We start from the raw sequence: 57,214 nt of genomic DNA, 5'->3' as shown, positions 1-57,214 counted from the left end.
AGTCGCTCCACATGGTGTCGGCGAGAAATTCGTAATGGGTCGTATCTGGCCAGTTTTCGATATGCAGCGGGTGAACTTCGTGAGCGCCCATCACTTCCTGCAGGCAAACTATGTCAGCGCTGACGCTGCGAACGGCTTCGCGCAGCTCGGGCAAAATAAAACGCCGATTAAACGCCGTAAAGCCTTTATGGGTGTTAATTGTCAGCACGTTCAACGAAAATCCCGACGTTGGCTCAGCCATAATTCTCCAGTAAATGTCACTTTCCTGAATAAAATAGTGTAGTAGACGTCACAAAAAGATGCGGTGTTACGGAATTTTCCGTAAAGTGCGGTACTCTGAGTAGCAGAGAAAAATCCTTCAGGAGAGAAGCCATGAAGTGGCAACAACGTGTACGCGTCGCAACAGGTCTTAGTTGCTGGCAGATTATGTTGCATCTACTGGTCGTGGCAGTGCTGGTGATGGGATGGATGAGCGGCGCGCTGGTGCGCGTCGGATTAGGGCTGTGCGTCCTCTACAGCGTCACGCTGCTGGCGATGCTGTTTCTGCAGCGTCATCACGAGGCGCGCTGGCGCGATGTGGGAGACTTCCTTGAGGAGCTCACCACCACCTGGTACTTCGGCGCCGCCATGATAGCGCTGTGGCTGCTGTCGCGCGTGCTGCACAACAACCTGCTGCTGGCCCTCGCCGGGCTGGTGATACTGGCAGGCCCGGCGGTGGTCTCGCTGCTGGCGAAAGATAAAAAATTACGCAATCTTTCTTCGGAACATCGCATACGCCGCTGAGCCGGTGGTGGCCGCTATGACCAGTAGCGGCCACAAACTTCCCCACACAATCTCCAGACTCGCATCCTTCAGATAAATTTGCTTGGTGATATCGGTAAAGTGGCGGATCGGGTTTATCCAGGTCAGATCCTGCAGCCACTGCGGCATGTTTTCCACCGGTGAAACGTAGCCGGAGAGAAGAATCGCCGGCATCATAAAGACGAACACGCCGATAAACGCCTGCTGCTGCGTGGCGCACAGCGATGAGATCAATAAGCCAAAGCCCACCAGCGATAGACCGTAAATCACCATGGTGAAATAGAACAGCAGCAGCGAGCCGGCAAACGGGATCTGATAGGCCCAGATACCAATCGCCAGCACGATAGTCGCCTGCAGGGTGGCGACGATCAGCGCCGGCACCGCTTTACCAACAAAGATTTGCCAGGTGGCGAGAGGCGAGACCAGCAGCTGATCGAGGGTGCCCTGCTCGCGCTCGCGGGCCACCGACAGCGAGGTGACGATCATCACCCCGATGGTGGTGATCATGGCGATGAGCGACGGCACCACGAACCACTTGTAGTCGAGATTCGGGTTATACCAGTTGCGCACCACCAGTTCGCTATTGTTCGGCTTCGCTTTGTCCTCCAGCAGTTCCTGCTGGTAATTTTTCACGACCTGCTGCAGATAGTTGGCGGCGATTTGCGCGCTGTTGGAGTTGCGCCCGTCAAGCAGGAGCTGCAGCGGGGCGGTTTGATAGTTGTCGAGGTTGCGTGAGAAATCCGCCGGGAAGCGCACCACCAGCAGGGCTTTTTGTTCATCGATGGTCGGCTGGATCGCCTGCGGGCTTTTCAGCAGCAGGACGTGGGTAAAGGCTTTGGCGTGGGCAAAGCGCTGAGTGAGTTCCACCGCGTGGCGACCGCTGTCCTCGTTATAGATGGCGATGGTGGCGTTGGTCACCTCCAGCGTCGCGGCAAAGGGAAACAGCAGCACCTGAATCAGCACCGGCATGATTAAAATCGCCCGCGTCTGCGGTTCGCGCAGCAGCGACTGCAGCTCTTTGCGGATCAATGTCCATAAACGGTGAAACATAATAGCTCCTTTGGCCCATTCAACAACGCCGGGCGGCACTGCGTACGCCCGGCCTACGGGTTCGGCGAACCGTATAATCGATGTTGGTTAAACCGTAGGCCCGGTCAGCGCAGCGCCACCGGGCAAAACCTAATCCAGACGCCGTTTGGTTTTCAGCCACGTCAGGCCGATAAACATCACCGCCGAAGCAATCAAAAACAGCACATTCACCAGCAGCACCACCGGAATATTGCCCGCCAGAAACAGGCTTTGCAGGGTGTTGACGAAATAGCGCGCCGGGATCACATAGGTCACCGCGCGGATCACCGCCGGCATGCTGTCTATCTGGAAAATAAACCCGGACAGCATTATCGACGGTAAAAAGGCGGCGTTCAGCGCCACCTGCGCGGCGTTAAACTGGTTGCGGGTGATCGTCGAGATCAGCAGTCCCATCCCCAGGGTGCTGAGCAAAAACAGACTGGTGATGACAAACAGGATCGGCAGCGAACCGCGATAGGGGACGCCGAGAATAAACACCGACACCAGCATACACAGCAGCATCGCCAGCATGCCGAGGAAGTAGTAGGGGATGAGCTTGCACAGCAGCAGTTCAGCGCGGGTGATCTCCGTCGACAGCAGCGCCTCCATGGTGCCGCGCTCCCATTCGCGGGCCACCACCAGCGAGGTCAATATGGCGCCGACCACGGTCATGATAATGGTGATCGCCCCGGGGATAATAAAGTGCTGGCTGATGGCCGCCGGGTTAAACCAGTAGCGCATCTGCACGTCGATCAGCGGTTCAAAGGTCTCGCCGCGGTCTTCCGCCCGCTGCTGCTGCCAGATCTGCCAGATACCCTCCACGTAGCCCTGGGCGAAGTTAGCGGTATTGGGCTCGCTGCCGTCGGTGATGAGCTGGAGCGGCGCAGTGGCGCCGGGGCGGGCCATCTGGCGGTCAAAGTCCACCGGAATAACCACCATCGCGCGGATGCGACCGGCCTGCATCAGCTCAATTAGCCGCTGGCGATTGTCACTGACGGTGGCGTCGATATAAGGCGAGCCGGTCATGGTATGGACGAAGTCCAGCGCCTCTTCGCTCTGCTGCTCCAGCAGAACCCCCACCCGCAGCTTACTGGAGTCGAGATTAATGCCGTAGCCGAAGATAAACAGCAGCAGCAGAGGGATCACCACCGCAATCAGCCAGCTGCTGGGATCGCGGACGATCTGCCGGGTCTCTTTGACGCACAGGGCGCGGACCCGCCGCCAGGAGAGGAGATTACTGCTCATGGCCATTCTCCTTATCCCAACGGTTAATCAGGGTAATAAACGCCTGCTCCATGGTCGGGTCCGTCTGGTTGTCATCCGCCGCCTGGGCCTTCAGTGCGTCCGGGGTGCCGCTGGCGATAAGCTTGCCGTGATAGACCAGCCCAATGCGGTCGCAATACTCCGCCTCATCCATAAAGTGAGTGGTGACCATCACTGTCACCCCTTTATCCACCATGCTGTTGATATGCAGCCAGAACTCGCGACGGGTGAGGGGATCGACCCCGGAGGTGGGTTCGTCGAGAAAAAGAATGTCGGGTTCATGCATCAAGGAGCAGGCCAGCGCCAGCCGCTGCTTATAGCCGAGCGGCAGCTCGTCGGCGGCGTGGCGGGCGATGCCGTTCAGACCGAAGGCATCGCTCATGCGGGCAATTTTGTCATTTTGCGCCCGGCCACGCAGGCCGTAGACCCCGGAGAAAAAGCGCAGGTTCTGCTCGACGCTGAGGTTGCCGTACAGCGAAAATTTTTGCGCCATATAGCCCAGATGCTGACGCGCCTTGCCGGAGCTGACCTTGAGATCCATCCCCAGCACCAGCGCTTTGCCGGAGGTGGGCACCAGCAGGCCGCACATCATTTTGAAGGTGGTGGATTTCCCTGCGCCGTTGGGGCCGAGCAGGCCGAAGATCTCGCCGCGCTTGACCTGGAAATCGACGTGGTCGGTGGCGGCGAAATCGCCAAATTTTTTAGTCAGCGACTGCGCCTCAATCACCGTTTCGTCTTTGCTGCCGTCAACGCGATGGATAATCGCCCCCAGCGGCGATTCGGCGGTCCCGGCGCCGCCGAGCAGGTCGATAAAGGCGTCTTCAAAGCGCGGCGCGGTGTCGGTCACCTGCAGCGACGGCATATCGTCATGTTGCTGAACCTCATCGATGCGCGCCTCCTTTTTCAGGATCAGACGCACCGATTTGCCCTGAATCACGCCGTCGCTAACCTGCGGCAGCTTCAGCGCCCGCTGCAGCAGGCGGCGGTTGTTCTCCTGCGGGCTGGAGACCAGAAAGCTGCGCCCGGCCATGGTTTGCGTCAGGGCCGTCGGCTCCCCTTGATAGAGCAGTTTGCCTTCGTTCATCAGCAGCACATCGCGACACTGCTCGGCTTCATCGAGATAAGAGGTGCTCCACAGGATCAGCATGCCGTCGCCGGCCAGCTCGTGCACCATCTGCCATAGCTCGCGGCGGGAGATCGGGTCGACGCCGACGCCGGGCTCATCCAGCAGCAGCACCTTCGGGTCACCCACCAGGGTACAGGCGAGCCCCAGCTTTTGCTTCATGCCGCCGGAGAGCTTGCCCGCCAGCCGCCCGGTGAACGGGCCAAGGGCGGTGAATTCCAGCAGGCGGTCGAAAATTTTCTTCCGCGCCTCGCCGGTGACGCTGCGCAGATCGGCGTACAGGGTGAGGTTTTCCATCACCGTCAGATCTTCATACAGGCCGAACTTCTGCGGCATATAGCCGAGCACCGCGTGCAGAGCGCTGTCGTCTTTTAGCGGATCAAAGCCAATCACCCTGGCGCTGCCCTCATCAGGCTTAAGCAACCCGGCGAGCATCCGCATGAGGGTGGTTTTCCCTGCGCCGTCGGGGCCCACCAGCCCCGTGACGTAGCCGGCGCGGATCGTACAGGTCAGCGGGGCCACCGCTGGCCTGTCCATCCCGGGGAAACGGCGGCTCAGGCCGTTTAAGGCGACGACGGCCTCACTCATGTCCGTTCCCGTTGTCAAAGGAGACGGTCACCGGCATCCCCTGGCGCAGCGCGCCGTCGGCGTCGGTTACCACGATGCGCAGACGGTAGACCAGATCGGTGCGCAGGTCCGGCGTCTCGACAGTCTTCGGCGTGAACTCAGCGCTCGGCGAGACAAAGCCGATTTTGCCGTGATAGGGCTTATCCGGCCGGCTGTCGGTATAAAGCAGCACTGCTTGTCCCGGCTGCGCCTGGCCGAGGTTTTTCTCGTCAACGTAGGCGCGGACCCATACTGGATGGGTCAGGGAGAGGGTTAGCACGGTGCCGCCGGCGTTGAGCATGGTGCCGGGCTCGACGGCGCGGGTCATCAGCGTGCCGTCGGAAGGGGCGGTCAGCACGGTATCGTGCAGGTCCAGTTTAGCCTGGGCCAGCGCCGCCTGCGCCTGTTCGAGGCTGGCTTTGGCCTGGGCTATCTCCTGCGGACGATTGCCGGCGCGGTATTGACGCAGTTTATCCTGCGCTGACTTCAGCGTTGCCTGCGCCTGGTCGCGCGAGGAGCGGGCGTTCTCCAGATCGTTGGCGGAAATGGCGCTGCTGGCGCGTAAACCCAGCTGGCGCTGATAAAAGTTTTGCGCGTAGTCGTAAGCGGCCTGCGCCTGATTCACTGCCGCCGCGGCCTGGGCAATCTCTTCCGAGCGGTAGCCGGCCATCATCAGGTCATACTGCGCCTGGGCGGTGGAGACGTTGGCCTGCGCCTGCAGCAGGGCGTTTTCATAGGGGGCACGGTCAAGCTCGCCGAGGGTTTGCCCGGCGCGGATGCTGTCGCCTTCGTCGACGGTCAGCGAGGCCAGTCTGCCGCCGACGCGGAAGCTCATATTGACGGTGCGGATATCGACATTGCCATACAGAGTCAGCGGCTGCTGCCGGCTGCTCTGGTACCACCACCAGCCGCCGCCCAGCGCGGCGAGAAGAATCACGATCAGCAGAATGACGACGACGGGTTTTTTCATCAGCCCAAACTCCTTTGCGATAACCCATGCAGAATGAAATCGATATGACAGGTAATGACCTCAAAAATCTGTTCGGTTTTTTGCGCGTCAAACTGCGTCCAGCCGGTGCGCAGCAGGATGGTTTCACGCCCGAGACGGAAAGCGAGCACCTCGCCCAGCAGGGCGTGGGTATGGAGGATCATTTGCGTATCACCGGCATCGCGACCCGTCCAGGCGGCGATCAGCCGGGTGAGATAGTGGTGCAGGGGGGCGATCACCTGCTGGTGGATCAGATGGTACGCGGCGGTGGGCGCCAGCTGTTCCCGGGAAATAAATTTGCTCAAGTTGACCGTATCATCCTGGGTCAGCAGCAGAATCATGTTATGGCAGGCGCTGAGGATGAGGGCGCGGATCGCCTGGCGATCCGGCGACTCTCCGGCGAGCAGGGCCTCCGCCGCTTCGGCGTGCGGGCGAAAATTGTCACCGATAAAATCGGCGATCCACTGGCCGCAGGCGAGATACAGGTCGTCTTTCGAGCCAAAATAGTAGGTGATAGCGGCGATATTCTGCCCGGCCTGGGCGGCGATATCGCGGGTGGTGGCATGCTGGCCGTACTCGCCAAACTGGGCGATAGCGGCCGCGATAAGCTGGCTTTTTGCCTGTTCGCCTTTGCTGGTCATCGCGCTCTGAAAAAATTAATCAATCGATTGATTAACTTTAGGCGCCGACTGGCGGTTTGTCCACCAGCCTGGACTAAATATGAAAACCGTCTCCCTGTAGCTCCCCGGCGACCCAGGCGAAGAAGCGCTGGACCTTTTCCTTCTGTTCATTGGCGTGGGGAAGGACGAAGTGGTGCGCGCCGACCGGCATACTCCGCTCGTCGGCAAACACCGGCGTCAGCTGCCCCTGACGCACGTGGCCGCCGGCCAGCAGATTGCTTTCCAGGATCACCCCCATCCCCATCCGGGCCGCCTCGATGCTCATGTACGACCGGTCGAAATTAAAGATAAAGTTTTTGTGCCAGCCGCGGACCTTGTGCCACGACAGCCAGTTGCTCCAGTTAATTAAGGTGCTGTCGGAATGGATCAGATCGCAGGCCAGCAGATCTTCCGGGGCGCGAACCGTATGGCGGGCTAAATAAGAGGAGGCGCTGTAGGGCAGGACGCACTCATTTTTAATGGTCCTGACCAGCAGCGTCGGCCACTGCGACAGCCCGTGGCGAATATCGATATCAATATTATCCCGGGAGAACTGAATGCTTTCGTAAGAGCAGGTCAGGCTAATTTTTAGCTCCGGCCACGCCTGACGGAATTTATCCAGCCGCGGCATCAGCCACAGCAGGCCGAAGCTCGGCGCTGAGTGAATACGTAAATAATCCTGATGAATATCGTTGATCACCTGGCTGGTGGCCTGGCCAATCATATTCAGCGCTCCGGAGACCTCTTTGAGATATTTTTCTCCCACTGCGGTTAACATCACGCCTTTGCTGCTGCGGGAGAACAGTTTTTTTCCCAGCAAGTGCTCCAGACTGGCTATCTGGTGGCTGACCGCCGAGGCGGTAATGTTGAGGTTCTCTGCGGCCAGGTTGAGGCTGCCGGTTGCGGCGACTTCAATAAAAGCCTGGATATTGCGTAAAGAGGGCATCGGCAGATTTTTATTGGGCAGCGGTTGACTCATGGCGGCATCCTGCGGGGCGCGAATAAAAGAAAATGGCGAACAGCGTGGCGCAGCCGTGATGAACAGCATAGGGAAAAGCGAAAATAACCTTTTAATTTGTGATGGGCTTAACAATTTATCTCGTTAAAAGCGCGCCTCTCAGTAAAGGCTAAAATTTGCGGGGAGTCACTAACTCAATTTTTCTCAATCATAATTGAGCTTTTTTGAATACCTTTTCATTTTTGGGTTGTTATATTCCCCTCACAGGCCTGATCACAAACTGCGATGCGCTTGGATCGCAATAATAAAACACCTAACCACCTGTTTCGCTGTGCGAAAAGACATGTCTCTCTTGTTGCGCCAGGGCGCGTGAAACGCGGCGATCCCTGGCGGCAACCTACGGCGAAGTGGAAGAGGTATAAGATGAGGAAACCCTATGTCACGTATAGATACGCTGGTCTGTACTGACGCCAGGAAAACAAAATATCGTTTTGTGGTTTTGACGATGATTTTCCTGGTGTATGCCATCAATTACGCCGACAGAACGAATATCGGCGCGGTACTGCCGTTTATCATTGATGAATTTCATATCAATAATTTTGAGGCCGGAGCGATTGCCAGTATGTTTTTCCTCGGCTATGCGGTCAGCCAGATCCCGGCCGGCTTTTTCATCGCCAGACGCGGCACTCGAGGGCTGGTTTCGCTATCTATTTTCGGCTTCTCCGCTTTTACCTGGCTGATGGGCACGGTGAGCTCCGTATTTGGCCTGAAGCTGGTGCGGCTGGGCTTGGGACTAAGCGAAGGTCCCTGCCCGGTGGGGCTGGCGTCGACGATAAACAACTGGTTTCCGCCGAAAGAGAAAGCCACGGCAACCGGCGTTTACATCGCGGCGACCATGTTTGCCCCGATTATCGTGCCGCCGCTGGCGGTGTGGATTGCGGTGACCTGGGGCTGGCGGTGGGTCTTTTTCTCCTTTGCTATTCCCGGGATCGTAGCAGCGATAGCGTGGTACCTGTTGGTGAAGTCAAAGCCCGCGGAAAGCGGATTCGTATCTCAAAGCGAACTGGCAGAGATTAATGCCGGGCGGGACAGCCATCATAATGACGGTGTACGTGAAAATATATTAATCGCCGATCGCTTCACCTGGCTGGATAAAATTATCCGAGTGAAAAAAATGCCGCCTGTGGATACGGCGAAGGGATTATTTACCTCAAAAAATATTCTCGGAGACTGCCTCGCATATTTTATGATGGTCAGCGTGTTATATGGATTATTAACCTGGATCCCGCTGTATTTAGTGAAAGAGCGCGGTTTCGATGTGATGAGTATGGGCTTCGTGGCCAGTATGCCGTGCATCGGCGGCTTTATTGGCGCGATTGGCGGAGGATGGATTTCGGATAAATTATTAGGCCGCCGGCGTAAACCAACCATGATATTCACAGCGGTATCAACCGTAGTCATGATGTTAATTATGCTGAATATACCGGCAAGCAGCCTGGCGGTCTGTATTGGTTTATTCTTTGTCGGTTTCTGTTTGAATATCGGCTGGCCGGCTTTTACCGCCTACGGTATGGCCGTTTCGGACAGCAAAACCTATCCGATCGCCTCTTCCATTATTAATAGCGGCGGCAACCTCGGCGGATTTGTGGCGCCGATGGTGGCTGGTTTCTTACTGGATAAAACGGGGAGCTTTAATTCTGTCTTTACCTATTTTGGTATCTGCGCCGCAATCGGTTTGGTGGTGATTCTTTTCCTCGATGAGCCACAATAACGAAAATAGATCCTGTTAATTAATATGACGTAATGTCATGGAGTGAAACTATGTTATTAAAAGATAAAGTCGCCATTATTACTGGCGCGGCCTCCGCACGCGGTTTGGGTTTTGCGGCCGCGAAATTATTCGCCGAAAACGGCGCGAAAGTGGTCATTATCGACCTCAATGGCGAAGCCAGTAAAACCGCCGCGGCGGCGCTGGGCGAAGGCCATCTCGGCCTGGCGGCGAACGTCGCCGACGAAGTGCAGGTGCAGGCGGCCATCGAACAGATTCTGGCGAAATACGGCCGGGTCGATGTGCTGGTCAATAACGCCGGGATCACCCAGCCGCTGAAGCTAATGGACATCAAGCGCGCCAACTATGACGCGGTGCTCGATGTCAGCCTGCGCGGCACGCTGCTGATGTCACAGGCGGTGATCCCCACGATGCGGTCGCAAAAATCCGGCAGCATCGTCTGCATCTCGTCCGTTTCCGCCCAGCGCGGCGGCGGTATCTTCGGCGGTCCGCACTACAGCGCGGCAAAAGCCGGCGTGCTCGGCCTTGCGCGGGCGATGGCGCGCGAGCTTGGCCCGGACAACGTCCGCGTTAACTGCATCACCCCGGGGCTAATTCAGACCGACATTACCGCCGGCAAGCTGACGGACGACATGACGGCCAATATTCTTGCCGGCATTCCGATGAACCGCCTCGGCGACGCGGTGGACATCGCCCGCGCCGCGCTGTTCCTCGGCAGCGACCTCTCTTCCTACTCCACCGGTATCACCCTGGACGTTAACGGCGGCATGTTAATTCACTAAGCGAGGCACAGAGATGAACATCACCGAATCACAAAAAGTCGCCGCGGCGGCGTGGCGTATCCGCCGCTATGCCCTGCAAATGGGGGAAGTTCAGGGGCAGGGCTATATTGGCCAGGCGCTGGGGTATGCCGATGTGCTGGCTACCGCCTTCAGTTACGCCATGACCTATCGCCCGGAAGATCCTGAGTGGGAGGGGCGCGATCGCTTCCTGCTTTCTCATGGCCATTACGCTATCGCTTATTATGCCGCGTTGCTGGAGGCGGGCATTATTCCGGAAGCGGAACTGGAAACCTACGGCTCCGACGACAGCCGCCTGCCGATGTCCGGCATGGCGACCTACACCCCGGGGATGGAGATGTCCGGCGGCTCGCTGGGGCAGGGGCTGTCTATCGCCGTCGGCATGGCGCTCGGCCTGCGGCAGAAACAGAGCAAGGCCTGGGTCTATAACTCGATGTCCGATGGGGAGCTGGATGAAGGTTCGACCTGGGAAGCGGCGATGTCGGCGGCTCACTATGGCCTGACCAACCTGATTAACCTTGTCGACGTCAACAAACAGCAGGCCGACGGCGATTCACGCAAAATCCTCGGCTTTGAGCCGCTGCAGGATAAATGGGCCGCCTTCGGCTGGTACGTGCAGCGCGTGGACGGTAACGATCTGTCGGCGGTGATGGCCGCCTTTGACAACGCGAAAAGTTATTCCGGCAACCAGCCGCGGGTCATTTTATGCGACACGCTGATGGGCAAAGGGGTGCCGTTCCTCGAAACCCGCGATAAGAACCATTTTATTCGCGTCGATGCCGACGAATGGCAAAAAGCGATTGCGGTGCTGGACGCTAACAAACCGGAAGGAGTGCTGTAATGAGCCAGAGTAAACCCCGTTTAAAAACGTCGGCGATGATCGCTTCGATTGCCGATGAAGGCCAGGCCACCGTCTCTGCGCCCTTCGGCGTCGCGCTGTCGAAACTCGCGGCGCAGCGCCCGGCGATCGTCGGTATGACCGCGGACCTGTCAAAATATACTGACCTGCATATTTTCGCCCAGGCCTTCCCGGATCGCTTTTTCCAGATGGGAATGGCGGAGCAACTGCTGATGGCGGCGGCGGGAGGCATGGCGAAGGAGGGATTTATTCCCTTCGCCACCACCTATGCCGCCTTTGCGACCCGTCGCGCCTATGATTTTATTCATCAGGTGATCGCTGAAGAGCATCTGAACGTCAAGATTTGCGCGGCGCTACCGGGCCTGACGACCGGCTATGGCCCCAGTCATCAGGCCACCGAAGATCTGGCGATCATGCGTGGTATCCCTGGAATGGTCATCGTCGATCCCTGCGATTCGCTGGAGATTGAGCAGGCGGTACCGGCCATTGCCGATCATCATGGCCCGGTTTATATGCGCCTGCTTCGCGGGAAGGTGCCGCTGGTGCTGGATAAATACGACTATCAGTTCGAACTGGGCAAAGCGAAGCTGCTGGAGGACGGCAACGACGTGTTGATTATCTCCTCCGGGCTAATGACCATGCGCGCGCTGGAGGCGGTTGAAAAGCTGCGGGACGATAATATCAGCGTGGCGGTCCTGCACGTGCCGACCATCAAACCGCTGGATGAACAAGCGATTATTGAACAGGCGTCGAAGCCGGGTCGCCTGGTGGTCACCGCCGAAAACCACACCGCGGTCGGCGGGTTAGGAGAGGCGGTGGCCGCCCTGCTGATGCGCAATGGGGTTCGCTGCGAGCTGGATACCGTAGGGCTGCCTGACGCGTTCCTGTTAGCCGGCGCGCTGCCGACCCTCCACGATCGCTACGGCATCTCCACCGCGAAGATCGTTGAAAAAATTAAGTATCGTCTGCGTTAACCGCGCTGCGGCGACCCGCCTGGCCGCTGAGCGCCCTCAGCGGCCTTCTTTCCCCCGCCAGCCAGGCGCGGCATTCTTTTGCAGATTTTATGCGGCCTGTCACAAAATCTGCTAGACTGCGCCCCTTCATGGCATTGTGGTTTTTGCCATCTCTTATCGCAATAATCTCCCTGAAAACTACGCCCTTCACTGGGCCGGGGCGGTTCGGAGTTGTTATGTCTTTTGATTCCCTTGGCCTGAATCCCGATATCCTGCGCGCTGTCGCTGAGCAGGGCTACGTTGAGCCGACCCCTATCCAGCAGCAGGCGATCCCGGCGGTACTGCAGGGCCGCGACCTGATGGCCAGCGCCCAGACCGGCACCGGTAAAACGGCGGGCTTTACTCTGCCGCTGCTGCAGCGCCTGATCCAGAACGAGCCGCACGCGAAGGGTCGTCGCCCGGTGCGCGCGCTGATCCTGACCCCGACCCGCGAGCTGGCGGCGCAGGTGGGCGAGAACGTGCGGGATTACAGCAAATATCTGAATGTTCGCTCGCTGGTGGTGTTCGGCGGCGTGAGCATCAACCCGCAGATGATGAAGCTGCGCGGCGGCGTCGATATCCTCGTCGCCACCCCGGGCCGTCTGCTGGACCTGGAACACCAGAACGCCGTCAGCCTCGATAAAGTGGAAATCCTCGTACTGGATGAAGCGGACCGCATGCTGGATATGGGCTTTATCCATGACATCCGCCGCGTACTGGCTAAACTGCCGCCGCGTCGGCAGAACCTGCTGTTCTCGGCGACCTTCTCCGACGAGATCAAAGGCCTGGCTGAGAAATTGCTGCACAACCCGCTGGAAGTGGAAGTGGCGCGTCGCAACACGGCCTCCGAGCAGATCACCCAGCACGTCCATTTTGTTGACAAAAACCGTAAGCGCGAGCTGCTGTCGCAGCTTATCGGCGAAGGCAACTGGCAGCAGGTGCTGGTCTTTACCCGCACTAAGCATGGCGCCAACCACCTCGCGGAGCAGCTCAACAAAGACGGCATCCGCAGCGCGGCGATCCATGGCAACAAGAGCCAGGGGGCGCGTACCCGCGCGCTGGCCGACTTTAAATCCGGCGGCATTCGCGTGCTGGTGGCGACCGATATCGCCGCCCGCGGTCTGGATATCGAAGAGCTGCCGCACGTGGTGAACTACGAGCTGCCGAACGTGCCGGAAGATTATGTCCACCGTATCGGCCGTACCGGTCGCGCCGCGGCCACCGGCGAAGCCTTGTCGCTGGTGTGCGTGGATGAGCACAAGCTGCTGCGCGATATCGAGCGCCTGCTGAAGAAAGAGATCCCGCGCATCGCGATTGCCGGCTATGAGCCGGATCCGTCTATTAAAGCCGAACCTATCCAGAACGGTCGCCAGCAGCGCGGCGGCGGTCGTGGTCAGGGTCAGGGACGCGGCGGCCAGGGCCAGGGGCGCAGCGGACAGCCGCGCAGCCAGAGCAGCGCCCCGCGTCGTCAGGACGGCGAGGCGCCGAAAGCGCGCACTCAGGACGGCAAACCGCCGCGCCGCCGTCGCCCGCGTAAACCGGCTGGCGAATAACAGGCTGATGCCCGGACCGCGAGAATGCGGTTAAGTACGGCTCAGGCCCGTCTGTCCGCTACGCGGCGGCGGGCCTTTTTCTTTCCATTACACTATTTGTCGAGCACGCTTCCACACTGAGCAGAAAGCAATACCTCCGGGCGGGCAAAAATGGCACAATAGTGGCTGTTTATACAGTATTCAGGTTTTCTCATGGCTTTGACCGCTGCGCTGAAAGCGCAAATCGCCGCCTGGTATAAGGCGCTTCAGGAACAGATCCCGGACTTTATTCCCCGCCCCCCGCAGCGGCAGATGATCGCTGATGTGGCGAAAACCCTCGCCGGGGATGAGGGCCGGCATCTGGCTATCGAAGCGCCGACCGGCGTTGGTAAAACGCTGTCATATCTGATCCCCGGCATTGCCATCGCCCGTGAGAAACAAAAAACGCTGGTGGTCAGCACCGCCAACGTCGCCCTGCAGGATCAAATCTACAGTAAAGACCTGCCGCTGCTGCGCAAGATTATCCCCGACCTGCGCTTCACCGCCGCCTTCGGTCGCGGACGCTACGTCTGCCCGCGCAATCTGACGGCGCTGGCCAGCACCGAGCCGACGCAGCAGGATCTGCTGGCCTTCCTCGACGACGATCTCACCCCGAACAACCAGGCCGAGCAGAAGCTGTGCGCGACGCTGAAGCAGGATCTCGACAGCTACCGCTGGGACGGCCTGCGCGACCATACCGACAAAGCCATCGACGATGGGCTGTGGAGCCGGCTGAGCACCGATAAGGCCAGCTGCCTGAACCGCAACTGCCACTACTATCGGGAGTGTCCGTTCTTTGTGGCGCGGCGGGAAATTCAGGAGGCGGAAGTGGTGGTGGCCAACCATGCGCTGGTGATGGCGGCGATGGAGAGCGAGGCGGTGCTGCCGGAGCCGAAAAACCTGCTGCTGGTCCTCGATGAAGGCCATCATCTGCCGGACGTCGCCCGCGACGCGCTGGAGATGAGCGCCGAGATCACCGCCCCCTGGTTTCGCCTGCAGCTGGATCTGTTCTGCAAGCTGGTGGCTACCTGCATGGAGCAGTTCCGCCCGAAAACCACGCCGCCGCTGGCCAATGCGGAGCGGCTCGCCGGCCATTGCGAAGAGCTGTTCGAGCTGATTGCGTCGTTGAATAATATTCTCAATCTCTATATGCCCGCCGGTCAGGACGCGGAGCATCGCTTCCCGATGGGCGAACTGCCTCAGGAGGTGATGGAGATCTGCCAGCGGCTGGCGAAGCTCACCGAGACGCTGCGCGGGCTGGCGGAGCTGTTCCTTAACGATCTCAGCGAAAAGACCGGCAGCCATGACGTGGTGCGCCTGCATCGGGTGCTGCTGCAGATGAACCGCGCCCTCGGCATGTTTGAAAGCCAAAGCAAGCTGTGGCGTCTGGCGTCGCTGGCGCAGTCCTCTGGCGCGCCGGTGACCAAATGGGCGACGCGGGTGGTGCGCGATGGCCAGATCCACGTCTGGTTCCACTGCGTCGGCATCCGCGTCAGCGATCAGCTTGAACGACTGCTGTGGCGCAGCGTGCCGCATATCGTGGTGACGTCAGCGACGCTGCGCTCTCTAAACAGCTTCTCGCGCCTGCAGGAGATGAGCGGCCTGAAGGAGAAAGCGGGCGACCGCTTCGTGGCGCTGGATTCGCCGTTCAACCACGTAGAACAGGGGAAAATTATTATTCCTCAAATGCGCTATGAACCGCTGATGGATAACGAAGAGCAGCACATCGCCGAGATGGCGGCCTATTTTCGCCAGCAGGTGGAGAGCAAGAAACATCTCGGGATGCTGGTGCTGTTCGCCAGCGGGCGAGCGATGAATCGCTTCCTGGAGCATGTGACCGATCTGCGCCTGATGCTGCTGGTGCAGGGCGACCAGCCGCGCTACCGGCTGGTGGAGCTGCATCGCAAACGGGTGGAAAGCGGCGAGCGCAGCGTGCTGGTGGGCCTGCAGTCCTTTGCCGAAGGTCTCGATTTAAAAGGCGATCTGTTAAGCCAGGTGCATATCCATAAAATCGCCTTTCCGCCCATCGACAGCCCGGTAGTGATCACCGAAGGCGAATGGCTGAAAAGCCTCAATCGTTATCCCTTCGAGGTACAGAGTTTGCCCAGCGCCTCCTTTAATCTTATTCAGCAGGTGGGGCGTCTGATCCGTAGCCATCACTGCTGGGGAGAGGTGGTGATTTACGATAAGCGTCTGTTGACCAAAAACTACGGCGCGCGTCTACTGAACGCGTTACCTGTTTTTCCCATAGAGCAGCCGGGCGTCCCGGAGGTTATAGTAAAACGTAAAGCAAAACAGACAGCAAAACAGACAGGCCGCAAACGTCGTTGACGCCGGCGCGTGACGCAACAGGGGGAGCCATGGAGTACAGCAAAATTATAAAAGAGGTGGGCCGCGGTAAGAATCATGCCCGCGACCTGGATGAAGAGACCGCCCGTGCGCTCTACGCGCGGATGCTGAACGGCGAGGTGCCGGAGCTGGAGCTGGGGGGAATATTAATCGCCCTGCGCATCAAAGGCGAAGGCGAAGCGGAGATGAAAGGCTTTTACGCCGCGATGCAGCAGCATACTCTGCGCCTGACCCCGCCGGCAGGCAAGCCGATGCCGATCGTTATCCCCAGCTACAACGGCGCGCGCAAGCAGGCGAACCTGACGCCTCTGCTGGCGATGCTCCTGCACAAGCTGGGGTTTCCGGTCGTGGTTCACGGCGTCAGTCACGATCCGACCCGGGTGCTGACCGAGACCATTTTTACCCTGCTGGACATTCCGGCTACCCGGCATGCCGGCCAGGCTCAGGCGCAGCTGGAGGGGCATGAACCGGTGTATATCCCGGTGGGGGCCTTCTGCCCGCCGCTGGAGAAACAGCTGGCGATGCGCTGGCGGATGGGCGTGCGCAACAGCGCCCATACGTTGGCCAAACTGGCCACGCCGTTTGGCGAAGGGGAGGCGTTACGTCTCTCCAGCGTATCGCATCCGGAATATGTTCCCAGGGTGGCGAGCTTCTTTCGCGAGACCGGTGGCCGCGCGCTGCTGATGCACGGTACCGAAGGCGAAGTGTACGCCAACCCGCAGCGCTGCCCGCAGATCAGCCTGATCGATGACCAGGGCGTGCGGGCGCTGTGCGATCGTCAGACCGAGGCAGCGGCGGAGGAAGTCATTCTGCCGGCCTCGAAAGATCCCGAAGTGACCGCGCGCTGGATCGAGCGCTGCGTCGCCGGCGTCGAACCGGTACCCCACTCGCTGAAGATCCAGCTTGCCTGCTGTCTGCTGGCCTGCGGGGAGGTCTCAACCCTGGAGCAGGGGCTCAGCCGCGTCAACGACTGCTGGTGATTGGCTCGGCAGAATAAAAAAAAGCCCGTCCGGTGGCTCGGACGGGCAAGGCAAGGGTATTAAAGGTCTTTTCAGGGTTAATTCAGTGGCTTACAGGGTTGAGCTGCGATTATTTATAGATAACCGCGGTACCGCTCAGTTTGTTGTTGGTGTTAGCGGAAGTGATGCTATAGCCGGTTGCGCCAGCGGCTTCGGCTTTAGCAGCCAGTTTCGCTTCCAGACCATCTAACGTGGTTGCGCCTTGCGCAGACACCACGCCGATCTTATTCATGCTTTCAGCCTGAGCGGGGGTAACCGGCTCGGCGGCAAAGGCGCCGAAGGAAAGGGCGGTCAGAGCGATGGCAGCGGCAGCATATTTGATGTTTTTCATAGTTAATCTCTCGCAGGTTGTTCTGTTCAGGGGACGATGTTCCGTCGATGTGATAAGTATCACGCTTTTTTGCGGGAGATAAAATCGAAGGAAATTCACAGTCTTCATCTAATTTTTTGAATGATTAATAATTTACTGATTATTAATAAATTATTTCTCATTCTTTTCGACTGATGGCGGAGCGAGGGAGACCGGCACGCTTAAGGGCACATATTGCGACATTTATCGCCAAAAAGTGTGCGCGAAAAGATAATTCGAAAGGCTGTCATGAACGGTAAAGGAAAGTCAGCGTAGCTGGCTATCCTTGGAACCACGACGATTATATCCTGAAAATGTATTGTTATGTAAATCTTTCTCCTGCTGGCACTTCACGCAGTATCTCACCCCGGGTATCGCCTGTCGACGCGCCTCCGGAATCGGCTCTCCGCATTCATCACAAAATTTGTTGCTTTCGCCGTGCGGAAGCTCGCGGCGGGCGCGAGCCACCGCATCGTCAATGGTGCTGTCGATCTGATCCTGTACGGCGCCGTCGCCTGCCCAACCTGATGCCATAGTCTGCCTCCTGTAAAAAAGGGTTATTGATAAATTATAGCTGAACCGTACAGCCGGTTACCGCTGCTGGCGGCATTGACCCGCCAGGCTATCGCCCCACGACGGTGGGCCTTATCCGCGAGGGCGGCCACCAGGTCGTCAAGGGTGCGGGCGCCGGAGGCGGAGACGGTGCCGACAGGACGCAGCGGCCCGTCATAGGGCAGTACGGGGGGCGGCGGCAGGGAAGAGGCCGCGTCGGCCTGAGCGGCAAGCGCAGCGGCAAACAGCAGCGAGGTGATTTTCATCAGCATATCCTCATAAACAGCATGGGACATAGCTTAAGTGTAGGCCTTTCCAGCCCGCGCGGTAGGGAATTTTTTATGCAAAAACAAGGCGTTTCGCCCGCAACCGGCGCAGGGTAGCGGTCCCCGCGCCAGGGATATTATTTAGCGGGCATCCGGGCGGATCATGTCAAAACGCAGGCTGTCATCAATACTGTAATAGGCGCTCGGCCCCCCGGCACGCAGGATCGGCTGAGCGCGGGCGGTTTGATAGATGCCGTTCTCCAGCAGTGATTCATCGATATGCACGGCGACCACTTCGCCGAGCACCAGCCATGTATCGACAAGGTTGCCGTCGGCGGTGGTGAGCTGAATACATTGCGACAGGCGGCACTCAAAGTTCACCGGGCTCTCCGCCACCCGGGGGGCCTTGACCAGGCGGCTGGCGGCGGCGGTGAGTCCGGCGCGCACGAATTCATCCTCATGGTGCGGGATCGAGGCGGAGGTTTCGTTCATCGCGGCGGCCAGCGGGCGCGTCGCCAGGTTCCAGACGAACTCCTTCGTTTCGACGATATTTCGCACGCTGTCTTTCCAGCCGCTGCTGGCGAAACCAATGATCGGCGGGCGATAGTTAAAGCAGTTAAAAAAGCTGTATGGCGCCAGATTACGCTGGCCCTCGGCGTCCTGCGAGGCGATCCAGCCTATCGGGCGAGGCCCGATTATTGCGTTGAGCGGGTCATGCGGCAGGCCGTGGCCCTGCGAAGGTTGATAAAAGTACATGCTGCACCTGTCACGGATAAAGGAGATATCCAGACTCCCTTATTTACCGAGCGGCCGTCAACGGGTATCTTACGCGGCTGTTCAAAGGAGATTGTCATGAAAGCCCAGAAACCGGGGTTACACCCGCGTAACCGCCACCATCAACGCTACGACCTGCCCGCGCTCTGCCAGGCGCATCCTGACCTGCAGGGATACATTACGCTCAATCCGCTGGGTGAGCAGACTATTGATTTTGCCAATCCGCAGGCGGTAAAGGCGTTGAATAAAGCGCTGCTGGCGCATTTCTACGCGGTCAAACACTGGGACATTCCTGATGGTTTTCTCTGTCCGCCGGTGCCCGGGCGGGCCGATTATATTCATCATCTGGCGGATCTGCTGGCCGGGGACAGCGGCGAAGTGCCGAAGCAAGCCACAATCCTCGATATTGGCACCGGCGCCAACCTCATTTATCCCCTGATCGGCGTTCACGAGTACGGCTGGCGCTTTACCGGCAGCGAAATCAGCCCGGAAGCCTTCGCCAGCGCGCAGGCGATTGTCAATGGCAACCCGGGATTGACCCGGCAGATCCGTCTGCGTCGGCAAAAAGAGAGCCAGGCTATCTTCCACGGCGTGATCCACAAAAACGAGACCTATGACGCCACGCTGTGTAATCCGCCGTTCCATGACTCCGCAGAGAGCGCCCGGGCGGGCGGTGAGCGCAAGCGCCGCAATCTCGGACTCGGCGCCGACAGCGGGCTTAACTTTGGCGGTCAGCAGCAGGAGCTGTGGTGCGAAGGGGGCGAAGTGGCCTTTATCTCGCAGATGATCCGCGAAAGTCAGGCCTTCGCCCGCCAGGTGAAATGGTTTACCTCGCTGGTGTCGCGCGGCGACAATCTGCCGCCGCTCTACCGCCTGCTGACCGAGGTCGGGGCAGTGAAAGTGGTGAAAAAAGAGATGGCCCAGGGGCAAAAGCAGAGCCGCTTTATCGCCTGGAGCTTTATGGACGACGCCAAACGCCGCCGTCCGTTCTAACTACTCCGCGGCCGGGCTGTCGGCGCCCGGCATCGGCAGCTGCTGCCAGGTTTGTACCGGGGCGCGAACCCCGGCGCGGTCGAAGTGCTTTTTCACCTGGGTGTCGAGGGCAAAACGCACCGTCCACTGCTTCAGCGGCAGGGTGGTGAAGCTGACGCGCAGCGTAAAGGCGGTATTGCTCAGCCCCACCAGCCCGGCGAACGACGGTTCGCCAATGATCAGGCCGCGGATCTCCTCCTGGGCCAGCAGATCGTCCACCGCCGCCTTCAGCGCCTGACTGGCTTTTTCCAGATCCTCATGGCGGTCGACGTCATAGTTGGCCACCACCGAGCCAATGCCGCGCACGAAGTTGGCAAAGGTGGTGATCGAGGACCAGGGGATAATGTGATAAGCGCCGGTATCCTGGCGCACCCCCACTGAGCGAATCGACATCCGTTCCACCGTGCCGGTCAAAGGACCGATGGTGACCAGATCGCCGGTATTCATCCCGTTCTCAAACTGGATAAAAATGCCGGTGATAATGTCTTTAACCAGGGTTTGCGCGCCAAACGAGATGGCCAGCCCCAACGCCCCGGCGCCCGCCAGCAGCGGCGCGATATTGACCCCAATCTCCGAGAGCAAAATCATCACCGTGATGGTGCTGATCACCACCGCCAGCGCGTTGCGAAACAGCGTCAGCAGCGTCCTGGCCCGCGCGCTGGGCAGCGGGCGGCCATGGATATCCGAGGCCAGCCGGTTTTCGATCAGGCTGGCCAGCACCGTCCAGCCGATAGCGGAGAAGAAGAGGATAAGGGCGATACGGATCAGCACATCCACCGTTTTTTGCCCGGCATCGTTGTGCAGCCATTCGCGGAAGTCAAACAGCCCCCAGGCGCTCAGGAGCAGCATGATGGCGACGCAGACGGTGAGAATACGCGCTGCCTTCAGCGACGCGGAGATCCAGCCGTTCAACCGCTTTTGCAGCTCAGGATAGTTGCGCTGAGTGGCAGGGGAGAGGGTGATGGTTTTGGCTATCCAGCGCGACAGAATGCCGGACACCAGCGCCGCGCCGCCGATAATCGCCAGGCTGCGCAGGGTGGCGCCCATCATAAATTTCAGGCTGTTGCCTGGGTCGAACAGGGAAAAGAAAAAGAGCACCACAAAGTAGGCGCAGGCCAGCCAGTGCCAGATCAGGGCGAAGGCGCGGATAAACAGGCTAAAGAAGGAGAGCGAGCGGTCAGCCAGATGGATCAGTCCCTGCGTAATCACCGCTTTGTTATGAAAAATCAGATACAGCGCCCACAGCGTAATGCACAGCATGATGACGACGTTAGCCAGCGCGCCGACCTGAACATTCACCTGGTTGGAGATAATCGGCACCGCGACGATCAGGCCGTAGCCGATCAGGCTGCTGAGGGCGCTCAGGCGCAGGCTCCAGTAGGAGGCGGCCTCGTCGCTGAGGTTAAAGGGCCTGAGCGCCGGTATGCGCGGGCAGAAAATGAGCCGCAGGATGGCTTTAAAGAATTCGATCAGCGCGAAGGCGTTGAGGAAAAGGCTCTGCTGGAAGGCGATAGTAGGGTTGTCGCCATTCAGGCGATCGCTCAACAGCTGACCGATAAACAGGGTCAGCGCCAGCAGCAGCAGATCGATGATAAACGCCCCGGCGATGGTCAACGGCAGCTGGAGCCAGTTTCCGCGATCGCGGTTTTTATGCCGTCCCCATTCGCCCATTTTACGATACAGCGGCAGCGCCGCGAGGCGTACCAGCCACCAGAAGGCAAACACCAGCCCGGCCAGCAGTAAAAAATGCCAGGCGGCGCTGGTAAAGGTTTGCGGATTAAAGGGCTTATGCGGCGAGCCGGTAATATTGCGCCACAGCTGGGAGAAGCGCGATGAGAACTCATCGCCATATTCCCGGCTGATCTGCGTGACGTTCTCCAGCACCGTGGTCTCTTCTTTCACCGCCGGCGGCGTCAGCGTCGGGGTGCTGTCGGGCGGCGGCGTGGCGGCCGCTTTACGCAGCTGGTCAATGAGCTCCTGGCGGGCGGAGTCGTTGGCCAGCACGTCGGCCAGCGCGGCATAGGCCGCTCTTTTCTGTTCTACATCGGGTTCGCTGGCGCTGGTTTTATCGGCATTAGCGGTCGGCACGCCGGGCAGGGCGGCGGCGGAAAGCGGGGGAGTAAACAGCGCAGCGAGCAAAAGCAGGATCCACGGCATGGGCACCTCCGTTGCAACGTAAACGGGTAAGTATAGAAGCCGATGGCGGAAGGGGAGGGAAGAGGAATCTGGAAAGCGGCTCTCTCCGCGACGGAGAGAGCCGTTGTGGGTCAGGCGACGTGCTGCAGGAATTCCCGCAGACGCGGGCTTGGCGGGTTGTTCACCAGCTCCTGTGGGTTGCCGTCTTCGGCAATTCGTCCCTTGTCGATAAAGATCAGTCGCGAGGCCACTTTTTCGGCAAAGCCGATTTCGTGGGTCACAATCACCATCGTCATGCCCTCTTCCGCCAGATCCTGCATCACCTTGAGCACTTCATGACGCAGTTCAGGGTCGAGCGCGGAGGTGGGCTCATCAAACAGCATCATCTTCGGCTTCACCGCCAGCGCGCGGGCGATGGCCACACGCTGCTGCTGGCCGCCGGAGAGTTCAGACGGATAGTGATGCGCGCGCTCTGCCAGACCGACTTTCGCCAGCAGATCTTTCGCCAGCTTCTCCGCCGCCTGCTTGCTGGCGCCGCGTACCCGCAGCGGGCCAAACATCACGTTTTCCAGCGCCGTGAGGTGCGGGAACAGGTAAAACTGCTGGAACACCATCCCGGCTTCCTGACGAATCAGACGTTCGTCCACCTTCGGATCGTTGACCTTCAGGCCATCGACAATCAGATCGCCGCTGGTGATCTCTTCCAGTTTATTGATGCAGCGCAGCATCGTCGATTTACCGGAGCCGGACGGGCCGATAATGACCACCACTTCACCCTGATTGATTTTCAGAGAGATATCGTGCAGCACCTGGGTCGGGCCAAAGTGCTTGGAGACGTTTTTAAATTCAATCACAGGATTTTCATCCTTCTTTCAAGACGACGCAGAATAAAGCTCAGGACCAGGGTGATGATCAGGTAGATCACGGCAACGGCGCTCCAGATTTCCAGCGCGCGGAAGTTGCCGGCGATGATCTCCTGTCCCTGACGGGTCAGTTCGGCGACGCCGATGACGATGAACAGCGAGGTGTCCTTGATGCTGATGATCCACTGGTTGCCCAGCGGCGGCAGCATGCGGCGCAGCGCCAGCGGCAGGATCACGTGGCGAATGGTTTCGCGACGCGACAGGCCCAGCGCCAGGCCTGCTTCGCGGAAGCCTTTATGAATGGAGAGCACCGCGCCGCGGGTAATTTCCGCGATATAGGCACCCGAGTTAATCATGATGGTCACTACCGCCGCGGAGAAGGGGTCAATGCGCAGATCGCTAAAGGCCATCGGCAGCGCAAAGTAGATGAACATAACCTGCACCACAATCGGGGTGCCGCGAATGATTTCAATAAACACCAGCGCGATGTGGTTGGCGATCCAGCCGCCGAAGCAGCGGGCGAAACCGGCCACCAGACCGATGATCAGGCCGCCGGCCAGGCCGAGGACGGAAATCCACAGCGTCATTTTGGCGCCTTCCAACAAAATCGGAATGGCGGGCCAGATGGCACTCCAGTCAAACTGCATAATACGTTCCTGTTACCGTGTCGAGAGCAGAGGAAAGCCTCCGCCAAAATACTGTCTCCCGCAACGTCTGTGCCGGAAGACCGTTGTGATGTCGCCGGGCCTGCGCCCGGCGATGTACGTTTTTATTATTTTGGTTCAGTGCCGAACCATTTTTTATAAATTTCGTTGTAGGTGCCGTTCTCGCGCAGCGTTTTCAGCGCACCGTTCACTTTCTCACGCAGCTCGTCGCTGCCTTTCGGGAAGGCGATACCGTAGTTTTGCGCTTCCAGTGATTCACCTACCGCTTTGAATTTGCCGTTGCCCGCGGTTTTGATGAAGTAGAGGATGTTCGGCGTATCGTGCAGGACGGCATCCGCGCGGCCGGTACCCAGCTCCATGTAGGCGTTATCGATGTTCGGGAACTGACGCAGATCTTTGGTTTTGATATTGGCTTTCGCGTAGTCAACGGAGCCGGTGCCGCTCTTCACCGCGACCACTTTGCCGTTCAGATCTTTCACATCTTTGATGTCGTTATTATTAGCGTTGACCATCACCAGCAGGCCGCTCTTGTAGTAGCCGTCAGAGAAGTCGATGGCTTTTTTACGCTCGTCGGTAATGGTGATCCCCGCCAGCGCCAGATCGATATTTTTGGTTTGCAGCGCCGGGATAATGCCGCTGAAGTCCATTGGCTTCAGGGTGTAATCGAGCTTCAGCTCTTTGGCGATGGCCGCCCACAGGTCAACGTCAAAACCCACATACTTATCGCCTTGCTTAAATTCGAACGGGACGAACGCCGTATCGGTGGCGACAACCAGGGTCTTATTGGCGGCCTGGGAAGAAACCGCAAAAGCCAGGGTCAGTGCAGCCAGTGAAACTTTAAATACAGACTTCATAGCATTTCCTTTTATATCCACGGGACGATCCCCTGCGAGAACGACTAGCCTAATGAAAAAATCGTGCCACTTTTACAAGCTGTTGTTTTTCAACAAACGAAGCGGTAGCCGTTGCACAATATCGATCGTTTCAGGCAAAGAGTGCACCATAACGGGGCGTTATTTTGGTGCATCCTGAGGTCGCTGAATAACGAGCCCATTTTTAGCGCAAACCCTGATGGGAAAACAATCTCGCCGTAACGATTGTGTGAGGTGATTATTACAATTGTTTTACTTTTGTGCGCATTTTCATCAATTTGACGCCCTGAAATGGTGCAAGGCCAGCGGGTGAGGGAAAACCGAGGAGGGAAAAACAACAAGGGCTGGGTGGGGAAAGCAAAGGCGCCGTCGACCGCGCTGCGGCCGACGGCAAAGCCTTACTCGATATTCGCTTCAATAAACCACAGGAATTTATCCAGGTCGCGGGAAGCGGCGGTGAAGATATCTGCGGTATCTTCGTCTTTAGCTTCGCCGATCGCTTTGCGCACATCGTTAGCCACTACTGCGTAGCGGTCAGCCAGCGCTTTCAGGTGATCCTGAACATGATGGATATCCAGTGGGTAGCTCTGCAGCGGGGTTTTGCTGTTGATCACCTGAGTGGTGCCCAGGGCGACGCCGCCCAGCTGCACGGCGCGCTCCGCCATGGTATCCAGATGCTCAGTGAGCGCAGTACGGAAACCGTCCAGCATTTCGTGCACGGCGATAAAGTTCGCACCGCGCATATTCCAGTGTGCCTGCTTGGTGATAAGGGACAGGTCAATGAACTGGATCACCTGGCGATTCAACAGCTCAATGGTCGCTTTCTTTTCGCTGTCAGCGACATCGTTGCGGGTATAGACCAGATTAGATGCTTTTGATTTAACCAGTTTAGCGGTACTCATCGTTTCATATCCTCTTGATATTGATGCTCGTCACACTTCAAAACTGAATGATGTGGAGCGTTGTCCCAGGTAACTTCGGGACTAAGTATAGCAAGGGTTTTAAAGTATGAGGCATCGGCAGGCCATATCACTCCGATAGCGCAAAGTGGTTGGCTATTTGAAAAAACAAGTCCAATCAGAAGGTTAGCGAAGTCTGGCAGGCCCGCAGCTGGCGCGGGCCGCCGCCGTAACAGAATGTTAATTGATATCGACTTGCTTGATTTTGCTCTGCCGCTGCATGGTCAGCGTGGCGCCCATTGAGGCGATGATAATGGCGCCCAGCGCCAGGGTCTGGGAGAGGTTCAGGGTTTCGCCAAGGAAGATCATACCGGACAGGGCGGCTAGCGCCGGCTCGAGGCTCATCAGCGTACCGAAGGTGCGCGTCGGCAGGCGCGTCAGGGCCATCATCTCCAGAGAGTAGGGGAGTGCGGTGGAGAGAATGGCAATCCCCAGCCCCAGGGGCAGCAGCGACCATTGCCACAGCGTATCGGTGGCTTGCGCCATACCTAACGGGACAAAGACCAGCGAGGCGATAAGCGACCCCATCGCCACCGTGGCTGGACCATGCTCCTCGCCCGCGCGCTGGCCGGTCAGAATATAGACCGCCCAACAGGCCCCGGCGCCGAGAGCGAACAGCGCGCCGGTTAAATCCACCTGCGCCACGTTCTGCCCCAGCGGCAGGAGATACCACAGCCCGAGGATCGCCAGCGCCACCCAGACAAAATCCAGCGGGCGGCGCGAACCGAAAAGCGCCACCGCCAGCGGGCCGGTAAACTCGAGGGCCACCGCCACGCCGAGCGGAATACGCTGCAGGGATAAATAAAACAGATAGTTCATCGCCCCGAGCGCCAGGCCGTACAGCAGCAGCGGTACGCGCTGCGCCGGAGAGAAACGTAGCCGCCAGGGCTTGAACACCACCACCAGGATCAGCGTCCCGAGCGCCAGGCGCAGGGCGGTAACTCCCGGGGCGCCGACCACCGGGAACAGCGATTTGGCGAGCGATGCGCCGCTCTGTATCGAGGTCATAGCGATTAAAATCACCACTATCGGCAACCATGCCGCCGCTTTTCGGGATGGACCGGGCATCCTTTCTCCTGTCAATTTTTGTCAAAAGGGGTAAAAGTTCCAGTGTACTGGAATTAGCTGCTGGCGGTTGAGCTAATGTTGAAAAAAACAGGGGCAAAAACAGTACAATGGCGAAAGTTGCTGAGAAATTCACCAGGTGATTAGGATTAATCTGGATGCTTGCGAATTTCTTAATGAGCGTTAAACTGTAAGTTAACGCCAAAAACTGTTGTTTTCCATATTGTTATAGAAATATGGAAACTTTTGGTTACATGAAAAAGTATGTTAGACAATGTAAACTCCAAAGAGTTTCCCAAAAGTTTTTGATATATTTAAGGCTTAGGACTTATTAGAAACACATTTGAGGTGGTTATGAATAAAATTGCACGTCTTTCAGCACTGGCCGTTGTTCTGGCTGCATCCGTAGGTACTACTGCATTTGCTGCAACTTCTACCGTAACCGGCGGTTACGCGCAGAGCGACATGCAGGGTAAAGCGAACAAAGCTGGCGGTTTCAACCTGAAATACCGTTACGAGCAAGATAACAACCCGCTGGGCGTTATCGGTTCCTTCACCTACACCGAAAAGGATAATAACAGCAACGGTACTTACAACAAAGGTCAGTACTACGGCATCACCGCTGGTCCGGCTTACCGTCTGAACGACTGGGCAAGCATCTACGGCGTAGTGGGTGTTGGTTACGGTAAATTCCAGAACAACAACTTCCCTAATAAATCCGATATGAGCGACTACGGTTTCTCCTACGGTGCTGGTCTGCAGTTCAACCCGATCGAAAACGTTGCCCTGGACTTCTCCTACGAGCAGTCTCGTATTCGTAACGTTGACGTCGGCACCTGGATCGCTGGCGTGGGTTACCGCTTCTAATCACTCCGGTGATATAAAAAATCCGCCTCCTGGGGCGGATTTTTTTTTGCCTGCTGACCGCCAGCCCGGCCGGTTGGCCGGCGCTGACCGCGTCGTTTTAGTTGATGGTGAACTCATCGCTGCCGAGGTGTGAATAGTCCACCTTCTGCAGCTGGAAGTTGGTGATATACACCGGGCCGGCCTTCTGCTCAGAGATAAACCGATAGCGCGGGGCGATTTCCGCCGCCTTGATGCCGGTCCATTGCGAGAAGAAGCTGAGGAAATCATTTGCCGAGCGCTGCGCCTTAATGACTTTATGCGCTTTGTCATCGCTGGAGAGCACCATAAACGGCACCTGGAAGTTCTGCTGGAACTTATCGTCGTGCGCCAGATACTGCACCTCTTTGCCTCGCTCCTTGAACGCCAGACCATGATCGGAAAAGTAGGTCAGGGAAAAGGTGTCGCCGGAATTTTGCAACTGGCTGTAGAGCTTAGCCAGCAGGGTATCGGTTTGCGTCATGCTGTAGAGATAGCAGGAGGTCTCTTTCGACTGGACGAAAACCGTATATTTGCCTTTGGTCCGGTCGCAGGCCTGCGGGTGCGAGCCCATCAGATGCAGAACAATCAGCTGCGGCTGGGTACGCTGGGTGGAGAGCACCTGCTCGGTCAGCTTCAGTAACTGCTCGTCCTGGGTGTTTTTATTGGCTTCGAAATCGCCGTTTTTCAGGAACTGCACTTCATCCGCCCGTTTGGCGATACTGGCGATAGCGGTGTCGTACTCGCCGATCTGCCCCTGGTTGGAGAACCACCAGGTCTGGAAACCGGCGCGGTTGGCGAGGGTGACAAAGTTATCCTGAAACTGCGGTTTGCCATCGACCACCCGGTTAAGGGTCAGGCCGAGGGATTTTTGCGTCGAGCCGCTGGCGGCGACGTAGTTGTTAAACAGATACCCGTTCACCGAGCTGGCAAACGGCGTGTTGTCCCAGTGGCCACCGAAGGCGCCGAGGGCGTCGCGGCGGGCGCTTTCACCGATCACCACCACATAGAGATGGTACTTCGGCTTCACCGCCAGCACGTGCCAGCTATCTTTCATGCCGGCCAGCTGCGCCATCCGCGCCTGCTCGTCCAGCACCTCGTTATTATTCACCACCACGTCTTTGACAAAACGGAAGGCCGGGTAACCAGTATCGATCACCTTGAATACACCGCCCCAGGCGAGATTTTGCACCGGCTGAAGAAAGAAGATCCCGATGCTGAACAGCAGGCCCAGGGTCTCCATTTTTCCCCAGCGGGTCTGCTCGACGATCCTGCGGCGGACCGCGATGATCCCCAGCGCGAAGATAAATACCGCCAGCAGATAGTTGTACCACGGGAAGATGGTGAGGATTTCCGTGGACTCTTCCACGTTGGTGGCGTGCAGCGCCAGCAAGGTATTGAAGTTGGGCGCGCCGTAAGCCTGGCCAAACGGGTAGTAGAGGGCCGCCAGCAGAGAATAAGCGCCGACCACTCCTTTCTGCACGCGCGGAAAGGCACGCCACAGAAGATGTAACACGCAGGTAAATGCCACGGTATAGAGCAGGCTAAATTCATAGCCCAGCGCCAGGTTAATCAACAGCGATTGTAAAAAGTAGAATCCTGTCCATGGGTTCAGTGCCAGTCGGCGGGCGACCAGCGTATCTTTCAGGGTGGTGACATTCATAGTAAACAATCAAAAAGAGGCCATGCGCATCCCCTGGCTTCAAGGGGTAAAACCTGCTGGACAGTGCGTGAAGAGGGTCTCTGCGAGCCGCGAATGTGGCAGGGCTGTGCAAAGATAGGGCTTGTAAATGGTAAGGTCAACCAGACATAACAGATTGTTTTGCGAGGACGCTTACAAAACTTGAAAAAAGGTGGGGAAAACGGGATAAACCGGTCAGTTTAGCGGCAGATGATGACGGAAAAATGAAGCGGCGTACCGCGACGCCGCCTTAGCGATGGGGTTTGTCCTGCTGCGGTTTACCGTTGATCATTTCGCACAGCATACCGAGCAGCATTAAGCGTACTTTAAAGGGTGAATGGCTGAACACGTTTAAGCACCTCTTGAATTCGTTCATCTGCTCTCCTCCTGCCTGTTCGCTCCATCATTCCCTGATGGATGTTTGCATTATATACAGATATAGCACAGGCTATATTTTATAGCTATGGCTAAAACGTTAAATTTTTGTGCTCTTGGCGCAATCCATTACAATGTGGATCTTTTTATATGATGCTTGACGCGTCACACGAATGAGGAAGCACAATGAACCGTCGCGCAGGTAAGCCAATAACAAAAAAAGTGACGCAGTTAGTAAATGTTGAAGAGCACGTTGAAGGGTTCCGCCAGGTGCGGGAAGCGCATCGGCGCGAGCTGATTGACGACTATGTTGAACTGATTTCCGACCTCATCCGCGAGGTGGGCGAGGCGCGTCAGGTGGATATGGCCGCCCGGCTGGGGGTCTCGCAGCCCACCGTCGCCAAGATGCTCAAACGGCTGGCCAGCGTCGGCCTTATCGAACAGATCCCGTGGCGCGGCATATTCTTAACCGCGGAGGGTGAGAAGCTGGCCCAGGAGAGCCGTGAGCGCCATCAAATCGTGGAGAACTTCCTGCTGGCGATCGGCGTCAGTCCGGAGATCGCCCGTCGTGATGCCGAAGGGATGGAGCATCACGTGAGCGAAGAGACGCTGGCGATGTTCCTGAAATTTACCCAAACACAGGGATCTCAGGAAGCATGACTCTTCCCTTCGTCCAGTCGCTGCTGCGCGATCGTTTTCTCCATCTGCTGCTGATTATCGCCTGCGTGCTCAGCGTGATGGTGCCGTTTGTCCCGGCAAGCTGGCCGGCGGCCATTGACTGGCATACCATCATCACCCTCAGCGGCCTGATGCTGTTGACCAAGGGGATTGAACTGAGCGGCTATTTTGACGTGCTGGGGCGTAAAATGGCCCGCCGCTTTGTCACCGAGCGTCAGCTGGCTATGTTTATGGTGCTGGCGGCGGCGCTGCTGTCCACCTTCCTCACCAACGACGTCGCGCTGTTTATTGTGGTGCCCCTGACCCTGACCCTGAAGAAGTGGTGCGCCATCCCGGTAAACCGGCTGATTATTTTCGAAGCGCTGGCGGTGAACGCCGGGTCGCTGCTGACGCCGATCGGCAACCCGCAGAACATCTTGCTGTGGGGACGCTCCGGTCTCTCTTTCCCTGGGTTTATCGGCCAGATGCTGCCCCTGGCGGCGGCAATGATGCTGACCCTGCTGGCGCTGTGCTGGTTCTGTTTCCCGGCAAAGCGGCTAACCTACCAGAGCAGCGATATGGCGCCATCGTGGCAGCCTAAGCTCGTCTGGAGCTGTCTGGGGCTCTATCTGGTGTTCCTGACGGCGCTGGAGATGGATCAGGCGCTGTGGGGACTGGCGCTGGTGCTGCTGGGCTTTCTGGCGCTGGCCCGGGCGGTGATCGTCCATGTTGACTGGTCGCTGCTGCTGGTGTTTATGGTGATGTTTATCGACGTCCATCTACTGACCCAGCTTCCGGCGCTGCACCAGGTGCTGAGCGGGGTCGGGACGCTCTCCGGCGGTGGGCTGTGGCTGACCGCCATCGGCCTGTCGCAGGTGATCAGCAATGTGCCCTCGACTATTCTGCTGCTCAACTATGTCCCACCTTCGATCCTGCTCGCCTGGGCGGTTAACGTGGGGGGCTTTGGTCTGCTGCCGGGCTCGCTGGCCAATATCATCGCCCTGCGCATGGCTGGCGATCGGCGGATCTGGTGGCGTTTCCACCTCTACTCCATTCCCATGCTGCTGTGGGCGGCCCTCACCGGCTATTGGCTCTTCAAACTCTGCGCCTGATTTCCGCAGCAGTCCGCCGCCCTCCACGTCGTTCGACAGGATCGCCCCCCGGGGCGATCTTTTTTTTTGCCCGGCTCACAGAAAACGATCCCTGGCTTTGCGCATCCGTTCGCTTTTCGATATATGACTAGTCATGAAATTTAAATGACTAGTCATATATCGAGGCGCAGGATGAACAACAGACTACCGGCAGATTTCTTATGGGGTAATTCCGTCTCCAGCATGCAGACGGAGGGGGCGTGGAACGAGGGCGGCAAGGGGATGTCGGTGTACGATATCCGGCAACCGGCAGAATTCGCTTCCGACTGGAAGGTGGCGACCGACTCCTATCATCGCTTTAGGGAAGATTTCGATCTGATGCAGGATCTGGGCATGAACTGCTACCGTTTTCAGATCGCCTGGAGCCGGGTGTGCCCTGAGGGAGACGGCGAGTTCAATGAAGAGGGCATCGCCTTCTACCATCAGTTTATTGATGAACTGATCGCCCGCGGCATCGAGCCGATGATCTGCCTGTACCACTTCGATATGCCGCTCTCGCTGGCGGAGCGCTACAACGGATTTACCGACCGCCGGGTGATGGACGCCTTTATTCGCTATGGCCAGAAGATGATCGCCTGCTATGGCGACAAGGTGAAATACTGGCTCACCTTTAATGAACAGAATCTGTACCATTCGCCGGAAGCGTTTCTGATTTCCGGCTACCTGCAGGGGGAGAAGACCCTGCGCGAGCTGTACCTGATCCAGCATCATGTGATGATGGCGCACGTCCATCTGACCGATCACCTGCATCAGACGAAGCCGCAGTGTCTGATGGGCGGGATGCTGGCCCACGCCCTGGTTTATCCGGCGACCTGCAAACCACGCGATATCCTGTGTGCCCAGCAGCTGGACGAGTTTTTAAACCAGAACCTGCTGCGGGCTTACGCCGGGGAGGGCTACAGCCCGGAGGTGATGCATTTTGTCGCCACCGAAGGGTTCGATGATATCTATCGTCCGGAGGATCTCGCGCTGATGGCGACGGTGAAGGTCGATTATCTGGCGTTCAGCTATTACGCCAGCCGGACGCTGAACAGCGACGCGATCCCGCCGGGAACGGCGGTCAACAACTATATGCTGTTTGGCAATCAGGATAACCCGTTCCTGAACGCGACAGAATGGAACTGGCAGATCGATCCGCTGGGCTTCCGGACCATCATCACCCGCTATTATAACGACTGGCGCCTGCCGGTTTTCCCGATTGAAAACGGCATCGGGGTGATTGAGTCGTGGGACGGTGAACATCCGGTTGCCGACGATTACCGCATCGCCTACCATCGCGACCATATCAACGCCATGAAAGCGGCCATGTTTGAGGATGGGGCGCAGGTGATCGGCTATCTCGGCTGGGGATTAATCGACATCCTCAGCTCGCAGGGCGATATGCGTAAGCGCTACGGCGTGGTCTACGTCAATCGCGAGAACCATGACCTCAAGGATCTGCGGCGGGTGCCGAAGAAGAGCTATGCGTGGCTGAAGCAGGTGATCCACAGCAATGGCGACGTGATGTAATGGTGTTCTGGCGGTCAGGCCGTGGATCCTGTCCGCCAGCCACTCACTGAATGTATAAGGACCGGGGAATGACGGCGAAGTATCTGCAAATCGCGCGGGAAATAAAAAAACGGATCATCAGCCAGCAGTATCCTGCCAGCGCGCCGTTACCTGACCAGTTTGCGCTGGCGGCAGAGTTCAGCACCAGCCGGATGACCATCCAGCAGGCGATGCGCCAGTTAATCGTCGAAGGGCTGATCTATACCCGCAAAGGGCAGGGCACCTTTGTGCGGAAAAATTTCCTTCAGCTGTCGCAGTGGGAGCTGCCCGGCAGCGACTATTTCGGCGCCACCAAAACCTGGGAGCATCTTGGCGAGGTACAAAGCGAAGTGGTGCGCTTTGAGGTGCGTTTTCCCACTGACAAGGAGCAGAGTTCGCTGCTGATCGACGCCGATGCCCCGGTGTATGACTTTGTTCGCCTGCGGTTGCTCAACGGGGAACCGGTGTCGCTGGATCTGACGGTCATGCCGGTGGGGCTGGTGCCGGGGCTCAATAAAAGCCATCTGGAAAGCTCGGTGTTTCGCTATATCCAGGAGACGCTGGGGCTGAAGCTGATGGGATCTTACCGCGTGGTGCGGGCGATGAAGCCGGATGAACTGGATAAACAGCATCTTCACTGCGAGCCCACCGATCCGGTGCTGGAGGTGGAGCAGGTTATCTATCTGGAAGACGGCACGCCGCTGGAGTACGCCCACTGCCACTATCGCTACGACCACGGCGGGATTATTCTGGTGAATAACGGCTAGACCGGTGGCCCCGGTTGGCGCAGCGCTTAGCAGGGCCAGGGTGTTGTCAGTTCAGCCGCCGCCCGGCACAACACCGATAAAAAAAACGGCGGGCATCAGGCCCGCCGTTTTTCTTGTCATGCAGAACTTAGTTCAGACGCACCGGCATACCGGAGCGGTTCTGGATAGCCTGCTCGACCACGTTCTGATCGACATCAGACTGGCTGGTGATCGCCTGTACCGGCTGAGTCAGGGTGATCGGCACGATCTCGCCGCCCTGGAACTGCGCTTCGGTGGTCGACAGCGGGTTGTGAACCTCGATGTAACGGCTGCCGTCCGGCTCGGTGGTGGCTTTTACCGGCTCATCGATAAACTGCACGCGGGTGCCGACCGGCACGTTCTCAAACAGGAATTTGATGTCATCGTTGCGCAGACGTACGCAGCCATGGCTCACGCGCAGGCCGATGCCGAAGTTAGCGTTGGTACCGTGGATGGCGTACAGACGGCCGATATACAGCGCGTACAGGCCCATCGGGTTATCCGGACCGGCCGGTACGACGGCTGGCAGCGGGTTGCCGGCGGCAGCGTATTCCGCATGCATCTTGGCGGTCGGCGTCCAGGTCGGGCCAGCCTTCTTACGTTCGACTTTGGTGGTCCAGTTGATTGGCGTGTCTTTGCCTAACTGGCCGATACCGATCGGCAGAACAATCACGGTGTTAGTGCCTTTCGGGTAGTAGTACAGACGCATTTCGGCGCTGTTGATGATGATCCCTTCATGGACGGTATCCGGCAGGATCAGCTGCTGAGGGATGTTCAGGACGCTACCGCCCTTCGGCAGATAGGTATCCACCCCCGGGTTGGCTTCCAGCATGTTGGAAAGCCCCATCTGATATTTCGCCGCGAAGTATTCCAGCGGCTGCTTGTTATCATCCGGAATGGTGATGACCTGGTTCTGACCAACCAAACGGCTGCCATCGGTTGGCAAAGGATAGGTGACAGCAGACGCTGTATTGCAAAAGCCTACGATGGCGAAGGCTGCCGCTAAGAGTGTAGATAATTTCATAGTTTTTAATGTCGTGTGCGAAATCAACGCCACACAGGCCTTTGTTAATGATTGAGACAGTAGATGGGAGCGCATTATATGTGCATTCCGCTGAACAGGTAAATCAGATGTGTACGAAATCACATTTTTTTCCCTGTCGCCTCGGCTGCCGCGCCCTGGCGTTCGGGGCGACGAGGGTTAGTCTTCCAGCAGCCGGGCCTGCAGCGCCGCGCGGACCGGGGCGGTCAGCTGGTACTCTTCCGCCAGCCAGGCGTCGACATTGCCATAGCGCTGCTGAATGGCCGACAGCGCGGCGGCGAGATAGGACTCTTTCACCGTCAGGATGTCCGCCAGGCTCTGGCGCCCCTGGGGCGTCAGGTCGTTGCCGAGCATCTCCAGCATCCAGGCCTCCACCTGCGTCAGCATGCCATGGGTAAGGAGATACTCCTCCATCACCGTCTCGCTGTCGCATCCGACGGCGAACAGGGTTAACGCGCAGCCGACGCCGGTGCGATCTTTACCGACCGCGCAGTGTTGCAGCAAGGCGCCGTCGAAAGGGGTCGTCAGCCATGCGGCGAGCTGGCGATAGGCCGGATTGTTAAACGGCAGCTGGCGATAGAGTTGCAGCATAAACTGCTCGCCGTTGAGCGCATTAAGGGTGGCGGCATTCAGCTCGGTGACCTTCGCGTTGACCTCGCCGATCGGCGGATTGGCCGGCGCGTTGAGATAGTGGGTGAGCGGGCTCAGTTTGTCCGGCGTGCGCTGTACTTCACCGGGGTCGCGGTAGTCGAGCACCCGGCTGAGCGGCAGGGTATCCAGGTGGTCGAGATCCTCTGCCGTTAGCCGGTTTAGCGCACCGGAGCGTAGCAGCTTGCCGCTGCGTACCCGGCGTCCGTCGGCGGCGCGCTGGCCGCCCAGGTCGCGAAAATTAATGCCGCCCTGCAGGGATAAAAAGGCCGGATGTCGCGGTTGGCTGGTGGTCATGGGACTCCTCATCATCACGTACAGAATAACGGTTTGCGCGCAGGTCTCTGGCGCATCTGACAAAGACCTTAGCACAAGCGCCGCGGCGGAATTTACCGCAGACCGTGAAAAGTGCGTCATTTACTGGCATAATGTCTGCTGTATCACACCCCTCATACTCTTTTTTCAGGATATCCCCGTGCTAGTATCCAGCAACGTTACCATGCAGTTTGGCAGTAAGCCGCTGTTCGAAAATATCTCCGTTAAATTTGGCGGCGGCAACCGTTATGGTCTGATCGGCGCCAACGGCAGCGGTAAATCGACCTTTATGAAGATCCTCGGCGGCGATCTCGAACCGACGCTGGGCAACGTTTCTCTCGACCCGAACGAGCGCATCGGTAAGCTGCGTCAGGATCAGTTCGCCTTTGAAGCGTTCACCGTGCTGGATACGGTCATTATGGGCCACGGCGAGCTGTGGGAAGTGAAGCAGGAGCGCGATCGCATCTACTCCCTCGCCGAGATGAGCGAAGAAGATGGCTATAAAGTGGCCGACCTGGAAGTGAAATATGGCGAAATGGATGGCTACTCTGCTGAAGCGCGCGCGGGCGAACTGCTGCTGGGCGTGGGCATTCCGGTTGAACAGCATTACGGCCCGATGAGCGAAGTCGCCCCAGGCTGGAAGCTGCGCGTCCTGCTGGCGCAGGCGCTGTTCTCTAACCCGGACATTCTGCTGCTCGATGAACCGACCAACAACCTGGACATCGACACCATTCGCTGGCTGGAGCAGACGCTGAACGACCGCGACAGCACCATGATTATCATCTCGCACGACCGTCACTTCCTGAACATGGTTTGCACCCACATGGCGGATCTGGACTACGGCGAGCTGCGCGTCTATCCGGGCAACTACGACGAATACATGACGGCGGCCACCCAGGCGCGTGAACGTCTGCTGGCGGACAACGCCAAGAAAAAAGCGCAGATTGCCGACCTGCAGTCCTTCGTTAGCCGCTTCAGCGCCAACGCCTCTAAATCGCGTCAGGCCACCTCGCGCGCGCGTCAGATTGACAAAATCAAGCTGGAAGAGGTTAAAGCCTCCAGCCGTCAGAACCCGTTTATCCGCTTCGAGCAGGACAAGAAACTGTTCCGTAACGCGCTGGAAGTGGAAGCCCTCACCAAAGGCTTTGAAGACGGTCCGCTGTTCAAAAACGTCAACCTGCTGCTGGAAGTGGGCGAGAAGATTGCCATTCTGGGCGCCAACGGCGTGGGTAAATCCACGATGCTGAAAACCCTGGTGGGTGAACTGCAGCCGGACAACGGCACCGTGAAATGGTCTGAAAACGCGCAACTCGGCTACTATGCGCAGGATCATGAGTACGAGTTCGAAAACGACCTGACGGTCTTCGAGTGGATGAGCCAGTGGAAACAGGAAGGCGACGACGAGCAGGCGGTGCGCAGTATCCTTGGTCGACTGCTGTTTAGCCAGGATGACATCAAGAAGCCGGCGAAAGTATTGTCCGGTGGTGAGAAGGGCCGCATGCTGTTTGGTAAGCTGATGATGCAGAAGCCAAACATCCTGATAATGGATGAACCGACCAACCACCTGGATATGGAATCCATCGAATCGCTGAACATGGCGCTGGAGATGTATCAGGGTACCCTGATCTTCGTCTCCCACGACCGTGAGTTCGTCAGCTCGCTGGCCACCCGCGTGCTGGAGATTACCCCGGAACGGGTGATCGACTTCAGCGGCAACTACGAAGATTACCTGCGCAGCAAAGGTATCGAGTAATCCCGCTTCGTTACCCGGGTTACGGCTACGCCTTACCCGGGCTACGCCTGGCATGTGATCTGTAGGCCCGCGCAAGCGTAGCGCCGCCGGGCAATAACCGCGTATAAAGAGCCACTTTCGCGCCGGATGGCGGCTGCGCCTTATCCGGCCTACGGTCCGTGCCATTGTGAGCTTAAGAGCTCTATCTTGTACCCATGGTTACTGAAACTGTCCGTTACCCGGGCTACCAAACCGCACAGTGCTGTAGCCCCGGTAAGCGGTAGCGCCACCGGGGATTTTGAGGCCACCAGTTTGTAGCCCGGATTAGCGTAGCGCCATCCGGGAACATTATTAAATCCAGGCCGGGCGAGGCGTAAGCCGCCGCCCGGCATATGCTCAGAGCCTCCACTCCGTTCCTTCGACGCCATTCACCAGCAGTTTGCGTTTATCTCCCGCCGGTAATGACAGCTTCAGCGCTTTCCACGCCGGGCGATAATTGCCGCGGGCGTTGACCTTCAGGTTGATAGTGCTGCTGTCGCACGCCATTTCCCACTCCAGCCACAGCGCATCGCCCTGTTTATAGCCCCAGCTTTCGCCGTCATCCTCAAACAGCAGACCCGAAGAGGTTCCGACGCCTTTCAGCGGGAACAGCTGCAGTTCGCGGCGATCGTCCTGTTGCGCAGCAACATGGCGGATGCGCTCGCTGAGCGGCAGTCCGGCCCCGGCGCGCACCAGCAGCGGCAGCGTTTCCAGCGGCGCGTCGAGGGTGACCCACTGGCCGCCGGCGAACCACTGGTGGCTGTAGAAATCGTACCATCCGGCCTGATTATCCGGCAGCCACACCTCACGCTGGCGGGCGCCAGGCTCGACCACGCTGGCCACCAGCAGATCGCGGCCCAGCAGGAAGTCATCGCATTCGGCGAAGGTCTGCGCGTCGTGCTGATGATCGAGGAAGGTCGGGCGCAGCATCGGCTCGTCGTCAGCATGCGCCTGCCACAGCAGGGTGTACAGATAGGGCAGCAGGCGGTAGCGCAGCTCAATAGCGGAACGAATGGCCGGGGTGACGGCCGGATACATCCAGGCTTCGTTGACCGTCTGGTCGTCATTCCACGAATGAATAGTAAAGCGCGGGTGCATCACGCCGTTTTGTACCCAGCGCACGAACAGCTCCGGCTCAGGTTTATCGCCGGAGAAACCGCCGACGTCGTGGCCGACGTTAAACAGCCCGGAAAGGCTCATGCCCAGCCCCATGCGGATGTTATAGCGCAGCGTATCCCAGTTGGTGCGGTTATCGCCGCTCCAGGTCTGGACGTAGCGCTGCATCCCGGCGCAGCCGGAGCGGGAGATGAGATACGGGCGCTTTTGCGGCGCAAAGCGCTGCTGGGCCTCCATCGAGGCGCGCATCATCAGCAGCGGCATCACCGGGCGAATATGCTTGATGGCGATTTCGCGGCCAAAGCCGTAGCAGCGCGCTTCGCCGTCCCACACCTCATACTCGTTATTATCGTTCCAGGTCGAATCAATGCCCATCTCCAGCAGCTGGCTGGTGACCCCTTCCTGCCACCAGGCCACGGTTTGCGGATTGGTAAAGTCGAGATGCGATCCTTCATCGTCCCAGAAGCTGGAGCGCTCCGGAGCGTCGGTTTGCGAATCGCGCACGAAGAGACCGCGCTCCGCCACCTCGCCATAGCGCGGATGGTCCTGCAGCAGGCAGGGTTTGATATTGGCGGCCAGCTTCAGCCCGGCGTCGTGGAACGACTGACTCATCACTTTCGGCTGCGGCACCTTGTCGTGGTTCCAGTTAAAGACGTAGCGCTTGCCGTTAATCGAGGTATAGCCGGAAGAGAGCTGGAACGAATCGCACGGAATAGCGTGCTCATCGCACAGGCGGATGAAGTTCATCAGCTGATTTTGCGCATCCGGCGCGTCGGTATAGTGCATGGTCGAGCCGCTGTAGCCGAGGCTCCATTTGGGCCCGAACAGGGTTTTACCGGTCAGACGGACGAAGGCTTTGGTCACATCCAGCACCTGTTTACCGGTGAACAGGTAGTAATCGATATCGCCGGCTTCCGCCTGCCAGCGGCGATAGGCGGTATGATAGTTGTCGATTTCGTTACCCAAATCCAGCCAGCAGCTGCTCAGGTTGTCGTAAAACAGGCCATAGCTAACGTCGCTGCGTTGCGTGATGGTGAACGGAATATGTTTATACAGCGGGTCGGTGCTGGCGGCGTTGTAGCCCATGGCATCAAGGTTGCGCATTTCATAACGCTTACCGGTGCGCTGCAGGTCGCCGGCCTTTTCGCCCAGGCCATAGAAACGCTCGTCTTTGCGGCGGCTCAGATAGTGGGCGACGCCGTCGCCGTGGGCATTGGCCAGATAGGCGCTGGTGGGGCGGTCGTTGGCAAGCTGCTGCCATTCCCCGGCATCGTCGCGATAGCTCCACTCCAGCCACAGCGGCTGATGGACGGTGACGCGCAGCTGGCGGGTGGCGATGGTCAGCGTATCGCCCTCCTGGGTCAGCTGCCAGGCCGGGAGACTAAAACCGCTGAGGTCATCCCGGGCGCGGCCTTCCCACGGCACATCCTGCTGCGGAGCGATGCTCCAGGTGCGATCCAGCGCCAGCTGGCCCTGGCGTTTCAGCAGCACGCGGAATAGATTCTCTTCCAGTACGTACAGGCACAGGGTGTGCTGGCCATCGACCGTCAGTTCAACGTGATGCTCCAGCTGTTGATGCAAACTCCAGTGTTTCAACGTCTTCATATCTTACATCCACTATCAGGCGCGCTTGGCGCGACGTTCAGCAATAAATGCCACCAGGAAAACGGCGCCAATCAGGTCAAAGAAACCCATGGCGATGAACAGCGGGTTGAAGCCAATTTTGTCGGCGGTCACCCCGATTAATAACGAGAACAGGAAGCTGGCGATCCACGCCGCGGATCCGCGCATACCGTTCACCGTCGCCATTTGTCCCTTGTCGAACGACTCCACCACCAGCGCGCTGAGCATGCAGGAGATGATCTGATGCCCGAAGCCGCCAATGGAGATCAGGACGATGGTGATATAGGGATCGCGGGTGATAGCGACGAGGGCCAGGGAGATCATCAGAAACGCGCCGGTCACCGAGCTGGCGATCACCGAGTTGACTCGCGTACAGCCGAACCAGCGAACGTACAGGCGGGTGAGGTAGCCGCTGACCACGCTGCCGAGGTCGGCGGCAAGGAACGGCAGCCAGGCGAACATGGCAATCTGCTTGAGATCCATGCCGTGCTCTTTGGCCAGGTACAGCGGTACCCAGAAGCTCAGCACCGCCCAGGCGGGCTCGGCCATAAACGCGGGAATGGCGATCCCGTAGAAACGTTTATTCTTCGAGACGGTTTTGAGTGCGGTAAAGAAGGGCTGTTTCACCGGCGGCGCTTCGTTATCCTGCTTGATGTACTCGAGCTCGCTTTTGCTGAGATTGGGGTGCTTTTCCGGGTTCTGATAGAAGGCCCACCACAGTACCACCCACAGCAGGGCCAGCGCGCCGGTAAACATAAACGCCCCCTGCCAGCCGAAGGAGGCATGGGCGAAGTAGATGATCGGCGGGGCGAGCATGGCGCCGATGGAGAACCCGACGCCAGCCCAGCCGGCGGCGATTGGCCGTTCAGACTTCGGGAACCACTCGCCGATGGTCTTGGCGTTGGCCGGGGTGGCGGCCGCCTCGGCCCCGCCCATAAAGAAGCGCAATATAGCCAGGTGCAGCCAGCTGCCGGCCCCGGCGTGGGCGATGCAGGCCAGCGCCCATAGGGTGGCGCAGATCATAAACCCGAGCTTCAGGCCGATGACGTCGATAAGCCAGCCACAGAGCGGTTGGAAAATCGTGTAAGCCAACTGAAACGCGCCGACGATCCAGGAATATTGTTCGGTGGTGATTCCGAGCGTCGCTTTCAGTTCCGGGGCGATAATCCCCAGCGAGTTGCGTGTGATGTAGTTGACGGTGACGCCAAGTAAAAACAGGACCAGCACCCACCAGCGCAGGTTTTTTACCACCCGGCGCGTTTTGCTGACCGCGATATCATTGTTGAGGCCTTGACTCATAGCACACTCCACATGACGTTAGTAGGGGGAAAGTGACGTTCTCAATCCGTGAGCGGTCACGTAGTGTTGTTAACTATTTGAATAGTCTATTTTTTTATCTAAACACCATTGGTATAACTAGTATGGGAGATGTTGGACCAATTCAGGCTAAGGGAGAAAAAACGTCGGGCAAAGCGCTATTTATGCAAGTTTTTTCATGAAATGACCGGGATCTCAAATTTTGCGCTGTCATTTGCTTACAGGTAGCGCTTTGGCGATTATGAAAATTCTTTCATTTTCCAATCGGAGCTGGATCACAAAATGGATAAAAAGCTGCGCGTCGCCGAAATCGCCGCCCGCACCGGGCTGTCGGCCAGTACCGTTTCGCGCGTCCTGGCCGGGAAGGCGAATACCAGCGACAAGGCGCGCCGGGCGGTGCTGGAGTGCGCCCGCGAGCTGGGGGTCATGCAGGGACTGGCCGCCGGACGTCTGTTGCTCAATAATCTACTGGTGTTTGCCCCACAGCGCGCCTTCGATGAGCGGTCGGATATCTTCTACTACCGGGTGATCCAGAGCATCAATAACGCGCTGGCGGCGCATGAAGTGCGCCTGCGCTACTGCGCGCTGGACGAGAACGACAGCGACGCCAATCTGTTTCTTGCCCGCATGAACGAAGCGGAGACCCAGGCCGCGGTGCTGCTGGGGATCGACGATCCGCATATTCATGGCCTGGCGGCGGACCTGGGCAAACCCTGCGTATTGATCAACTGTCGGGATGAAGGGATGCGGCTGCCGTCCATTGCCCCCGATCATCGTCTGATTGGCCTGTGCGCCGCCCGCTATCTGTTTGATATGGGGCATCGCGTGGTGATGAACGTCATGTGCCTGCGCCGCTATACCATGGAGCTGCGGCTGGGGGGGATCCAGGAGGCGTGGCGCGCGCGCAATTTGCGCTTTACCGCCAGCCGGGATCTCATCAGCGTCGCCAACTTTAGCGCCAGAGAGACCGAAGAGCAGGTGGGGGCCTGGCTTGATGGTTTACAGGGCAGGCCGTTGCCCACCGCCTTCCTGGTGGGCGGCGATTTTATGGCCGCCGGCACGGTCAGCGCATTGCAAAAGCGCGGCCTGCGGGTGCCGCAGGATGTCTCGGTGATGAGCATCGACGGGTTTAATCTGGCGGCGATCCAGGAGGTGCCGCTGACCGCGGTGCATGTGCCGCGGGATGAGCTGGGCAGCGAGGCGGTGCACCTCCTGCAGCAGCGCCTGCTGCGCCCGGAGGCGCCGCACGGTTCGCTGCTGCTGCACGGCACGCTGGTGGTGCGCGATTCGGTACGGCGGATCCGGCCGGGCAAAGGCCATACCGTCGTGGAGCCGCAGGGGCTGTATGACGATTAAACCGCGATACCCAGCGCCCGTTTGCCGTGGATGTTCAGATCCTCCAGGGTGAAGCGCCCCTGCCAGCTGGCCTCATAGTCCTCGCGCGGGAAATCACCCGGCGAGGCCCCTTTTTCCAGAGCGATTTTCACTTTCTGCGCGTAGGCGAGGTTCTTCTCGCACATCGGCGCCGCCGGAATGTACATCACATTGCCCCAGCCCTGCTGATTTTCCACCGGCGCCACCGAGTGAATGACGTCGCAGTGCCACCAGACGGAATCGCCAGCGTTCAGCGCCGGGATCGAACTGAGGGCTTTGATCAGCAGCGGGTGCCACTGCTCAGAGATCGGCAGCACTCTGCCCGGCGCGACGCCGCACAGCTCATCCTCTGGCACATCGTCAAGCAGCGGGCGCAGCAGCACATAGGCTATCGCCTCGGGGATCGGCACCACGTGCAGCAGTCCCTGACCCGGGATCATATCCGACAGCGCGGTCCAGCCCTGGAAAGTGCGGAACACCGAGCACTTGGTGGTGTTGTCGACCGTGTACTCTTCCACTTCAGTACGGTGCGCGGCGTCCCACGGATCGTAAGCGTCGACATGACCGTTAAAGACGTTGGCGAAGACCTGCTGGTAGGCGGGGAGTAGCCAGCGCTCCAGCGCACCGGAATCGGTATGCGCGCCCAGCCCTTTCGAGGTGGTTCCCGGCGGACGGCGGCGAATGCGGTCGGGGTAAATGACGCTGACGTCCGGATCGAACCAGCGCTTGCCGTCCTGCTCAAAGCGCCACAGGCGGTTAAGGAAGGACTGCGCCGCCGCCATTTCATCGCTCTGGCGGGCCTGCATTTGCGAGGGCGACCAGTAGATGGGATAGATTTCCGGCCGCGAAGCCTCAAGCGTACCGAAGAAGCTGTCGCCTGGCCCTTTGTAGACCTCGTCGAAATGGTTCAGATCCAGATATTCCAGCATCGCGGTATCCCAGGCCAGCGCCTGTTCGCGCGGAAAGTGGCCTTTGATCACCGCGCAGCCCCGGCGCTTAATGGCCGCGCGCTGGGCATCGCTCACGGTTCCCTCGGCGATATCGCGGAACGGAATGGTTGGCCAGACCTCCTGGCCTGCGGCTTTCAGCGTCTCAATCTCCTGCAGGCGCTCGCTGATGCGCGCTGAGAGCTTATCGAACACCGTCTGGACGTCGCCGATTTGCGCCCGCAGCGCCTGCTTCATCTGGCGAATCGCCGCTTTGTGGTCGGCGGGGAGTGTTTCGTGGGTCGGGAGAGCAGCCATAATAACCTCGCTGTATCTTTCATTCGAAAGTATTAAATCTTACAAACGTTAATTTAAGTTAAAATGGAGTTAATGCAAGTTTAAAATCTTGCTGCGGCGCACAAAATGGACAAGCCGGGGCGCGCAGCCCCGGAGAGCGGTCAGGCGTTGAAGGGAGCGCGGTTATCGAGGACGGCCTGAATGACGTTCAGCGCGCCGTCATGATTATTATCGTCGGTCGCGTATCCGGCGATAGCTTTGATGCTGTCGGCGGCGTTACCCATGGCGAAAGCGTATTTCACCAGCTTCAGCATTTCGGCGTCGTTGCCGCTGTCGCCGATGGCCACGCACTGCTGCGGCGACAGGTTCCAGCGCTTGAGCAGGCGGCTGATGCCGTTGGCTTTATGCAGACCGGGAATAATCAAATCGACAAAGCCAAAGCCGCTGGTGACCGGCTTCATAATGCCGTCGAGCGAGATGTGCAGTTTATCGATCAGCTGCGGGATCTCGCTGTCCGGCAGGTTCAGAGAGAATTTGAACAGCGTATCGTCGATGGCGTGATAGTCGCTTACCCGCTGCAGACGGTGGTAGTGCTTTGACATCAGGTCGACGAAGGCGTCCGGGGCGTTATCGCTCACGTAGGCGCTGTGCAGGCCGCAGGCGACGAAGTTCAGCTGCGGATCTTTGAGTAATTCGCCAATCACCACCTGCGATTCGTGGCGGGTCAGTTCGCCGTGGAACAGCTGCTTACCATGCTCAAAGACCAGCGCGCCGTTTTCGGCGACGAACGAGATCTGCTCGCGGATCTCCGGGAAGAAGGAGATCAACTGATAGTACTGGTTGCCGCTGGCGACAACGAATTCAATGCCGCGCTGCTGCAGCTGGGCGAATTGCGCCAGAAACCGCGAGCGGTCGTAGGTTTTGGCGTCATTGAGAAAAGTTCCGTCCATATCGGTGACGATAACTTTAACGGTCATAAGGGGATGCTCCTGGCTTAACTTCGACCAGTAACATTCTAATTACAATGTGATGGGGAGCACAAATTTATTTCGAATGAAAGTTCACGCATTCAGAAAATGCCGGGAGGCGGCCTTGCCTTTCCCGGCCAGCAGGACAGGGGAGGCCCGCTAAGCGTCGCGCCAGCGGGCCTGAAGGGCTACAGCGTATGCTCGGTACGGGCGATAATATCGTCCTGGGTATCCGGCGACAGAGCGGTAAAGAACGCCGAGTACCCGGCGACGCGCACCACCAAATCGCGATACTGATCAGGATGTTTCTTCGCCTCCAGCAGCGTGTCGCGCGAGACAATGTTGTACTGGATATGCCAGCCTTTATGCACCTCGAAGAAGGTGCGCAGCAGCACCATCAGCTTCTGCTTGTCGGACGCGTTTTCCAGGGTGGACGGATTCAGCTTCTGGTTTAGCAGCACGCCGCCGAGGATCGCCCCGGTGGGCAGTTTACCTACCGAACTGATGACCGCCGTCGGCCCCAGATGGTCGGTTCCGGAGGCCGGGCTGGCCCCTTCCGCCAGCGGAGTGTGCGCTTTACGGCCATCCGGCGTCGCCATGGTCTGCGCGCCGAACGGAACGTTGGCGGAGATAGAGGACGTGCCGGCGTAATAGTTGCCGCCGATCGGGCCGCGGCCATAGCGCGGGTTGTGATACTGCTTCAGCTCGTCGATATAGGTCTGGTAGGCCCGCGCCAGCAACGCGTCCACGCTGTCATCATCGTTACCGTACTTCGGCGCGCCGTTGATCAACCGCTGACGCAGCTGCTCGTGGGTCAGGCCGTCAAAATCTTCCGCCAGCGCCTTCGCCAGTTCCTGCTGGCCGATAACGCCCTGATCGAAGACCAGCTTTTTCACCGCCGCCAGGCTGTTGCCGAGGTTGGCGATGCCCACCTGCAGGCCGGACACCCAGTCATACTTTGCGCCGCCCTGCTTAATGCTCTTCGCCCGTTCGATGCAGTCGTCCACCAGCGCCGAACAGAGAATATCGTGGACGTTCTCTTCCAGCATAGTATCGACCACATACTCAATCTCAATCGACTTACGGGTGTAGTAGCGGATCTGGCGGTCCCAGTCGGCCAGCACCTCGTCGAAGTTAGTGAAGTTGCCTTTCGACAGGGCGTGCTCCTGCGGCAGGAACACCTGGCCGCTGGTGGCATCGCGGCCGCCTTCCAGCGTCGCCAGCATCACCCGCGCGAAGTTGATAAAGCTCATGCCGGTGCAGCGATAACCCCATTTGCCGCCGACCGCGGTTTCGATGCAGCCGATGGCCGCATAATCGTAGGCATCCTGCGGCTCGATTCCCAGCTTGATAAATTCCGGGATCACGATCTCGTCGTTATTAAACGCCGGCATGCCGAAGCCGCAGCGGATCACCTGGACACAGGCGTCGAGGAAGTCGTTGCTCATTCCGGCGTGGTAGCGCACGCTGAGGTTCGGCTGGGTCGAGCGCAGACGACCGCAGGATTCCAGAATGGCGTACGACAGCGGGTTGACCGCGTCCTGCGGCTGGCCGCCCACCAGGTTCTGGCCGCCGATGGTGACGTTCTGGTACAGCGGGCTGCCGGCCGAGGCCTTGGAGTGCGAGCCAGAGCGGATCTTGTTGACCTCCAGCAGCTTCAGCCAGCAGCTGTGCAGCAGCTCAATGGCCTGTTCGCGATCCAACGATTGCTGCAGCTCAACGTCGCGGCGGTAGTACGGATAGAGGTACTGGTCCATGCGGCCAAAGGAGACCGAGTGGCCATTGGATTCAATCTGCAGGATCAGCTGAATGAAGTAGCACAGCTGCAGCGCCTGCCAGAAGGTCTTCGGCGGCTCATGGGCGATGATGTCGCAGTTTTCGGCAATCGCCAGCAGCTCATCGCGGCGTGCGTCACGGGATTCTGCCGTCGCCATCTCGCGCGCCAGCGCGGCAAAGCGTTTGCTGTGGTCGCTGACCGCCGCCAGCACAATATCAATCGCTTTCAGGAACTGTTCGCCGTGCAGGTCTTCCAGCACCGTCAGGTTGATGCGCGACCGGCGTTCGGCGACTTTCGCGCGCATGCCGTCCAGTCCTTTCTCCAGCAGCAGCGGGTAGTTGACCGCCAGGTGAGCGTCGCCGGAGGTCATGTTGCCCTCGGCCTTAATAATGCCGGTGGCGAGGAGCGCTTTCTGCTCATCGGTAAACATGCCGTAGCAGCGGTCCTGCACGGTCTGGCCGCGCCACCACGGGCACACTTCGTGCAGTATGCGCTTGTTCTCTTCGCTGACCGCGAAGCCGGCGCCGGGGCGGTCGGCGAGATCGTCGATCTCTTTCTCGATCCAGCTGACGGTGTATTCCGGGAAGATCGGCGCGGCGCGCACTTCGCTGGCCTGGTTGCCGACGATCAGCTCATCGTGCTTGATCCAGATGGTGCGCTCGGCCAGGTGGTGAGCGAGGGCCAGGGCGCGGCGCACCGGGATCGGCTTATCAAGATGCTGCTGATACATCTCGGTATAGTGTCGGGCGCGTTCGGTACAGACCGGCGGCTTGACGATATGCACCAGCGCCATTTTATGGGCCTGGATACGGGCGCTGAGGGTGTTGAGTTTCAGGGTAGTCATAGGGGTTATCCTCGTAAGATCGCCGTTAGCCCCTTGCTCCGCGCATAATCCTGCGCAAAGGCGAGCAGCTCGGGAGCATCCAGCGGTTTGTCCGGTGCGGTGTAGGGCTGACTGAGTAACTGGTATTTATTCATTCCCAGCGTGTGGTAGGGCAGGAAATGGATTTCGCTGACCCGCAGGCGGTCGGCGGCAAAATCAGTGATGGCGGTAATGTCGGCTTCGCTGGCGTTGAATCCCTGGATTAACGGCACGCGAATAATGATGTTTTTCCCCGCCTGCGCCAGGCGCTGCAGGTTGTCCAGCACCCGGCGGGCGCTGCCGTCGGTCCACTGCCGGAAAACGGCCTCGTCGACGTGCTTCAGGTCGGCGAGAAACAGGTCGATGAAGGGTAAAGCCGGCTCAATGTATTTCCACGGTACGTGCAGGCAGGTTTCCACAGCGGTATGGATACCCGCCTGATGGCTGGCCTCCAACAGCGCCTGCGCCAGGGCCGGGTTCATAAAGGGTTCGCCGCCGGAAAGGGTGATGCCGCCGCCGCTGCGATCGTAAAAGGGTTTGTCGCGCAGCACCGTCGCCATGATCTCCTCGACGCTCTTCTCCTCGCCGCACACCGTGAGCGCGGTGGTGGGGCAGCAGTCGCGCAGCGCGGCGATATGGCTGTCGTTAACGTGTTGCCGGTGAATGATCAGACCCTCGAGGGTGCGGGTGATAACCGCCGGCGCCGCCTGCTGGCACAGCTCGCAGCCGGCCAGGCACAGGCGCGGGTCATACAGCAGGTCTTCGCTGCGGGCGCGGCTCTCCGGGTTCTGGCACCAGCGGCAGCCCAGCGAGCAGCCTTTCAGGAAGACGACGGTGCGGATCCCTGGGCCGTCATGGGTGGAATAGCGCTGGATATTGAAGATCATGGCTTACCCTCTTGTTTGCGTATGAATATAAAAACACTTTCGAATGAAAGTTATATTGACGCAAATCAACAAGCGGGATGGCGATAATCGCCAGGGGATAGAACAACGGCAGAGGTCACAACTTCACCGGCGACGACCCTCGCCGGCGGCTGAACGTTAGCGGGTACCGCATACCTCGCACTGCGGGTGGCGCATCAGCTTCATTTCACGAAACTGGCAGGTCATGGCGTCGTACATCACGATTTTCCCGCTGGCGGACGTGCCGTAGCCGGTCAACAGCTTAATGGCCTCCATCGCCTGCAGGGAACCGATAGTGCCCACCAGCGGGGCCATCACGCCGGCTTCGACGCAGGTGAGGGCGTTTTCGCCAAACAGGCGGCTCAGGCAGCGGTAGCAGGGTTCGCCCTCCTGATACGTGAAGACGCTGATCTGCCCCTCCATACGGATCGCCGCCCCGGAAACCAGCGGGGTTTGGTGGCGGAAGCAGCCGGCGTTGAGCTGGTTACGAATGGCGACGTTGTCGGTGCAGTCGAGCACCAGATCGTGCCCGGCAATCTGCCCCGCCAGCGCCGCTTCGTCCAGTAAGGCATTGAGCGGCACCAGATGAACGTGCGGATTAATGCGCGCCAGCGCCTCGCGGGCGGAGTCCACCTTCGGCTGGCCGATGGCGGCGTCGCTGTGCAGCGTCTGGCGCTGCAGATTAGAGAGCGAGACGGTGTCGAAATCGAGCAGGGTGAGCTGTCCCACCCCGGCGGCGGCCAGATACTGCGCGGCGGCGCAGCCAAGTCCGCCGAGGCCGACCACCAGCACGCGAGCGGCCTTTAGCCGCTCCTGGCCGTCAAAATCAAAACCGCGCAAAACAATCTGCCGGTTATAGCGCAGCATCTCTTCATCGCTCAGCTCCACGGCCATTAAAGCCCCCCAAACAGATGGCTGAACGGTTCGACGTCGACCCATTCGCCCGCTTCAACGTGGCCGCGCTCGCGCTCCAGCACGATAAAGCAGTTGCCGAGGCTGAAAGAGCTGAAAATGTGCGAGCCCTGATGACCGGTGGTGGTCACCACCAGCTCGCCGTCCGGGTTGCGCTGCAGAATACCGCGCTGAAAATCGAGGCGGCCCGGGGACTTTTTCAGCCGCGCGGCGGCCCGCACCCGCAGGCGGGTCGCCTGAAGCGGACCGTGCTTACCGGAGAGCTTCGCCAGCAGCGGCTGTACCAGCTGACAGAAGGTGACGGTGGCGGAAACCGGGTTGCCCGGCAGGCCGCAGAACCAGCTGCTGCTGAGCTTGCCGAAGGCGAAGGGTTTGCCCGGCTTGATCGCCAGCTTCCAGAAGCCGATCTCCCCCAGCTCTTCAAGAATGGTTTTGGTGTAGTCGGCTTCGCCCACCGAGACGCCACCGGAGCTGATGACCACGTCGGCCTGCTGGTCGGCGGCGATAAAGGCCTCACGCAGTTGCGTCGGATCGTCAGGAATAATGCCGAGGTTAATGACCTCGCAGCCCAGCTGTTCGAGCATCAGATGCACCGCCAGGCGGTTGGTATCGTAAATCTGGCCGTCGCCGAGCGGTTGACCCGGCAGCTGCAGCTCATCGCCGGTCGAGAAGACCGCGACGCGAACCTTGCGCACCACCTCGACGTCGGCAATGCCCAGCGAGGCCAGCACCGGCAGCTCGGCTACCGTCAGCGGCGTACCCGCCGGGAAGACCACCGCGCCGTGGGCGATATCTTCCCCGCGGCGGCGAATATGCTGCCCGGCTTTCACCGGCGCGGTAAAGCGCACGCCGACGTCGGTCTGTTCGGTCTCTTCCTGCATGACCACCGCGTCGCAGCCCGCAGGCACCGGCGCGCCGGTCATGATGCGGATACAGGTGCCGGTGGGCCAGGCGTCGTGAAACGGCTGGCCGGCAAAGGCCTTCCCGGCGACCGGCAGGGCCGCGCCGTCGTTGAGGTCGCTCAACCGGACGGCATAGCCATCCATCGCCGCGTTATCAAAGCCGGGGACATCCAGCGGGGAGATAATGTCATGGGCGGTGACGCGCGCGAAGGCCTGCAACAGCGGTACAGTTTCCGTCGCGCTCAGCGGCGTAATACGATCGAGCATCTGGGTGAGGGCTGTGTCGAGCGGCATCAGTCCGGCGGTAAAATCCATGGGTCACTCCTGCGGGCAAAACGGCGAAAACGCCTATTATGGCAGAAAAGCGGCGCGGGCTGTATGCCACCTGGGTACGAGGCTTTACATCGACCGCCGCTCTTTCTATATTCAAAAATTGTATAAGGCATTCAGCAATATAATGATATCAATACCCTTATTCCTGACGTGACCGGCGCCGCGACGCGGTACGACAGGGCGGGGGCTATCCACTTCATCGTTAAGGACTGGCGAAATGGGCAAGGCGGTTATAGCAATTCACGGCGGCGCAGGGGCGATTTCTCGCGCGCAGATGACGCCGGAGCGGGAGCGGGAGTACGTGGCGGCGCTGTCGGCTATCGTCGAAAGCGGGCAGAAAATGTTGGCTGCAGGCGCCAGTGCGCTGGATGCCGTGACCGAGGCCGTCCGTCTGCTGGAGGAGTGTCCGCTGTTTAACGCCGGGATGGGCTCGGTATTTACCCACGATCAAACCCACGAGCTGGACGCCTGCGTGATGGACGGCTACAGCCTGCAGGCGGGGGCGGTGGCCGGGGTCAAACATCTACGTAATCCGGTGCTGGCGGCGCGTCTGGTGCTGGAGGAGAGCCCGCACGTGCTGCTGATCGGCGAGGGGGCGGAAAATTTCGCCTTCTCCCACGGAATGGCGCGCGTCGATAACGATCTCTTTTCCACCCCCGAGCGTCTGCTGCAGCTGCAGGAGGCGAAAGCGGGCGGGGAGATCATCCTTGACCATCACGCCGCTCCGCTCGACGAACGGCAGAAAATGGGCACCGTCGGGGCGGTGGCGCTCGATCTGGCCGGCAATCTGGCGGCGGCGACCTCCACCGGCGGCATGACCAACAAACTGCCCGGACGCGTCGGCGACAGCCCGCTGCCGGGCGCGGGGTGCTACGCCAACAACGCCAGCGTGGCGGTCTCCTGCACCGGCACCGGCGAAGTCTTTATGCGTACCCTGGCGGCCTACGATATCGCCGCCCTGATGGAGTACGGTCAGCTCAGTCTCTATTCCGCCTGCGAGCGGGTGGTGATGGAGAAGCTGCCGGCCCTCGGCGGCAGCGGCGGGCTGATTGCCGTCGATCGCGAAGGCAACGTCGTTTTACCGTTTAACAGCGAAGGCATGTACCGCGCCTGGTGCTATGCCGGCGATACGCCGACCATTGGCATTTATCGCGAATAGAACAAGGGAGAGGAGAGTGCCGCAAACTCACGAAACGGATACCTGCGAAGTACTGGTGGTGCGCAACCTGAACGTGGCGTTCCGCCAGCAGGATGCGCCAGAGGTGCAGGCCGTGCGTCAGCTTTCCTTCAGCCTGCGCCGCGGCGAGACGCTGGCGATTGTCGGGGAGTCCGGTTCGGGAAAATCGGTCACCGCGCTGGCGCTGATGCGTCTGCTTGACGCCGCCAGCAGCGAGGTGAGCAGCGAGGGGCTGTGGCTGCGACGGCGCAACCGGCAGGTGATCGCGCTCAATGAGCAATCGGAGGCCGAAATGCGCCGGGTACGCGGCGCGGATCTGGCGATGATTTTTCAGGAGCCGATGACCTCGCTGAACCCGGTATTCACCATCGGCGAGCAGATCGCCGAATCCCTGCGCCTGCACCAGGGGCTGGGGCGCGAAGAGGCGCTGCGCGCGGCGAAAAAGATGCTCGACCAGGTGCGTATTCCCCAGGCGGAAGAGATGCTCTCACGCTATCCGCACCAGCTCTCCGGCGGCATGCGCCAGCGGGTGATGATCGCCATGGCGCTCTCCTGTCGGCCGGCGGTGCTGATTGCCGACGAGCCGACCACGGCGCTGGATGTCACCATTCAGGCGCAAATTTTGCAACTTATCGCCGTCCTGCAAAAGGAGATGGCGATGGGGGTGATCTTTATCACCCACGACATGGGGGTGGTGGCCGATATCGCCGATCGGGTGCTGGTCATGTATCGCGGCGAGGCGGTGGAGACCGGCAGCGTCGAGGAGATTTTCCGTTCCCCGCAGCATCCTTATACGCAGTCGCTGTTGGCGGCGGTCCCCCGGCTGGGGGAGATGCGCGGTCAGGATCTGCCGCGCCGCTTTCCGCTACCGGGGCAGCCGCTGGCGGAGACAGACACGCCAGACACGGTGGTGGCGGGGGAGCCTATTCTGCAGGTGCGCGATCTGGTGGCCCGTTTCCCGGTGCGCGGCGGACTGCTCAATCGCGTGACGCGCGAAGTGCATGCGGTGGAGAAGGTGAGTTTTGATCTCTGGCCGGGAGAGACCCTGTCGCTGGTGGGCGAGTCCGGCTGCGGCAAGTCGACTACCGGCCGGGCGCTGCTGAGGCTGGTTGAGACCCAGGGGGGCACCATTACCTTCGATGGTCAGCGGATCGATACCCTCTTCGGCAGCAAGCTGCAGTCCCTGCGGCGCAATATTCAGTTTATTTTTCAGGACCCTTACGCCTCGCTCGATCCGCGCCAGACGGTCGGCGATTCGATTATGGAGCCGCTGCGGGTGCATGGCCTGCTGGACAGGGAGGCGGCGCGCGAGCGGGTCGCCTGGCTGCTAAAGCGCGTGGGGCTGCAGCCGGAGCATGCCTGGCGCTACCCCCACGCCTTTTCCGGCGGGCAGCGGCAGCGGATCTGCATTGCCCGCGCGCTGGCGCTTAATCCGAAGGTGGTGATTGCCGATGAGTCGGTGTCGGCCCTGGATGTCTCCATTCGGGCGCAGATTATCAATCTGATGCTCGACCTGCAGCGCGAAATGGGCATCGCGTTTCTGTTTATTTCCCATGATATGGCGGTGGTGGAGCGCATCAGCCACCGCGTGGCGGTGATGTATCGCGGCCGGATTGTCGAAATCGGCCCGCGCCGCGCGGTGTTTGAAAACCCGCAGCACCCCTATACCCGTAAGCTCATGGCCGCCGTACCGGTGGCCGACCCGGCCTACCGTCATCCGCAACGGGTCCTGCTGTCAGATGACGTTCCGGGCAATATTTATAAGCGGGGCGAGGAGATCGCCAGCCCGCCATTGCAGCAGGTTGGGCCGAACCACTTCGTCGCCCGCGACGCCGCCGATGTGCTGGGCAGAGCATAACAACACTAACGCACCTTTTCAGGAGAACACGATGACACAACCTGTTTCACGCAAATGGTGGCTGGCGCTGAGTATCGCGGCGGCCCTGGCGAGCGCCCCCGCTTTTGCCGCCAAAGATGTGGTGGTGGCGGTCGGGTCTAACTTCACGACGCTCGACCCCTATGATGCCAACGATACCCTGTCGCAGGCGGTGGCGAAGTCCTTTTATCAAGGCCTGTTCGGCCTTGATAAAGAGATGAAGCTGCAAAATGTCCTTGCCGAGAGCTACACCGTGTCGCCGGATGGCCTGGTGTACACCATCAAGCTGCACAGCGGGGTGAAATTCCAGGATGGCACCGACTTTAACGCCGAGGCGGTGAAGGCAAACCTCGACCGCGCCAGCAACCCGGAAAACCATCTCAAGCGCTATAACCTGTATAAAAACATCGCCAGCACCGAGGCGGTCGATCCGACCACGGTGAAAATTACCCTCAAGCAGCCGTTCTCGGCGTTTATTAATATTCTCGCCCATCCGGCGACGGCGATGATTTCGCCGGCGGCGCTGAAAAAATATGGCAAAGATATCGGCTTCCACCCGGTGGGCACCGGGCCGTATAAGCTCGATACCTGGAACCAGACCGACTTCGTGAAGGTCAGCAAGTTCGATGGCTACTGGCAGCCGGGACTGCCGAAGCTGGATTCCATTACCTGGCGACCGGTGGTCGATAACAATACCCGGGCGGCGATGCTGCAGACCGGCGAGGCGCAGTTCGCCTTCCCGATCCCCTATGAGCAGGCGCCGCTGCTGGCAAAAAACAGCAAACTGGAGCTGGTGGCCAGTCCGTCGATCATGCAGCGTTATATCAGCATGAACGTGACGCAGAAGCCGTTCGATAATCCGAAGGTGCGCGAAGCGATCAACTACGCCATCAACCGCCAGGCGCTGGTCAAGGTGGCGTTTGCTGGCTATGCCACCCCGGCGACCGGCGTGGTGCCGCCGTCGATTGCCTACGCCCAGAGCTACCCCGCGTGGCCTTACGATCCGGCGAAAGCGCGCCAGCTGCTGAAAGAGGCCGGCTACCCCAACGGGTTTAGCACGACGCTGTGGTCGTCACATAACCACAGCACCGCGCAGAAAGTGCTGCAGTTTACCCAGCAGCAGCTGGCGCAGGTGGGCATTAAGGCGCAGGTGACGGCGATGGACGCCGGTCAGCGGGCGGCGGAAGTGGAAGGTAAAGGGCAGAAAGAGAGCGGGGTACGGATGTTCTATACCGGCTGGTCAGCCTCCACTGGCGAAGCCGACTGGGCGCTGTCGCCGCTGTTTGCTTCCCAAAACTGGCCGCCGACCCTGTTCAACACCGCCTTTTACAGCAACCCGCAGGTGGATAGCGCGCTGAGCGAGGCGCTGAAAACCACCGATCCGCAAGAGAAAACCAAACTCTATAAAGCGGCGCAGGATATTATCTGGAAAGAGTCGCCGTGGGTGCCGCTGGTGGTGGAGAAACTGGTCTCTGCCCACAGCAAGAATCTCACCGGCTTCTATATCCAGCCGGACACCGGCTTCAGCTTCGAACAGGCAGATTTAACACCGTGAAGGTCGAGATGATGCCCTCCGGCACGGGTGGGAGGGGGGCGGTTTTTCCGCGGGGCGGGTGGTGGAGGTACGATGCTCAACTATGTGATTAAGCGCCTGCTGGGGCTGATCCCCACCCTGCTAATCGTCGCGGTGCTGGTGTTTCTCTTCGTCCATATGCTGCCCGGCGATCCGGCGCGGCTGATTGCCGGACCGGAAGCCGACGCCCAGGTGGTGGCGATGGTGCGCCAGCAGCTGGGGCTTGACCAGCCGCTGCATGTCCAGTTTTGGCACTACATCACCAACGTGCTGCGCGGCGATTTTGGCATGTCCATGGCCTCGCGGCGTCCCGTTGCCAGTGAGATAGCCAGCCGCTTTATGCCCACCCTGTGGCTGACGCTGGCCAGCATGAGCTGGGCGGTGCTGTTTGGCATGGCGGCGGGGATCGCGGCGGCGGTGTGGCGCAATCGCTGGCCTGACCGTCTGGGAATGGCGCTGGCGGTGAGCGGCATTTCGTTTCCGGCCTTTGCCCTCGGCATGCTGCTGATGCAGGTGTTTTCGGTTGAGCTGGGCTGGTTGCCGACGGTGGGCGCCGACAGCTGGCGGCACTATATTTTGCCTTCGCTGACCCTTGGCGCGGCGGTGGCGGCGGTGATGGCGCGCTTTACCCGCGCGTCGTTCGTCGATGTGCTGCATGAAGACTATATGCGTACCGCCCGGGCGAAAGGGGTGAGCGAAACGCGGGTGGTGCTCAAGCATGGTCTGCGCAATGCGATGATCCCGGTCGTCACCATGATGGGGCTGCAGTTCGGCTTTCTGCTCGGCGGCTCGATCGTCGTGGAGAAGGTCTTCAACTGGCCGGGGCTGGGGCGACTGCTGGTCGATTCGGTAGAAATGCGCGATTACCCGGTGATTCAGGCGGAAGTGCTGCTCTTTTCGCTGGAGTTTATTCTTATCAATTTAGTGGTGGATGTGCTGTACGCGGCCATAAACCCGGCTATCAGGTATAAGTAAGGTGCGATTGCTTAACTGGAGAAGGCAGGCGGCGCTGAACGCCATGCCGGGCATCAGGCCCGGTGAGATCCATACCCCCTGGCATGAGTTCTGGCGGCGCTTTCGGCGTCAGCCGGTGGCCATGGGCGCCGGTATTTTTGTGCTGTTGCTGATTGCGGTGGCCATCGTCGCCCCATGGATAGCGCCGTACGATGCGGAAAATTATTTCGACTATGACCGGCTTAACGAGGGGCCTTCGCTGGTGCACTGGTTCGGCGTCGACTCGCTGGGGCGCGATATTTTCAGCCGGGTGCTGGTGGGCGCGCAGATCTCGCTGGCCGCCGGGGTGCTGGCGGTGCTGATTGGCGCGGCCATCGGTACGGTGCTTGGGCTGCTGGCCGGCTACTATGAGGGCTGGTGGGACCGGCTGATTATGCGTCTGTGCGATGTGCTGTTCGCCTTTCCGGGGATCCTGCTGGCGATCGCGGTGGTCGCCGTCATGGGCAGCGGGATGGCCAACGTGATTATCGCCGTGGCGATCTTCTCGATCCCGGCGTTCGCCCGGCTGGTGCGCGGCAACACCCTGGTATTAAAGCAGCAGACCTTTATTGAATCGGCGCGCAGCATTGGCGCCAGCGATGCCACCATCCTCTTCCACCACATCCTGCCGGGGACGGTGTCGTCAATCGTGGTTTATTTCACCATGCGCATTGGGGTATCGATTATTTCGGCGGCCAGTCTGTCGTTTCTCGGTCTCGGCGCGCAGCCGCCCACGCCGGAGTGGGGGGCCATGCTCAACGAGGCGCGGGCGGATATGGTGATGTCTCCGCACGTGGCGCTGTTTCCGGCGGTGGCGATTTTCTTGACCGTGCTGGCGTTTAATCTGCTGGGAGATGGCCTGCGCGATGCGCTGGATCCGAAGTTAAAGGGGTAGGGGACGTCGGGGGACGGTCTGGCGCACGACGGGGGGATAAGCTGCATCGGTTGCCACTTTCTCATCCGGGAAAAGCGTTTATCACGTGTGGCGTCAGCGCATATTGCGCTCCCGGTTAATTTTCTGCGTTATGTCAATCATGGCGCAGGGAGCGCACAGGGGGCGGCCAGTCGCCG

General features: G+C 59.2%; 49 protein-coding genes and 2 pseudogenes (1 of these 51 cut by a window edge). 22 read left to right on the top strand and 29 right to left on the bottom strand.

Translation table 11 applies throughout. The features are described 5' to 3' along the window. On the bottom strand, positions 1-241 hold the 5' portion of the coding sequence (locus ABLV04_RS24340) for an endonuclease/exonuclease/phosphatase family protein (protein WP_023288927.1). Its footprint begins 521 nt before the window's first position; only the first 241 of its 762 coding nucleotides appear in the window; it begins with the start codon at positions 239-241; its stop codon lies off the left edge, out of view. A gap of 131 nt (positions 242-372) precedes the next feature. Between ABLV04_RS24340 and ABLV04_RS24335 the strand changes: the two genes are divergently transcribed. Next, entirely contained in the window at positions 373-783 is a 411-nt protein-coding gene (locus tag ABLV04_RS24335) for a YbhQ family protein (protein ID WP_012542390.1), read from the top strand. On the opposite strand, the gene ABLV04_RS24330 is transcribed toward ABLV04_RS24335, so the two are convergent. The 6 genes from ABLV04_RS24330 to ABLV04_RS24305 form a co-directional block, all read right to left on the bottom strand. Continuing rightward, positions 745-1,851 (bottom strand): ABC transporter permease, encoded by a 1,107-nt coding sequence (locus ABLV04_RS24330; protein WP_180266391.1) that lies wholly within the window; start codon positions 1,849-1,851, stop codon positions 745-747. The two genes, ABLV04_RS24335 and ABLV04_RS24330, sit on opposite strands and share 39 nt — an antisense overlap. A gap of 129 nt (positions 1,852-1,980) precedes the next feature. Further along, positions 1,981-3,114, bottom strand: coding sequence for an ABC transporter permease (locus tag ABLV04_RS24325; protein WP_023288929.1), 1,134 nt, complete (start codon positions 3,112-3,114; stop codon positions 1,981-1,983). Next, positions 3,104-4,843 carry an ATP-binding cassette domain-containing protein gene (locus ABLV04_RS24320; protein ID WP_064155138.1) on the bottom strand — a complete coding sequence of 580 codons (1,740 nt, stop codon included), beginning with the start codon at positions 4,841-4,843 and terminating at the stop codon, positions 3,104-3,106. The genes ABLV04_RS24325 and ABLV04_RS24320 overlap by 11 nt, the downstream gene beginning before the upstream one ends. Beyond that, positions 4,836-5,831, bottom strand: a complete 996-nt coding sequence (hlyD, locus tag ABLV04_RS24315; protein ID WP_023288931.1) for a secretion protein HlyD — start codon at positions 5,829-5,831, stop codon at positions 4,836-4,838. Before hlyD ends, ABLV04_RS24320 begins: the two co-directional genes overlap by 8 nt. Then, the gene (gene cecR, locus ABLV04_RS24310) at positions 5,831-6,490 is read right to left on the bottom strand and encodes a transcriptional regulator CecR (protein WP_023288932.1); all 660 of its coding nucleotides are present in this window, start codon (positions 6,488-6,490) and stop codon (positions 5,831-5,833) included. Before cecR ends, hlyD begins: the two co-directional genes overlap by 1 nt. 73 nt (positions 6,491-6,563) lie before the next feature. Beyond that, positions 6,564-7,487 carry a LysR substrate-binding domain-containing protein gene (locus tag ABLV04_RS24305; RefSeq protein WP_180266392.1) on the bottom strand — a complete coding sequence of 308 codons (924 nt, stop codon included), beginning with the start codon at positions 7,485-7,487 and terminating at the stop codon, positions 6,564-6,566. On the opposite strand from ABLV04_RS24305, the pseudogene ABLV04_RS24300 reads away from it, so the two are divergent. From ABLV04_RS24300 to ybiB, 8 genes and pseudogenes are all read left to right on the top strand, one after another. After that, positions 7,479-7,614 (top strand): annotated as a pseudogene (locus ABLV04_RS24300) (hypothetical protein). The gene ABLV04_RS24305 and the pseudogene ABLV04_RS24300 sit on opposite strands and share 9 nt — an antisense overlap. Before the next feature lie 288 nt (positions 7,615-7,902). Beyond that, entirely contained in the window at positions 7,903-9,237 is a 1,335-nt protein-coding gene (locus ABLV04_RS24295) for an MFS transporter (protein WP_072421941.1), read from the top strand. Positions 9,238-9,287: 50 nt separating this feature from the next. Continuing rightward, a complete protein-coding gene (locus ABLV04_RS24290) occupies positions 9,288-10,037 on the top strand; it encodes a glucose 1-dehydrogenase (protein ID WP_044521813.1) in 750 nt (249 codons plus the stop codon). 13 nt (positions 10,038-10,050) lie between these two features. Beyond that, complete coding sequence (locus tag ABLV04_RS24285) at positions 10,051-10,896, top strand: transketolase (RefSeq protein WP_023288936.1); 846 nt, start codon at positions 10,051-10,053, stop codon at positions 10,894-10,896. Then, positions 10,896-11,888 (top strand): transketolase family protein, encoded by a 993-nt coding sequence (locus ABLV04_RS24280; protein WP_044521816.1) that lies wholly within the window; start codon positions 10,896-10,898, stop codon positions 11,886-11,888. The genes ABLV04_RS24285 and ABLV04_RS24280 overlap by 1 nt, the downstream gene beginning before the upstream one ends. Positions 11,889-12,103: 215 nt before the next feature. Then, on the top strand, positions 12,104-13,459 hold the full coding sequence (gene rhlE, locus ABLV04_RS24275) for an ATP-dependent RNA helicase RhlE (protein WP_044521817.1): 1,356 nt from the start codon (positions 12,104-12,106) through the stop codon (positions 13,457-13,459). A gap of 192 nt (positions 13,460-13,651) precedes the next feature. After that, entirely contained in the window at positions 13,652-15,808 is a 2,157-nt protein-coding gene (gene dinG, locus ABLV04_RS24270) for an ATP-dependent DNA helicase DinG (protein WP_044521819.1), read from the top strand. Between the two features lie 29 nt (positions 15,809-15,837). Beyond that, on the top strand, positions 15,838-16,806 hold the full coding sequence (gene ybiB, locus ABLV04_RS24265) for a DNA-binding protein YbiB (protein ID WP_032455217.1): 969 nt from the start codon (positions 15,838-15,840) through the stop codon (positions 16,804-16,806). Positions 16,807-16,915: 109 nt separating this feature from the next. Here the strand turns inward: ybiB and ybiJ are convergent, their stop codons facing one another. The 4 genes from ybiJ to ABLV04_RS24245 form a co-directional block, all read right to left on the bottom strand. Beyond that, on the bottom strand, positions 16,916-17,176 hold the full coding sequence (gene ybiJ, locus ABLV04_RS24260) for a DUF1471 family protein YbiJ (protein ID WP_004176772.1): 261 nt from the start codon (positions 17,174-17,176) through the stop codon (positions 16,916-16,918). A gap of 285 nt (positions 17,177-17,461) precedes the next feature. Then, the gene (locus tag ABLV04_RS24255) at positions 17,462-17,728 is read right to left on the bottom strand and encodes a DksA/TraR family C4-type zinc finger protein (protein WP_023288941.1); all 267 of its coding nucleotides are present in this window, start codon (positions 17,726-17,728) and stop codon (positions 17,462-17,464) included. A gap of 23 nt (positions 17,729-17,751) precedes the next feature. Continuing rightward, positions 17,752-18,012 carry a DUF1471 domain-containing protein gene (locus tag ABLV04_RS24250; protein WP_032455234.1) on the bottom strand — a complete coding sequence of 87 codons (261 nt, stop codon included), beginning with the start codon at positions 18,010-18,012 and terminating at the stop codon, positions 17,752-17,754. Positions 18,013-18,153: 141 nt separating this feature from the next. Further along, positions 18,154-18,768 (bottom strand): flavin reductase family protein, encoded by a 615-nt coding sequence (locus ABLV04_RS24245; protein WP_023288943.1) that lies wholly within the window; start codon positions 18,766-18,768, stop codon positions 18,154-18,156. A gap of 96 nt (positions 18,769-18,864) precedes the next feature. Between ABLV04_RS24245 and rlmF the strand changes: the two genes are divergently transcribed. Beyond that, positions 18,865-19,779: a 23S rRNA (adenine(1618)-N(6))-methyltransferase RlmF gene (gene rlmF, locus ABLV04_RS24240; RefSeq protein WP_044521825.1), complete on the top strand. Its 915-nt coding sequence runs from the start codon at positions 18,865-18,867 to the stop codon at positions 19,777-19,779. On the opposite strand, the gene ybiO is transcribed toward rlmF, so the two are convergent. From ybiO to rhtA, 6 genes are all read right to left on the bottom strand, one after another. Beyond that, positions 19,780-21,975, bottom strand: a complete 2,196-nt coding sequence (ybiO, locus tag ABLV04_RS24235; RefSeq protein WP_065812172.1) for a mechanosensitive channel protein — start codon at positions 21,973-21,975, stop codon at positions 19,780-19,782. A 110-nt stretch (positions 21,976-22,085) separates the two neighbouring features. Further along, positions 22,086-22,808 carry a glutamine ABC transporter ATP-binding protein GlnQ gene (glnQ, locus tag ABLV04_RS24230; protein WP_004212183.1) on the bottom strand — a complete coding sequence of 241 codons (723 nt, stop codon included), beginning with the start codon at positions 22,806-22,808 and terminating at the stop codon, positions 22,086-22,088. Continuing rightward, on the bottom strand, positions 22,805-23,464 hold the full coding sequence (gene glnP, locus ABLV04_RS24225; RefSeq protein WP_002895837.1) for a glutamine ABC transporter permease GlnP: 660 nt from the start codon (positions 23,462-23,464) through the stop codon (positions 22,805-22,807). The genes glnQ and glnP overlap by 4 nt, the downstream gene beginning before the upstream one ends. A 125-nt stretch (positions 23,465-23,589) precedes the next feature. Further along, positions 23,590-24,336: a glutamine ABC transporter substrate-binding protein GlnH gene (gene glnH, locus ABLV04_RS24220; RefSeq protein WP_072421945.1), complete on the bottom strand. Its 747-nt coding sequence runs from the start codon at positions 24,334-24,336 to the stop codon at positions 23,590-23,592. A 416-nt stretch (positions 24,337-24,752) separates the two neighbouring features. Continuing rightward, positions 24,753-25,256 (bottom strand): DNA starvation/stationary phase protection protein Dps, encoded by a 504-nt coding sequence (gene dps, locus ABLV04_RS24215; protein ID WP_004886200.1) that lies wholly within the window; start codon positions 25,254-25,256, stop codon positions 24,753-24,755. Between the two features lie 237 nt (positions 25,257-25,493). Continuing rightward, positions 25,494-26,381 (bottom strand): threonine/homoserine exporter RhtA, encoded by an 888-nt coding sequence (gene rhtA / locus ABLV04_RS24210; protein ID WP_023288946.1) that lies wholly within the window; start codon positions 26,379-26,381, stop codon positions 25,494-25,496. Between the two features lie 351 nt (positions 26,382-26,732). On the opposite strand from rhtA, the gene ompX reads away from it, so the two are divergent. Further along, complete coding sequence (ompX, locus tag ABLV04_RS24205; RefSeq protein ID WP_004886207.1) at positions 26,733-27,245, top strand: outer membrane protein OmpX; 513 nt, start codon at positions 26,733-26,735, stop codon at positions 27,243-27,245. 97 nt (positions 27,246-27,342) lie between these two features. Here the strand turns inward: ompX and ABLV04_RS24200 are convergent, their stop codons facing one another. Together ABLV04_RS24200 and mntS are read right to left on the bottom strand one after the other, a co-directional pair. Beyond that, on the bottom strand, positions 27,343-28,923 hold the full coding sequence (locus ABLV04_RS24200) for a phosphoethanolamine transferase (protein ID WP_023288947.1): 1,581 nt from the start codon (positions 28,921-28,923) through the stop codon (positions 27,343-27,345). A 268-nt stretch (positions 28,924-29,191) separates the two neighbouring features. Further along, positions 29,192-29,317, bottom strand: coding sequence for a manganase accumulation protein MntS (gene mntS / locus ABLV04_RS24195; RefSeq protein ID WP_023288948.1), 126 nt, complete (start codon positions 29,315-29,317; stop codon positions 29,192-29,194). Between the two features lie 185 nt (positions 29,318-29,502). Between mntS and mntR the strand changes: the two genes are divergently transcribed. The 4 genes from mntR (at position 29,503) to ABLV04_RS24175 (ending at position 33,418) form a co-directional block, all read left to right on the top strand. After that, the gene (mntR, locus tag ABLV04_RS24190) at positions 29,503-29,976 is read left to right on the top strand and encodes a manganese-binding transcriptional regulator MntR (RefSeq protein ID WP_004886216.1); all 474 of its coding nucleotides are present in this window, start codon (positions 29,503-29,505) and stop codon (positions 29,974-29,976) included. Continuing rightward, a complete protein-coding gene (locus ABLV04_RS24185; protein ID WP_032455222.1) occupies positions 29,973-31,085 on the top strand; it encodes an anion transporter in 1,113 nt (370 codons plus the stop codon). The genes mntR and ABLV04_RS24185 overlap by 4 nt, the downstream gene beginning before the upstream one ends. A gap of 171 nt (positions 31,086-31,256) precedes the next feature. Beyond that, positions 31,257-32,633: a glycoside hydrolase family 1 protein gene (locus ABLV04_RS24180; RefSeq protein WP_044521837.1), complete on the top strand. Its 1,377-nt coding sequence runs from the start codon at positions 31,257-31,259 to the stop codon at positions 32,631-32,633. 68 nt (positions 32,634-32,701) lie between these two features. Beyond that, positions 32,702-33,418, top strand: coding sequence for a GntR family transcriptional regulator (locus ABLV04_RS24175; protein ID WP_044521840.1), 717 nt, complete (start codon positions 32,702-32,704; stop codon positions 33,416-33,418). Between the two features lie 127 nt (positions 33,419-33,545). On the opposite strand, the gene ldtB is transcribed toward ABLV04_RS24175, so the two are convergent. Then, on the bottom strand, positions 33,546-34,460 hold the full coding sequence (gene ldtB, locus ABLV04_RS24170) for a L,D-transpeptidase (protein ID WP_032428696.1): 915 nt from the start codon (positions 34,458-34,460) through the stop codon (positions 33,546-33,548). Positions 34,461-34,637: 177 nt separating this feature from the next. Next, positions 34,638-35,553 (bottom strand): annotated as a pseudogene (locus ABLV04_RS24165) (tyrosine-protein phosphatase). A 48-nt stretch (positions 35,554-35,601) separates the two neighbouring features. Between ABLV04_RS24165 and ABLV04_RS24160 the strand changes: the two are divergent. After that, positions 35,602-37,194: an ABC-F family ATPase gene (locus tag ABLV04_RS24160; RefSeq protein WP_023288955.1), complete on the top strand. Its 1,593-nt coding sequence runs from the start codon at positions 35,602-35,604 to the stop codon at positions 37,192-37,194. A 375-nt stretch (positions 37,195-37,569) separates the two neighbouring features. Here ABLV04_RS24160 and ABLV04_RS24155 read toward each other — a convergent pair whose 3' ends face one another. Together ABLV04_RS24155 and ABLV04_RS24150 are read right to left on the bottom strand one after the other, a co-directional pair. Beyond that, complete coding sequence (locus ABLV04_RS24155) at positions 37,570-39,933, bottom strand: glycoside hydrolase family 31 protein (RefSeq protein ID WP_180266394.1); 2,364 nt, start codon at positions 39,931-39,933, stop codon at positions 37,570-37,572. 15 nt (positions 39,934-39,948) lie between these two features. Continuing rightward, positions 39,949-41,250, bottom strand: coding sequence for an MFS transporter (locus ABLV04_RS24150; protein WP_004886240.1), 1,302 nt, complete (start codon positions 41,248-41,250; stop codon positions 39,949-39,951). Between the two features lie 300 nt (positions 41,251-41,550). Between ABLV04_RS24150 and ABLV04_RS24145 the strand changes: the two genes are divergently transcribed. Next, a complete protein-coding gene (locus tag ABLV04_RS24145; RefSeq protein WP_180266395.1) occupies positions 41,551-42,624 on the top strand; it encodes a LacI family DNA-binding transcriptional regulator in 1,074 nt (357 codons plus the stop codon). Here the strand turns inward: ABLV04_RS24145 and ABLV04_RS24140 are convergent. The 6 genes from ABLV04_RS24140 to moeA all read right to left on the bottom strand — a co-directional run bounded on the left by ABLV04_RS24140 (position 42,621) and on the right by moeA (position 50,506). Next, on the bottom strand, positions 42,621-43,886 hold the full coding sequence (locus tag ABLV04_RS24140; RefSeq protein ID WP_348816256.1) for a DUF1479 domain-containing protein: 1,266 nt from the start codon (positions 43,884-43,886) through the stop codon (positions 42,621-42,623). The genes ABLV04_RS24145 and ABLV04_RS24140 overlap by 4 nt on opposite strands. A gap of 140 nt (positions 43,887-44,026) precedes the next feature. After that, positions 44,027-44,842, bottom strand: a complete 816-nt coding sequence (locus ABLV04_RS24135; RefSeq protein WP_102006346.1) for a Cof-type HAD-IIB family hydrolase — start codon at positions 44,840-44,842, stop codon at positions 44,027-44,029. Between the two features lie 179 nt (positions 44,843-45,021). After that, positions 45,022-47,454 carry a formate C-acetyltransferase/glycerol dehydratase family glycyl radical enzyme gene (locus ABLV04_RS24130; RefSeq protein WP_180266397.1) on the bottom strand — a complete coding sequence of 811 codons (2,433 nt, stop codon included), beginning with the start codon at positions 47,452-47,454 and terminating at the stop codon, positions 45,022-45,024. A gap of 5 nt (positions 47,455-47,459) precedes the next feature. Beyond that, positions 47,460-48,359: a glycyl-radical enzyme activating protein gene (locus tag ABLV04_RS24125; protein WP_032455231.1), complete on the bottom strand. Its 900-nt coding sequence runs from the start codon at positions 48,357-48,359 to the stop codon at positions 47,460-47,462. Positions 48,360-48,515: 156 nt separating this feature from the next. Continuing rightward, entirely contained in the window at positions 48,516-49,271 is a 756-nt protein-coding gene (gene moeB / locus ABLV04_RS24120) for a molybdopterin-synthase adenylyltransferase MoeB (protein ID WP_110238047.1), read from the bottom strand. After that, the gene (moeA, locus tag ABLV04_RS24115) at positions 49,271-50,506 is read right to left on the bottom strand and encodes a molybdopterin molybdotransferase MoeA (protein WP_050532939.1); all 1,236 of its coding nucleotides are present in this window, start codon (positions 50,504-50,506) and stop codon (positions 49,271-49,273) included. The genes moeB and moeA overlap by 1 nt, the downstream gene beginning before the upstream one ends. Before the next feature lie 235 nt (positions 50,507-50,741). Between moeA and iaaA the strand changes: the two genes are divergently transcribed. The 5 genes from iaaA to gsiD all read left to right on the top strand — a co-directional run bounded on the left by iaaA (position 50,742) and on the right by gsiD (position 57,038). Then, a complete protein-coding gene (gene iaaA / locus ABLV04_RS24110) occupies positions 50,742-51,683 on the top strand; it encodes a beta-aspartyl-peptidase (RefSeq protein ID WP_023288966.1) in 942 nt (313 codons plus the stop codon). A gap of 16 nt (positions 51,684-51,699) precedes the next feature. Next, positions 51,700-53,559 (top strand): glutathione ABC transporter ATP-binding protein GsiA, encoded by a 1,860-nt coding sequence (gsiA, locus tag ABLV04_RS24105; RefSeq protein WP_180266398.1) that lies wholly within the window; start codon positions 51,700-51,702, stop codon positions 53,557-53,559. 31 nt (positions 53,560-53,590) lie between these two features. Then, a complete protein-coding gene (gene gsiB, locus ABLV04_RS24100) occupies positions 53,591-55,132 on the top strand; it encodes a glutathione ABC transporter substrate-binding protein GsiB (protein WP_023288968.1) in 1,542 nt (513 codons plus the stop codon). A 72-nt stretch (positions 55,133-55,204) separates the two neighbouring features. Further along, entirely contained in the window at positions 55,205-56,125 is a 921-nt protein-coding gene (gene gsiC, locus ABLV04_RS24095) for a glutathione ABC transporter permease GsiC (protein WP_004886274.1), read from the top strand. A gap of 1 nt (position 56,126) precedes the next feature. Beyond that, positions 56,127-57,038: a glutathione ABC transporter permease GsiD gene (gene gsiD / locus ABLV04_RS24090; protein ID WP_023288969.1), complete on the top strand. Its 912-nt coding sequence runs from the start codon at positions 56,127-56,129 to the stop codon at positions 57,036-57,038. Positions 57,039-57,214 lie beyond the last annotated feature (176 nt).

The organism is Klebsiella sp. JN_Kp127 (assembly GCF_040062505.1).
GTDB classification, from domain to species: Bacteria; Pseudomonadota; Gammaproteobacteria; order Enterobacterales; family Enterobacteriaceae; genus Klebsiella; species Klebsiella quasipneumoniae.
The sequence above is the reverse complement of the archived record's forward strand: the minus strand, read 5'-3'. Positions and strand labels throughout refer to the sequence as shown.

What these genes read in the sequence shown, in the direction of transcription:
- ABLV04_RS24335 (WP_012542390.1), top strand. Translation starts at nt 373, where the DNA reads ATGAAGTGGCAACAACGTGTACGCGTCGCAACAGGTCTTAGTTGCTGG.
- ABLV04_RS24330 (WP_180266391.1), bottom strand. Translation starts at nt 1,851, where the DNA reads ATGTTTCACCGTTTATGGACATTGATCCGCAAAGAGCTGCAGTCGCTG.
- ABLV04_RS24325 (WP_023288929.1), bottom strand. Translation starts at nt 3,114, where the DNA reads ATGAGCAGTAATCTCCTCTCCTGGCGGCGGGTCCGCGCCCTGTGCGTC.
- ABLV04_RS24320 (WP_064155138.1), bottom strand. Translation starts at nt 4,843, where the DNA reads ATGAGTGAGGCCGTCGTCGCCTTAAACGGCCTGAGCCGCCGTTTCCCC.
- hlyD (WP_023288931.1), bottom strand. Translation starts at nt 5,831, where the DNA reads ATGAAAAAACCCGTCGTCGTCATTCTGCTGATCGTGATTCTTCTCGCC.
- cecR (WP_023288932.1), bottom strand. Translation starts at nt 6,490, where the DNA reads ATGACCAGCAAAGGCGAACAGGCAAAAAGCCAGCTTATCGCGGCCGCT.
- ABLV04_RS24305 (WP_180266392.1), bottom strand. Translation starts at nt 7,487, where the DNA reads ATGAGTCAACCGCTGCCCAATAAAAATCTGCCGATGCCCTCTTTACGC.
- ABLV04_RS24295 (WP_072421941.1), top strand. Translation starts at nt 7,903, where the DNA reads ATGTCACGTATAGATACGCTGGTCTGTACTGACGCCAGGAAAACAAAA.
- ABLV04_RS24290 (WP_044521813.1), top strand. Translation starts at nt 9,288, where the DNA reads ATGTTATTAAAAGATAAAGTCGCCATTATTACTGGCGCGGCCTCCGCA.
- ABLV04_RS24285 (WP_023288936.1), top strand. Translation starts at nt 10,051, where the DNA reads ATGAACATCACCGAATCACAAAAAGTCGCCGCGGCGGCGTGGCGTATC.
- ABLV04_RS24280 (WP_044521816.1), top strand. Translation starts at nt 10,896, where the DNA reads ATGAGCCAGAGTAAACCCCGTTTAAAAACGTCGGCGATGATCGCTTCG.
- rhlE (WP_044521817.1), top strand. Translation starts at nt 12,104, where the DNA reads ATGTCTTTTGATTCCCTTGGCCTGAATCCCGATATCCTGCGCGCTGTC.
- dinG (WP_044521819.1), top strand. Translation starts at nt 13,652, where the DNA reads ATGGCTTTGACCGCTGCGCTGAAAGCGCAAATCGCCGCCTGGTATAAG.
- ybiB (WP_032455217.1), top strand. Translation starts at nt 15,838, where the DNA reads ATGGAGTACAGCAAAATTATAAAAGAGGTGGGCCGCGGTAAGAATCAT.
- ybiJ (WP_004176772.1), bottom strand. Translation starts at nt 17,176, where the DNA reads ATGAAAAACATCAAATATGCTGCCGCTGCCATCGCTCTGACCGCCCTT.
- ABLV04_RS24255 (WP_023288941.1), bottom strand. Translation starts at nt 17,728, where the DNA reads ATGGCATCAGGTTGGGCAGGCGACGGCGCCGTACAGGATCAGATCGAC.
- ABLV04_RS24250 (WP_032455234.1), bottom strand. Translation starts at nt 18,012, where the DNA reads ATGAAAATCACCTCGCTGCTGTTTGCCGCTGCGCTTGCCGCTCAGGCC.
- ABLV04_RS24245 (WP_023288943.1), bottom strand. Translation starts at nt 18,768, where the DNA reads ATGTACTTTTATCAACCTTCGCAGGGCCACGGCCTGCCGCATGACCCG.
- rlmF (WP_044521825.1), top strand. Translation starts at nt 18,865, where the DNA reads ATGAAAGCCCAGAAACCGGGGTTACACCCGCGTAACCGCCACCATCAA.
- ybiO (WP_065812172.1), bottom strand. Translation starts at nt 21,975, where the DNA reads ATGCCGTGGATCCTGCTTTTGCTCGCTGCGCTGTTTACTCCCCCGCTT.
- glnP (WP_002895837.1), bottom strand. Translation starts at nt 23,464, where the DNA reads ATGCAGTTTGACTGGAGTGCCATCTGGCCCGCCATTCCGATTTTGTTG.
- glnH (WP_072421945.1), bottom strand. Translation starts at nt 24,336, where the DNA reads ATGAAGTCTGTATTTAAAGTTTCACTGGCTGCACTGACCCTGGCTTTT.
- dps (WP_004886200.1), bottom strand. Translation starts at nt 25,256, where the DNA reads ATGAGTACCGCTAAACTGGTTAAATCAAAAGCATCTAATCTGGTCTAT.
- rhtA (WP_023288946.1), bottom strand. Translation starts at nt 26,381, where the DNA reads ATGCCCGGTCCATCCCGAAAAGCGGCGGCATGGTTGCCGATAGTGGTG.
- ompX (WP_004886207.1), top strand. Translation starts at nt 26,733, where the DNA reads ATGAATAAAATTGCACGTCTTTCAGCACTGGCCGTTGTTCTGGCTGCA.
- ABLV04_RS24200 (WP_023288947.1), bottom strand. Translation starts at nt 28,923, where the DNA reads ATGAATGTCACCACCCTGAAAGATACGCTGGTCGCCCGCCGACTGGCA.
- mntS (WP_023288948.1), bottom strand. Translation starts at nt 29,317, where the DNA reads ATGAACGAATTCAAGAGGTGCTTAAACGTGTTCAGCCATTCACCCTTT.
- mntR (WP_004886216.1), top strand. Translation starts at nt 29,503, where the DNA reads ATGAACCGTCGCGCAGGTAAGCCAATAACAAAAAAAGTGACGCAGTTA.
- ABLV04_RS24185 (WP_032455222.1), top strand. Translation starts at nt 29,973, where the DNA reads ATGACTCTTCCCTTCGTCCAGTCGCTGCTGCGCGATCGTTTTCTCCAT.
- ABLV04_RS24180 (WP_044521837.1), top strand. Translation starts at nt 31,257, where the DNA reads ATGAACAACAGACTACCGGCAGATTTCTTATGGGGTAATTCCGTCTCC.
- ABLV04_RS24175 (WP_044521840.1), top strand. Translation starts at nt 32,702, where the DNA reads ATGACGGCGAAGTATCTGCAAATCGCGCGGGAAATAAAAAAACGGATC.
- ldtB (WP_032428696.1), bottom strand. Translation starts at nt 34,460, where the DNA reads ATGAAATTATCTACACTCTTAGCGGCAGCCTTCGCCATCGTAGGCTTT.
- ABLV04_RS24155 (WP_180266394.1), bottom strand. Translation starts at nt 39,933, where the DNA reads ATGAAGACGTTGAAACACTGGAGTTTGCATCAACAGCTGGAGCATCAC.
- ABLV04_RS24150 (WP_004886240.1), bottom strand. Translation starts at nt 41,250, where the DNA reads ATGAGTCAAGGCCTCAACAATGATATCGCGGTCAGCAAAACGCGCCGG.
- ABLV04_RS24145 (WP_180266395.1), top strand. Translation starts at nt 41,551, where the DNA reads ATGGATAAAAAGCTGCGCGTCGCCGAAATCGCCGCCCGCACCGGGCTG.
- ABLV04_RS24140 (WP_348816256.1), bottom strand. Translation starts at nt 43,886, where the DNA reads ATGGCTGCTCTCCCGACCCACGAAACACTCCCCGCCGACCACAAAGCG.
- ABLV04_RS24135 (WP_102006346.1), bottom strand. Translation starts at nt 44,842, where the DNA reads ATGACCGTTAAAGTTATCGTCACCGATATGGACGGAACTTTTCTCAAT.
- ABLV04_RS24130 (WP_180266397.1), bottom strand. Translation starts at nt 47,454, where the DNA reads ATGACTACCCTGAAACTCAACACCCTCAGCGCCCGTATCCAGGCCCAT.
- ABLV04_RS24125 (WP_032455231.1), bottom strand. Translation starts at nt 48,359, where the DNA reads ATGATCTTCAATATCCAGCGCTATTCCACCCATGACGGCCCAGGGATC.
- moeB (WP_110238047.1), bottom strand. Translation starts at nt 49,271, where the DNA reads ATGGCCGTGGAGCTGAGCGATGAAGAGATGCTGCGCTATAACCGGCAG.
- moeA (WP_050532939.1), bottom strand. Translation starts at nt 50,506, where the DNA reads ATGGATTTTACCGCCGGACTGATGCCGCTCGACACAGCCCTCACCCAG.
- iaaA (WP_023288966.1), top strand. Translation starts at nt 50,742, where the DNA reads ATGGGCAAGGCGGTTATAGCAATTCACGGCGGCGCAGGGGCGATTTCT.
- gsiB (WP_023288968.1), top strand. Translation starts at nt 53,591, where the DNA reads ATGACACAACCTGTTTCACGCAAATGGTGGCTGGCGCTGAGTATCGCG.
- gsiC (WP_004886274.1), top strand. Translation starts at nt 55,205, where the DNA reads ATGCTCAACTATGTGATTAAGCGCCTGCTGGGGCTGATCCCCACCCTG.